General features: G+C 60.5%; 54 protein-coding genes, 1 tRNA gene and 1 pseudogene (2 of these 56 only partly in view). 7 read left to right on the top strand and 49 right to left on the bottom strand.

Annotated features, from left to right (window positions below; genetic code table 11):
* The 23 genes and pseudogenes from TMS3_RS11535 to TMS3_RS11430 form a co-directional block, all read right to left on the bottom strand.
* Positions 1-471 carry the 5' portion of a sulfotransferase family protein gene (locus TMS3_RS11535; RefSeq protein ID WP_025165434.1) on the bottom strand. 399 nt of this gene lie to the left of the window's left edge, so only the first 471 of its 870 coding nucleotides appear in the window; it begins with the start codon at positions 469-471; its stop codon lies beyond the left edge, outside the window.
* A gap of 2 nt (positions 472-473) precedes the next feature.
* A complete protein-coding gene (cysC, locus tag TMS3_RS25965; protein WP_407691615.1) occupies positions 474-1073 on the bottom strand; it encodes an adenylyl-sulfate kinase in 600 nt (199 codons plus the stop codon).
* A 156-nt stretch (positions 1074-1229) separates the two neighbouring features.
* Positions 1230-2237, bottom strand: a pseudogene (locus TMS3_RS25960) (NAD-dependent epimerase/dehydratase family protein); the annotation flags it as partial.
* Complete coding sequence (locus TMS3_RS11525; RefSeq protein WP_025165432.1) at positions 2224-3156, bottom strand: class I SAM-dependent methyltransferase; 933 nt, start codon at positions 3154-3156, stop codon at positions 2224-2226. The pseudogene TMS3_RS25960 and the gene TMS3_RS11525, both read right to left, overlap by 14 nt.
* A gap of 236 nt (positions 3157-3392) precedes the next feature.
* Positions 3393-4049 (bottom strand): HAD family hydrolase, encoded by a 657-nt coding sequence (locus TMS3_RS11520; RefSeq protein ID WP_029866298.1) that lies wholly within the window; start codon positions 4047-4049, stop codon positions 3393-3395.
* Between the two features lie 220 nt (positions 4050-4269).
* Positions 4270-6096 carry a thiamine pyrophosphate-binding protein gene (locus TMS3_RS11515; RefSeq protein ID WP_025165430.1) on the bottom strand — a complete coding sequence of 609 codons (1827 nt, stop codon included), beginning with the start codon at positions 6094-6096 and terminating at the stop codon, positions 4270-4272.
* Between the two features lies 1 nt (position 6097).
* On the bottom strand, positions 6098-7621 hold the full coding sequence (locus tag TMS3_RS11510; RefSeq protein WP_025165429.1) for an N-acetylneuraminate synthase family protein: 1524 nt from the start codon (positions 7619-7621) through the stop codon (positions 6098-6100).
* A complete protein-coding gene (rfbH, locus tag TMS3_RS11505; RefSeq protein WP_025165428.1) occupies positions 7621-8946 on the bottom strand; it encodes a lipopolysaccharide biosynthesis protein RfbH in 1326 nt (441 codons plus the stop codon). The genes TMS3_RS11510 and rfbH overlap by 1 nt, the downstream gene beginning before the upstream one ends.
* Positions 8943-10007 carry a CDP-glucose 4,6-dehydratase gene (gene rfbG / locus TMS3_RS11500; RefSeq protein ID WP_025165427.1) on the bottom strand — a complete coding sequence of 355 codons (1065 nt, stop codon included), beginning with the start codon at positions 10005-10007 and terminating at the stop codon, positions 8943-8945. The genes rfbH and rfbG overlap by 4 nt, the downstream gene beginning before the upstream one ends.
* Positions 9998-10768: a glucose-1-phosphate cytidylyltransferase gene (gene rfbF / locus TMS3_RS11495; protein WP_025165426.1), complete on the bottom strand. Its 771-nt coding sequence runs from the start codon at positions 10766-10768 to the stop codon at positions 9998-10000. Before rfbF ends, rfbG begins: the two co-directional genes overlap by 10 nt.
* 619 nt (positions 10769-11387) lie before the next feature.
* On the bottom strand, positions 11388-12626 hold the full coding sequence (gene flgL, locus TMS3_RS11490) for a flagellar hook-associated protein FlgL (protein WP_025165425.1): 1239 nt from the start codon (positions 12624-12626) through the stop codon (positions 11388-11390).
* 106 nt (positions 12627-12732) lie between these two features.
* Positions 12733-14739 carry a flagellar hook-associated protein FlgK gene (gene flgK / locus TMS3_RS11485; RefSeq protein ID WP_025165424.1) on the bottom strand — a complete coding sequence of 669 codons (2007 nt, stop codon included), beginning with the start codon at positions 14737-14739 and terminating at the stop codon, positions 12733-12735.
* 9 nt (positions 14740-14748) lie between these two features.
* Positions 14749-15924 carry a flagellar assembly peptidoglycan hydrolase FlgJ gene (flgJ, locus tag TMS3_RS11480; RefSeq protein WP_025165423.1) on the bottom strand — a complete coding sequence of 392 codons (1176 nt, stop codon included), beginning with the start codon at positions 15922-15924 and terminating at the stop codon, positions 14749-14751.
* A gap of 15 nt (positions 15925-15939) precedes the next feature.
* Positions 15940-17043, bottom strand: a complete 1104-nt coding sequence (locus tag TMS3_RS11475) for a flagellar basal body P-ring protein FlgI (RefSeq protein ID WP_200929635.1) — start codon at positions 17041-17043, stop codon at positions 15940-15942.
* Between the two features lie 11 nt (positions 17044-17054).
* On the bottom strand, positions 17055-17774 hold the full coding sequence (gene flgH / locus TMS3_RS11470) for a flagellar basal body L-ring protein FlgH (RefSeq protein ID WP_025165421.1): 720 nt from the start codon (positions 17772-17774) through the stop codon (positions 17055-17057).
* Positions 17775-17831: 57 nt separating this feature from the next.
* A complete protein-coding gene (gene flgG, locus TMS3_RS11465; protein ID WP_025165420.1) occupies positions 17832-18617 on the bottom strand; it encodes a flagellar basal-body rod protein FlgG in 786 nt (261 codons plus the stop codon).
* A gap of 46 nt (positions 18618-18663) precedes the next feature.
* Complete coding sequence (locus TMS3_RS11460; RefSeq protein ID WP_025165419.1) at positions 18664-19404, bottom strand: flagellar basal body rod protein FlgF; 741 nt, start codon at positions 19402-19404, stop codon at positions 18664-18666.
* A gap of 290 nt (positions 19405-19694) precedes the next feature.
* Positions 19695-21002, bottom strand: coding sequence for a flagellar hook protein FlgE (gene flgE, locus TMS3_RS11455; RefSeq protein WP_025165418.1), 1308 nt, complete (start codon positions 21000-21002; stop codon positions 19695-19697).
* Between the two features lie 44 nt (positions 21003-21046).
* Positions 21047-21721, bottom strand: coding sequence for a flagellar hook assembly protein FlgD (gene flgD / locus TMS3_RS11450; RefSeq protein ID WP_025165417.1), 675 nt, complete (start codon positions 21719-21721; stop codon positions 21047-21049).
* Between the two features lie 20 nt (positions 21722-21741).
* Positions 21742-22185, bottom strand: coding sequence for a flagellar basal body rod protein FlgC (gene flgC, locus TMS3_RS11445; RefSeq protein ID WP_025165416.1), 444 nt, complete (start codon positions 22183-22185; stop codon positions 21742-21744).
* A gap of 13 nt (positions 22186-22198) precedes the next feature.
* Positions 22199-22606 carry a flagellar basal body rod protein FlgB gene (gene flgB, locus TMS3_RS11440; protein ID WP_025165415.1) on the bottom strand — a complete coding sequence of 136 codons (408 nt, stop codon included), beginning with the start codon at positions 22604-22606 and terminating at the stop codon, positions 22199-22201.
* 257 nt (positions 22607-22863) lie between these two features.
* Positions 22864-23691 (bottom strand): protein-glutamate O-methyltransferase CheR, encoded by an 828-nt coding sequence (gene cheR, locus TMS3_RS11435; protein ID WP_025165414.1) that lies wholly within the window; start codon positions 23689-23691, stop codon positions 22864-22866.
* Between the two features lie 218 nt (positions 23692-23909).
* Complete coding sequence (locus TMS3_RS11430; protein WP_025165413.1) at positions 23910-24845, bottom strand: chemotaxis protein CheV; 936 nt, start codon at positions 24843-24845, stop codon at positions 23910-23912.
* Positions 24846-24921: 76 nt separating this feature from the next.
* On the opposite strand from TMS3_RS11430, the gene flgA reads away from it, so the two are divergent.
* The 4 genes from flgA (at position 24922) to TMS3_RS11410 (ending at position 27521) form a co-directional block, all read left to right on the top strand.
* On the top strand, positions 24922-25680 hold the full coding sequence (flgA, locus tag TMS3_RS11425) for a flagellar basal body P-ring formation chaperone FlgA (protein WP_025165412.1): 759 nt from the start codon (positions 24922-24924) through the stop codon (positions 25678-25680).
* Between the two features lie 154 nt (positions 25681-25834).
* Entirely contained in the window at positions 25835-26170 is a 336-nt protein-coding gene (gene flgM, locus TMS3_RS11420) for a flagellar biosynthesis anti-sigma factor FlgM (RefSeq protein ID WP_025165411.1), read from the top strand.
* A gap of 50 nt (positions 26171-26220) precedes the next feature.
* Positions 26221-26688, top strand: coding sequence for a flagella synthesis protein FlgN (locus tag TMS3_RS11415; protein WP_025165410.1), 468 nt, complete (start codon positions 26221-26223; stop codon positions 26686-26688).
* 80 nt (positions 26689-26768) lie between these two features.
* Entirely contained in the window at positions 26769-27521 is a 753-nt protein-coding gene (locus TMS3_RS11410) for a flagellar brake protein (protein ID WP_025165409.1), read from the top strand.
* Position 27522: 1 nt separating this feature from the next.
* Here TMS3_RS11410 and TMS3_RS11405 read toward each other — a convergent pair whose 3' ends face one another.
* The 5 genes from TMS3_RS11405 to TMS3_RS11380 form a co-directional block, all read right to left on the bottom strand.
* Positions 27523-28140, bottom strand: a complete 618-nt coding sequence (locus TMS3_RS11405; RefSeq protein WP_025165408.1) for a TIGR04282 family arsenosugar biosynthesis glycosyltransferase — start codon at positions 28138-28140, stop codon at positions 27523-27525.
* Positions 28137-28829 carry a TIGR04283 family arsenosugar biosynthesis glycosyltransferase gene (locus TMS3_RS11400; RefSeq protein WP_025165407.1) on the bottom strand — a complete coding sequence of 231 codons (693 nt, stop codon included), beginning with the start codon at positions 28827-28829 and terminating at the stop codon, positions 28137-28139. Before TMS3_RS11400 ends, TMS3_RS11405 begins: the two co-directional genes overlap by 4 nt.
* Positions 28826-30148 carry an MFS transporter gene (locus TMS3_RS11395; protein WP_025165406.1) on the bottom strand — a complete coding sequence of 441 codons (1323 nt, stop codon included), beginning with the start codon at positions 30146-30148 and terminating at the stop codon, positions 28826-28828. The genes TMS3_RS11400 and TMS3_RS11395 overlap by 4 nt, the downstream gene beginning before the upstream one ends.
* Positions 30149-30208: 60 nt before the next feature.
* Positions 30209-31450, bottom strand: coding sequence for a glutamine synthetase family protein (locus TMS3_RS11390; protein ID WP_200929650.1), 1242 nt, complete (start codon positions 31448-31450; stop codon positions 30209-30211).
* Between the two features lie 892 nt (positions 31451-32342).
* Positions 32343-32993 (bottom strand): YceH family protein, encoded by a 651-nt coding sequence (locus tag TMS3_RS11380; RefSeq protein WP_025165403.1) that lies wholly within the window; start codon positions 32991-32993, stop codon positions 32343-32345.
* A gap of 321 nt (positions 32994-33314) precedes the next feature.
* On the opposite strand from TMS3_RS11380, the gene sstT reads away from it, so the two are divergent.
* The gene (gene sstT / locus TMS3_RS11375; RefSeq protein ID WP_025165402.1) at positions 33315-34565 is read left to right on the top strand and encodes a serine/threonine transporter SstT; all 1251 of its coding nucleotides are present in this window, start codon (positions 33315-33317) and stop codon (positions 34563-34565) included.
* Between the two features lie 60 nt (positions 34566-34625).
* Here the strand turns inward: sstT and TMS3_RS11370 are convergent.
* From TMS3_RS11370 to TMS3_RS11355, 4 genes are all read right to left on the bottom strand, one after another.
* Positions 34626-34700, bottom strand: a tRNA-Arg gene (locus tag TMS3_RS11370).
* A 303-nt stretch (positions 34701-35003) separates the two neighbouring features.
* Positions 35004-36404, bottom strand: coding sequence for a sodium-dependent transporter (locus TMS3_RS11365; RefSeq protein ID WP_025165401.1), 1401 nt, complete (start codon positions 36402-36404; stop codon positions 35004-35006).
* 178 nt (positions 36405-36582) lie between these two features.
* Entirely contained in the window at positions 36583-37641 is a 1059-nt protein-coding gene (locus TMS3_RS11360; RefSeq protein ID WP_025165400.1) for a Glu/Leu/Phe/Val dehydrogenase dimerization domain-containing protein, read from the bottom strand.
* Between the two features lie 119 nt (positions 37642-37760).
* Positions 37761-41228 (bottom strand): indolepyruvate ferredoxin oxidoreductase family protein, encoded by a 3468-nt coding sequence (locus TMS3_RS11355; RefSeq protein ID WP_025165399.1) that lies wholly within the window; start codon positions 41226-41228, stop codon positions 37761-37763.
* 199 nt (positions 41229-41427) lie between these two features.
* Between TMS3_RS11355 and TMS3_RS11350 the strand changes: the two genes are divergently transcribed.
* Positions 41428-41895, top strand: coding sequence for an Lrp/AsnC family transcriptional regulator (locus TMS3_RS11350; RefSeq protein WP_025165398.1), 468 nt, complete (start codon positions 41428-41430; stop codon positions 41893-41895).
* 76 nt (positions 41896-41971) lie between these two features.
* Here the strand turns inward: TMS3_RS11350 and phnP are convergent, their stop codons facing one another.
* From phnP to phnC, 13 genes are all read right to left on the bottom strand, one after another.
* Complete coding sequence (gene phnP / locus TMS3_RS11345) at positions 41972-42724, bottom strand: phosphonate metabolism protein PhnP (RefSeq protein WP_025165397.1); 753 nt, start codon at positions 42722-42724, stop codon at positions 41972-41974.
* Positions 42715-43281, bottom strand: coding sequence for a phosphonate metabolism protein/1,5-bisphosphokinase (PRPP-forming) PhnN (gene phnN, locus TMS3_RS11340; protein ID WP_025165396.1), 567 nt, complete (start codon positions 43279-43281; stop codon positions 42715-42717). Before phnN ends, phnP begins: the two co-directional genes overlap by 10 nt.
* Positions 43281-44426 (bottom strand): alpha-D-ribose 1-methylphosphonate 5-triphosphate diphosphatase, encoded by a 1146-nt coding sequence (locus TMS3_RS11335; protein WP_025165395.1) that lies wholly within the window; start codon positions 44424-44426, stop codon positions 43281-43283. The genes phnN and TMS3_RS11335 overlap by 1 nt, the downstream gene beginning before the upstream one ends.
* Positions 44416-45135 carry a phosphonate C-P lyase system protein PhnL gene (gene phnL / locus TMS3_RS11330; RefSeq protein WP_025165394.1) on the bottom strand — a complete coding sequence of 240 codons (720 nt, stop codon included), beginning with the start codon at positions 45133-45135 and terminating at the stop codon, positions 44416-44418. The genes TMS3_RS11335 and phnL overlap by 11 nt, the downstream gene beginning before the upstream one ends.
* Positions 45136-45223: 88 nt before the next feature.
* A complete protein-coding gene (gene phnK / locus TMS3_RS11325; RefSeq protein WP_025165393.1) occupies positions 45224-46036 on the bottom strand; it encodes a phosphonate C-P lyase system protein PhnK in 813 nt (270 codons plus the stop codon).
* Positions 46033-46935, bottom strand: coding sequence for an alpha-D-ribose 1-methylphosphonate 5-phosphate C-P-lyase PhnJ (locus TMS3_RS11320; RefSeq protein ID WP_025165392.1), 903 nt, complete (start codon positions 46933-46935; stop codon positions 46033-46035). The genes phnK and TMS3_RS11320 overlap by 4 nt, the downstream gene beginning before the upstream one ends.
* A complete protein-coding gene (locus TMS3_RS11315) occupies positions 46932-48029 on the bottom strand; it encodes a carbon-phosphorus lyase complex subunit PhnI (RefSeq protein WP_025165391.1) in 1098 nt (365 codons plus the stop codon). Before TMS3_RS11315 ends, TMS3_RS11320 begins: the two co-directional genes overlap by 4 nt.
* Positions 48029-48640 (bottom strand): phosphonate C-P lyase system protein PhnH, encoded by a 612-nt coding sequence (gene phnH / locus TMS3_RS11310; protein WP_025165390.1) that lies wholly within the window; start codon positions 48638-48640, stop codon positions 48029-48031. Before phnH ends, TMS3_RS11315 begins: the two co-directional genes overlap by 1 nt.
* A complete protein-coding gene (phnG, locus tag TMS3_RS11305; protein ID WP_025165389.1) occupies positions 48640-49086 on the bottom strand; it encodes a phosphonate C-P lyase system protein PhnG in 447 nt (148 codons plus the stop codon). The genes phnH and phnG overlap by 1 nt, the downstream gene beginning before the upstream one ends.
* A gap of 28 nt (positions 49087-49114) precedes the next feature.
* The gene (gene phnF / locus TMS3_RS11300; RefSeq protein WP_025165388.1) at positions 49115-49867 is read right to left on the bottom strand and encodes a phosphonate metabolism transcriptional regulator PhnF; all 753 of its coding nucleotides are present in this window, start codon (positions 49865-49867) and stop codon (positions 49115-49117) included.
* 16 nt (positions 49868-49883) lie between these two features.
* A complete protein-coding gene (gene phnE / locus TMS3_RS11295; protein WP_025165387.1) occupies positions 49884-50678 on the bottom strand; it encodes a phosphonate ABC transporter, permease protein PhnE in 795 nt (264 codons plus the stop codon).
* Positions 50679-50744: 66 nt separating this feature from the next.
* The gene (gene phnD, locus TMS3_RS11290; RefSeq protein WP_025165386.1) at positions 50745-51749 is read right to left on the bottom strand and encodes a phosphonate ABC transporter substrate-binding protein; all 1005 of its coding nucleotides are present in this window, start codon (positions 51747-51749) and stop codon (positions 50745-50747) included.
* Positions 51750-51808: 59 nt separating this feature from the next.
* Positions 51809-52645, bottom strand: a complete 837-nt coding sequence (phnC, locus tag TMS3_RS11285; protein ID WP_025165385.1) for a phosphonate ABC transporter ATP-binding protein — start codon at positions 52643-52645, stop codon at positions 51809-51811.
* Between the two features lie 379 nt (positions 52646-53024).
* On the opposite strand from phnC, the gene TMS3_RS11280 reads away from it, so the two are divergent.
* On the top strand, positions 53025-53357 hold the full coding sequence (locus TMS3_RS11280) for an Arc family DNA-binding protein (protein WP_025165384.1): 333 nt from the start codon (positions 53025-53027) through the stop codon (positions 53355-53357).
* 85 nt (positions 53358-53442) lie between these two features.
* On the opposite strand, the gene TMS3_RS11275 is transcribed toward TMS3_RS11280, so the two are convergent.
* The 4 genes from TMS3_RS11275 to mgtE all read right to left on the bottom strand — a co-directional run.
* The gene (locus TMS3_RS11275) at positions 53443-54579 is read right to left on the bottom strand and encodes a sodium ion-translocating decarboxylase subunit beta (protein ID WP_025165383.1); all 1137 of its coding nucleotides are present in this window, start codon (positions 54577-54579) and stop codon (positions 53443-53445) included.
* Between the two features lie 11 nt (positions 54580-54590).
* Entirely contained in the window at positions 54591-56372 is a 1782-nt protein-coding gene (gene oadA / locus TMS3_RS11270) for a sodium-extruding oxaloacetate decarboxylase subunit alpha (protein ID WP_025165382.1), read from the bottom strand.
* Positions 56373-56397: 25 nt separating this feature from the next.
* Complete coding sequence (locus tag TMS3_RS11265) at positions 56398-56652, bottom strand: OadG family protein (protein ID WP_025165381.1); 255 nt, start codon at positions 56650-56652, stop codon at positions 56398-56400.
* 210 nt (positions 56653-56862) lie between these two features.
* Positions 56863-57067, bottom strand: partial view of a magnesium transporter gene (mgtE, locus tag TMS3_RS11260; RefSeq protein WP_025165380.1) — the final stretch only. Its footprint extends 1238 nt past the window's final position; only the last 205 of its 1443 coding nucleotides appear in the window; the start codon falls outside the window, past its right edge; it ends in the stop codon at positions 56863-56865.

Raw genomic sequence — 57067 nt, 5'->3', positions numbered from 1 at the left:
AGCCCACAGGTTATCGATGGCGACTCCAAGCTGCGTCATGGAGATCGTCTCGGTGCTAAAAGCACCACTCACGAAGTGGGTCATGGTGTTGCGAAAATAGGGGATGTCCAACGCCTTGCTGATGCGCTCGCTGTCAGTGAGCCCCGGTGCGGCGAGCACCTGATGAAACGAATGATGGCCATGGCGCACGGCATATGCAATTTCAGAGAGAAACCGGGCGATGGGCTCCCGAAGAAAGGTGAAGTAACGAGGATTGCGAATACCCAGAAACCTATGGGTTCCATAGGGGGTATGACCCTGAACGAGCCGCATTCCCTGCATCCGGCCAATATGCGAAGCCGCAGTCGTCAGAATCTCCTTGGGATCGCCATACAGACTGAGTACCTCACCTGGCTGGTAGTTTTCCGTGATAAGGGTACGGATCGTGCTGCCTGCAGTTTTTGGAATATGTACAAAAATCGGGGTCGACACGCTCAACCTCCTGGTCCGAATTGAGTTTGCCTGTGCAGGTTTGCCATCAAGAGAATCTGCTGCGCTACTTCAAAAGGCGACAGCTGCACAGTGTTGACACAGATATCCGCAAAAGGCGGGGCCTCATAGGGAGCGTTAATTCCAGTAAAATTCGTGATCAATCCTTGCCGGGCCTTGCGATACAGGCTTTTGGGGTCACGCGCCTCGCAGACTTCGAGTGGGGTATTCAGGTAAACCTCAATGAAGCTGTCCGCACCGATGATGTCTTTTGCCATGACGCGATCAGCAATTAGGGGTGAAATCAAAGATACGATAACGATCAAACCTGCATCGTTCATCAGACCCGCGATTTCTGCAGTTCGGCGGATATTTTCCCTACGATCCTCGTGGGAAAAACCCAAATTGCGATTGACGCCATGGCGCAAATTGTCGCCATCAAGAACATAACAAAGTCGCTGTGCCAGGATCAGTTGCTGCTCCAGCGAATAAGCCGTGGTGGTTTTACCCGACGCGCTCAAACCCGTGAGCCATAGTGTCATCCCCTTTTGCCGAATCAGTTGCTCCCGAATGCTTCGGTCTATGACTCCCTGCTGCCAGAACACCGAAGCATCGGGGCAGACGGCTGACTGGCAGACTTCATTAGCACCCTGAGGGCGTGAGGTGTTCATCGCGCACTCAGGTATGGTTGGTGCGCACAGAGTGATAGTTGGCATGTGCTCATGCTTGCTATAGCGCCCGAGCGTTCGGTACAGCCCAGCCTGCAGATTGATAGTCGTACTCCAACCCAACCGCTTTATCTTGTCGATATTGAAGTGTCCCGAACTGCGTGCAGCTGGAGCTAAGGGACTACGGGCCTTTGCGGTGACATGCAGACGATCGGTCTTGCCCGCGGCCGCAATCATCATGTGAGCCAGCTCCAGGATGGTGGTTTCGTGGGTTTCCCCGACGTTGTAAGCCTCCCCGGCCTCACCCTTGAGCAGAACATGGAAAAGCCCCCGTACCGTGTCTGAGACGTAGCAAAACGGGCGAGAGGCGCTGCCGTCCGAATCGAGGTGGATATCCCGATCGCTCAGCACGTCGGCAAGCAGGTCAGCGATGGCTCGGCCATCGTCCAGGCGAATTCCCGGACCATAGCAGTGGGAAACGCGGGCAATCCTGGCGTCTACGCCGTACTGGACGTGGTAGGCCCGACACAGGGTTTCCGCCAGCCGCTTGCTCTCGCTGTAGCAGGCCCGCGGTGACAGAGGATCTTCACTACCGAAGTCGGTTTCCCCGATAGCCTCAATCTGTAGGACGTTGTCCCCGTAAACAGCTCCGCTGCTGAGAAACAGTAAACGGGCCTGCTTGTCCCGGGCCAGCTCGAGCAGTTGCCGAGTACCGTCGGTATTGGCGCGGATGGTGTCCACCGGCCGTTCCAGGTAGTGCCTGGGGCTGGCCGGGCTGGCCGCATGGATGATGAAATCCAGCGGCGTTGCGAGGCTACAGGGCTGGGTGACATCCTGAATCAAAAGGTTCAGCTCACTTGAGATATCCAGCCAGGGCAGACGCTGGCGCAGTTTTTCCACATCACGGGCCAGGACATGGATGCGCAGGCCGACTTGAGGATGACAGCGATTGAGCCAGGCCAAGGCCTCGACGATGTGTCCGCCGATGAAGCCCGAGGCCCCAGTGACCAGGATGTGACGACCGTACAGTTCCTCCCAAGGCAGGTCCGCCGCGAGAATGCCAGACAGATCTTCTCCGAGGAAAGAGTCAGGGGCCTTCATAGATAGTCTCTAGATTAGTGATGCGCTCCGGGGCAATCCCCAGGGAAAGCAGGTGTTGCCGGATTCCGGCCGAAAACTTTATCGAGCAAATGAGGATGGGTAACTCCCCATGGAGTTCCGGGGTGTAAGCGGTGACGACGTGCCGGCCGAGCTGCTGTCCCCATTTGGCCGGGGACGAATCCAACAGGGCCTGAATATCCAGCGCCTCGGCCAGGGGCTCCACGTAATTCAGGAAATCACCGCCTATGCCATAGGCGATGAACGGGCCTCCGAGCCGTTCGTGGAAACGCTGCAGTAGCTGGGTGCGCTGGTCGCTAGCCTGGGGCTGAGGTTGGGCGACGACCCGGATCGAGTCCGGGTAGACCGGAGATTCGTAATGTCCCAAGGACAATTGATGGCAGGTAAATCCCTGACCGGCGAGCAGAATCGTCAGGGAGGCTGGGGTGAACTGATGTAGATGCTCTGGGTTATGGTCATTGTCCAGCAAGGGATGACCTGCACGGTTGGGTACTTCGATCAGCAATTGTCCACCTGGGGCCAGCAGCCTGGACCAAGCCTGGAGTTCCTGCGCGGGATTGGCGATATGTTCCAGCACGTGGAAGGAAACGATCAGGTCATAGGGGGATGATTCCACCTGGTCAGCAGGGGTCGGGAAGACCTGGTCCAGCTTCGTCAGGGCCAGCTCTCTGTCTTGGGATAATTCCACGCCATCATAGACGACGGGAAAACGAAGCTTGGTTTCTCCGCCCAATACCCCTTCGGCGCAGCCGATCTCCAGAACACGCCGCGTCTGGGGTGTTAGCAGAGAAGACAGGGCTGCGACCCGGTCAGCAATTTTTCTCTTGAACCAGGGCGCATGGGGGTCGTTGCGCTCAGCCAGCGTCTCATAGTAACGACCGCTTACTGCTTCCTGAGGCATACGCCAGCGGTGCCCGCATCGCGAGCACCCAGTGTAGGCAGGGCTAGCCTGGGGCTTTTCGGCCGAGGTGGCGCAACATGGACATGTGATGGCTGCGGTCGGCATGGGATCAGCTCCGGACAGCCAGGAAAACATGGCGCGGCAAGGCCACGAATGACACCGGGTGAACCGAGGCGCATATTTTAGCCGCTGACCACAGGATCAATTCGACGGAATTCATCACTACCCTTGCCTTCTCATATCACAGCGGATGACTTGGTATCAGGCGCCAGGCGCGCCACCAACTGTCGCGGCGACACAAATGGCTGACAGCCACTCCCGAAACTTCCGTACCCCCAGGCCACCGGCCAAAAATCTACTGCATTGGCCGCAGCGGCACGGCCATCCTGTTCCGTGTCCCCGACGTAGATGGCCGCCTGCGGTGCAATCCTGAGTTTCTGCAGCAGCGCGGCAATCATTCCAGTCTTGTCGGCATAAAGCCCAGGGTGAGAATCACTCGCGAAAACCTCGGAAAAACGCTCGTCCCATCCCAATGCATTGATGATCTTTCGTGTCGGCAATAGGCGCTTATTGGTAGCAATTGCCAAGGTCAATCCCTGCGCGCACAGGCTGTCCAGCAACGTGTGCCAGCCGGCATAAGCAGGTGTCTCCAAGCAGGCTTTGGAGTCGTAGATATCCTTGAAACTGGCGCTTAGCGCATCAAGCAGTGCGGGATCGCTTTGGCCACTCAGGGACTCTAGAGTCTGACGTAGTGGTGGCCCGATCAGGCTGTCATCAACAGTACGGCAGGCTTGCAAACCATGAGCCTGCATCACCTGCTTAAAGCAACTGAGAATGGCCGGTGCCGAATCGACTAAGGTGCCGTCGAAATCAAAAAGGATGTGGGTTTTCATCGGCAATCCCTGACCAGCGCGCTGCAGTTGCCCCGAAAGTTAAGCCGATGAGCCAGGGCAAGCCCAACTGCCGTTCCAACACCGGTGATGGCTGCACTGCGACGATTAATGAATGGGTTAATGATCGAAACTGAAGCCACCGATACCTCTCCTGATGCACAACTTTGCAGTATGCATACTGCAAAGTTGTGCATCGGACTCAAGAGCGAGAAAGAAGGATTCAAAGCTGCTGCCGAACCTTGCGCGACACCTCAGTAAGGTTGCCGTCCATTTCCTTCTCCAGGACCTCCAGCGGCAGTAGCGGGCTCATGTCCTCCAGCGGCATCGAAGTCATCGAGCCATCCGGCTGAGGCACAGCGGCTACCTTGGGGCTAAGCGCTTCGTCGTTCATCAGCATGACCTCGATGATCAGTGGGCGCGGCTGAGCCATGGCTTCGACCAAGCCACTGGCCAGCTCCGATGCATCGCTGATCCGGCGGAACGGTAAGCGGTAGGTGCGCGCTACATCCTCCAGGTCCGGCATCCACAGGCCGGCCTCTGGCCCGGTGCCGACATAACGGCCTTCAAAGTAGTTGCGCTGGGTATTGCGGATTGAGGCATAGCCGCCATTGTTCAGCACCACCAGGCATATCGGCAGGTCGAAGGCTCGCATCGTCGCAAACTCCTGGATGTTCAGCTGCAAGCTGCCATCGCTCTCCACCGCCACCATCGGCTTGCGGCCGTTGGCGAAACAGGCACCGATCGCAGCGGGCAGGCCGTAGCCCATCGCACCCAGCCCGGAGGTCAGAAACACTCGCTGGCCGGGGCGGTTGCGGAACACGGTGTAGAACACCTCCACCGCCAGTCCGGAGCTGCCGGTACTGATCAGCGTATCCGGGGCGATGGCGTCGGACAGGCTGTCGGCGAGCTGAAAATGGCTGATCGGCCCAGTGGCCGGGAACGGCTTGCCATCGTTTACGCCATAGCGGCTCTTCCAGTCACGGCAGCGTTCCAACCACTGAGGCCGACGGAACTCGGCGCCGTCCAATTGCTGACTCAGCGCGGCGAGGAACGTTTTGGCATCGCTGGTCACGGTCAGATCCATCGCCATGTCCAGTTTCTCAATTTCATTGGCATCCACATCGACCACCACCTTGCGGGCAGCGCGAGCAAAATCGCGTGGATTGTAGGCCGTGATGATGTTGTCCAGCCGGCAGCCGATGGAGATCAGCAGGTCGGCGTTCTGGATTGCAAAGTTAGGCGCGCGCAGAGCAACAACCCCCGGCCGGCCCACATACAACGGATGCTCGTAAGGCAGTAGATCCATGGCATTCCACGTGGTCACCACCGGCACGCCCATGGCCTCGACGATGTTGCGAAACAGCTGCGCCGCGCCGCTCAGACGCACACCATGACCGGCTAGCAGCAGCGGTCGCTCGGCCCCCTCAAGTAGTTGATGAATCTGCTCCAGCACGCTGGTGTCGATTGCTATCGGTTGCTCTGGCGGAGCTTCCCAGCCTTGCAGCAGCGCCGGGTCGATAGGGGCACCCTGGACATCCAGCGGTACGTCTATCCACACCGGCCCGGCACGGCCGGCACGCGCAATACTCACTGCGCGCTCCAGCTCGCGACGAATGTCTTCTGGGCGCTCGATAGTCACTGCATATTTGGTGATGGGGGCGACTACGCTGACGATGTCCACTTCCTGCACACCCTTCTGCCGCAGCGGTGCGCCGCGCAACAGGTCGGCGCGCTTGACCTGGCCGGAAACGATCAGCAGCGGCACCGATTCGATCCAGGCTCCGGCCACTGCGGTCACGGCGTTTGTCGCGCCAGGACCGGTGGTGACCATTGCCACACCCATGTTCTCGTTGATCCGGCAGTAGGCCTCCGCGGCGATGGCTGCCGCCTGCTCATGCAGGCAGGCGACCACCTCCAGGCGCGGGTGCTTGCCCACCGCATCGTTGAGGTGCATGGCACCGCCACCGGGCAACAGGAAGACGTGCTCCACGCCCAGCCCTGCGATGAAGTCAGCAATGTAGTCAGCAACACGATAAGGGCTTGGCACGTCAGTCCATCCAATAGCTCAAGAGGGTTTTTCTATCTTGGTTGGCGTTGATCGCCGGGTCGGAATAGAAGGAGTCGTTGCTATAGTGGGTCGAAGACAGCTCCTCGATAATCGCTCCATCGTCGGAGCGAAAAGCATGCCGCACACCCGGCTCGACGGTTACTACATCACCGGGGCGGCAGATGCGTTCGACTCCATCAAGATGCAGGCGCAACTCGCCATGCAGCACATGGAAGGTTTCCTCCTTGTGCTCATGGAACTGCTCAGGGTGCTGTTGCCCGGGAAGCAGCATCAGCAGCTTCTTGCAATATCCTCGATTGACCACAGTAAGCATGGTCAGGCCGATCTCATCGAAGTGTTCAAGGCCATAGTGGTGGGAAATCTCGAGGTCTACACGACCGGGAACCACTACATGGCTGTCGCGCAATTGCGTACGCACGCGCTGGACGATTTCCCAGACCTTGTCACGCACGTCACGCCGCTGCGTATTTTCCGAACTCAGCGCAGCGTCGGTGGGGATATCCACCTGAGCAGTGAATGTGGCGTACTTCGACCAGTCGTTGGCGGTGAACTGCTCGTCCTGCGGCGGAAAGGCAAAATAGATGTCGTGCTCATGTACTACTTCCCCAGTCGCTATCGGTCGGCGCGCGAACACACCACGACGCAGCGAGCGCAGGCTGTCGCGCTCAGTCTGGTTGACCGGCAGGCGTTGCTCGCCCTCACCGCACAACAGTAAGGCGGTCTGCGCCGCCCGTAGCCAATTCTCGACCTGCTGCGGGCTGGCCGAGTAAGCGTTCAGTGGATACTGATCGGTCGGCAGACCGACGTGTTTCTCGAAAATGCGTGCGCCCTTGGCCAGGGCAATCTTAACGATATCGGTGTTGTCCGGATTTTCGTGGGTGGAGAAACCGACGCGCACACCTGGATAGCGTCGGCGCAGGTAATCCAGCTGAGACAGGTGCATGTGCGCATCTGGAGTCGGGTATTCGCCAACGCAATGCAGGATGGCAAATTTCTTTTCCCGATGTGTGAGAAAGCTCACCAGGCGATCCAGCTCTTCGGTAGTCGAGCCGGCAGTGGAGACAATCAACGGCTGCTGGCTGAGCACCACTCGCTCGAGCAGCGGCCAGTCGGACATTGAGCAGCTGGCAATCTTGATACAGTCCAGCGCCTGCTCTTCGATAACCTCCACCGAGGCTTCGTCGAACGGTGTAGACATGCACAGGAAACCGTTGGCACGCATTTCCGCCACCAGCGCATCGAACTGCTCGCGCTGCAGGCGCGTTTCGCTGAAACGTTTGATGTACTTCAGATCATCGCGCCCACGCATGGCTGGATGGATAAAGCTATCCAGATTGCGATACTGCAGCTTGAAGGCAAAGCGGAAGGGAAACTTACGACAGACCTCACCAAATGCGCGGATGAGTGCAATGCCATGTTCGACATCGCCCATATGATTGTTGGCCATTTCCAGGACAAACAGTGGCTTGCTGAAAAGCTCCAACGTAGGCAGGGCAGTACTCATCACTTGATTCCTCGGCCGAGCCAGGCCTCGATCCGACTGGCGGCATGTTCCAAATGGGCTTCAGAAAGCCCTGGCCACACGCCAATCCAGAAAGTGTCTTTCATTATTTTGTCAGTCACCGGAAGGTCCCCGGAAACCCTGAAGTTCTGGCCCTGCATATATGGTTGGCGGGTCAGGTTACCAGCGAACAGCAGACGCGTACCGACATTATGTTCATCCAAATAGCGCAGCAGATCGATCCGTTTGAAGCCGCAGCCATCACGCAAGGTCAGCGGGAAGCCGAACCAAGACGGAGCGCTGCCTGGGGTAGCATGGGGCAGGACTAAATGTTCGGCGCAGCCCGCAAAGCGCTTGCTGAGCCAGGCGAAGTTGCGTTTACGCGCGGCAATGAAGTCATCCAGACGATCCATCTGTGCCAGCGCGCAAGCGGCTTGCATGTCAGTGATCTTCAAGTTGTAGCCTAGGTGAGAGTAGGTGTACTTGTGGTCATAGCCCTCAGGCAGATCGCCAAGCTGCCAGTCAAAGCGCTTGCCGCAAGTATTGTCCTCACCCGGTGCACAGTAGCAATCGCGCCCCCAGTCCCGGAATGATTCCATGATGCGTTTGAGCTGCGGGGTGTTGGTGAACACAGCGCCGCCCTCCCCCATGGTGATGTGGTGCGCTGGATAAAAGCTCAGAGTACCGATATCACCAAAAGTACCCACCGCCTGTTCTTCGAATGTCGCACCCAACGCATCGCAACAGTCCTCAATCAACCACAGGTTGTAGCGGTCGCATAACTCGCGGATTACCCGGAGGTTGAACGGATTACCCAGGGTGTGGGCCAACATAATGGCCTTAGTGCGGGGGCCGATCGCCGCTTCTACTAGTTCGGGATTAACGTTGTAAGTGGCCAATTCGACATCGACGAACACCGGCACGGCACCAAACTGCAGAATAGGATTTACCGTGGTCGGGAAGCCCGCCGCCACGCCGATCACTTCGTCTCCCTTGCGAATCGCACGATCACCGAGACGAGGCGAAGTCAGTGCGGAAAAGGCCAGCAGATTCGCAGAGGAGCCCGAGTTGGTGGTCAAAACACTGCGCCGCCCAAGATAACGAGCTAGCCGTCTCTCGAAGGCTTCATTGAAGCGCCCGGTAGTAAGCCAACCGTCGAGCACCGCTTCGGTCATCGCTTGCAACTCCGGCGCTCCTATCACCTTGCCCGAAGGGGGCACCGCACTCAGACCAGGGACGTAGGGCGCAGGGGCCATATGTAGCTGTGCATAACGACCCACTAGGTCGGCAATCTGTTGGCGCAACTGCTGCGCCGTCTGCTCACTCATTGAATATCGCCTTGATACGCTACGATCTGCGCGCGGGTGAATGCCTGCATGTCTTGACCATCCTGCCAGGCCTGATGCCACACAAGAGTCTGCTCCAAGGTTTGCTGCAGTGACCAGCGCGGATTCCAGCCCAACAGCCGGCGTGCCTTGGATGAATCCAGCGCCAGCAGCCCGGCTTCATGGGGTTGTGGTTCTGCCCCCTGGACCCAGTCGGCACGACCCACCCACTGCCGGGCAAGATGCTCAACAACCTCAGCAACACTAGCGACGCCCTGCGCGTCCGGACCAAAGTTCCAGGCCGAGGCCGCAGCCTCACCCTGTTCTACCAGCGCCTGCGCCAGCAGCAGGTAGCCGTACAATGGCTCGAGCACGTGCTGCCAAGGCCGGGTTGCTTGCGGATAGCGCAGGGTCAGCGACTCGCCTTGTTGCCAAGCGCGCAGGATGTCAGGGATAAGTCGCTCCGGCGACCAGTCTCCACCACCCAGCACGTTGCCGGCACGGGCAGTGGCCAAGGCCACCCCGCGACTCTGCAGGAAGGAGGCGCGATAGGATGAACAGAGCAGTTCTATGCAGGCCTTACTATTGCTATACGGGTCGAGCCCACCAAGGGCGTCCTGTTCGCGGTAAGGCCAAACCCATTCGCGGTTGTCGTAGCACTTGTCGGTCGTCACCACTACTACGGCGCGCAGCGAGTCGCACTGGCGTGCTGCTTCGAGCAGGTTTACCGTACCCATAACGTTGACCGCATAAGTATCTGCCGGTGCGCGATAGGACTCACGCACCAGCGGTTGGGCCGCCAAGTGCAGGATGATCTCCGGACGAAAATCGACCACAGCCTGCATGAGTGCCTGCGCGTCGCGGATGTCGGCCAGCTGGCCCGGAATCACTTCCGCCAGTTGCGCCACCTGCCACAGAGACGGCGTGGCCACCGCCGGCAACGCATAGCCAAAAACCTCCGCACCTAGTTCGCGCAGCCACAGGGCCAGCCAGCCGCCCTTGAAACCGGTGTGCCCCGTGAGAAAGACCCTGCGTCCCGACCAGAATGCCGGACTCAGCGCCATAGTTGCCATTCCGCCTGGCCGTTCTTCCAGCGCTCCTCAAGCAACACACGGTCGCGCAAAGTATCCATCGCATGCCAAAAACCGCGGTGCAGGTGACTCATCAGTTCGCCTCTGTCCGCCAGCATACGCATCGGCTCATATTCCCACGTGGTGGAATCACCTTCGATGTAATCGAACACTCCGGGCTCAAGCACGAAGAAACCGCCGTTTATCCAGCCACCATCTCCCAGGGGCTTTTCCTGGAAACCCTTGACCTGTTGCCCACTCACAGCCAGAGCGCCGTAGCGACCGGGTGGCTGAACTGCGGTGACCGTTGCCAGTTTTCCGTGCTGGCGGTGGAAGTCAATGATTGCAGAGATATCTACATCGGCAACACCATCGCCATAGGTAAAACAGAAGGTTTCATTCCCCAAATATTCCCGCACTCGCCGCAGACGCCCACCTGTTCCGGTGTGCTCTCCCGTATCGACCAGCGTAACGCGCCACGGCTCAGCATGACGGCCATGGATATGCATCTGGTTTTCCGCCATATCGAAGGTGACATCCGACATGTGCAGGAAATAGTTGGCAAAATACTCCTTGATGACATAACCCTTGTAGCCGAGACAAATTACAAAGTCGTTGATGCCATAGTGCGAGTACATCTTCATGATGTGCCAAATGATTGGCTTACCGCCTATCTCGATCATTGGCTTAGGCCGGAGGTGGGATTCCTCACTGATTCGAGTGCCTAATCCACCGGCAAGTATGACTGCTTTCATTATTATGCTCATCCATCAACCCTATGCCGCAGCCTGCGCATAGACAATTTACTGACAGTATTTCGCGAGTTAACTCTTCGAGGCAAAATACATGCCTAAATAAAGCGCAATAAACCATGCCAAATGATGACTGATGGAAAGCGCAGATCATGGAGCATGCATTCGCCCTGCCTGGGGCAGCCTAGACAACGCTCAACTACGTTGCGCAGAACGCGCCTCTCTAGACACCGCGGCACTATACCCACCGACATGCAGAATAGGTTGAACACCGCGTTGAGCGGCAGCAAGGTGAGGGGTGGGCAGTTGGGACTGGTACATGATGCACAATGCCTAGGAGCACATATGGGCGAGCGGCACTTGTGCGGCCGTCGCACGGCCTTGCCAATACTGCGCTCACCAACATCGAGCTGGGTTGGCACATCACTGAAAATCCGCTTGCGCTTGACGATGCCTTCACTCACGGAGTCAGCATAAGTGCGGGTCAATGTTGTACAAAGCAATGCGTGAATGGATTGTTGTACGCCTTCGGCCCTGATATCCCCATGCAAACGCGCATAACTCGCGCACCTACCCAGGAATCGCAATACTGGGAGAGTACCCAACGGCCTCGCTCACGGCCTCAGCCCAGTTTATTGAATAGACTGAGCCCGGCGATCTTGATATAGCTCTGCTGCGACGCTTCCAGAACAATGGTCTGGAAGGACAACCGCGACAGGGCTTCGGCGTAGTCCAGTTCGCGCAAGTCGGCCTGCACGGACTTGTTGACCAGCGCGACGTCTTCGTTATCGGTCTGGGTCGAATCGATGATGTTCAGGCGCGCGCCGATTTCACCGCGCACACTGTCGACGGTGCTCATGCCGTGGTCGAGGTTGGTCAGGGCTACAGCCACCGCATCACGCACCTGCAAGCCAGTCGCCGGGTTTTCCAAGCTAGTGCGTAACTGAGAGATGGTATCGAGGATGCCCTGTTTTTGCCGTGAGGGATCAGCAGTGATCTGGATGCTTTCGCCGCCCACAGGCACACCGTCGAACTGCACGCTAACCCCACGAAACACAAGCTGGTCGCTAGTTACATCGTCAGCATCCATACGCCCGCTGGCGAGCACGGCTCCGGCAGGAATGTCGTAGATGTCGTAGCGTTTCGGATCTGTCGGATCGAAGCGGATTTCGATACCCGTACCGGGGAACGCCGGGTTGCCGGCAAAGACCACCTCATCTTGCACCAGCGGTGGCGACACGCTGAGGGTGGAACCGGGCGCCAGTGAGGCGTCGAGCGCCGCATCCAGGCGACCGGCATTGGTGACGTTCTGGAAGATTTTCTTGCCGCTGTCGCTGATCGCCAGATCCAACGAACTGGCCACCTGCAATTTGCGCTGCCCCTCATCACCCTGATAGCTGTAGCTGCCATCGCCCTGGCGCACGAAGGGCTGGGTCTTGCCCTGAAAACCGGCGAACAAATATTCGCCGCGGGCATTGCGGGTATTCATCAGGCCGAACAGCTCTTCCTCGCGCGCCCCCAGTTCCGCCGCGATAGACTGGCGATCCGACTGACTGAGCGCACCATTGCCGGCCTGTACGGCCAACTCGCGCACACGCTGGAGAATGGTGTTGACGGAGTTGAGGGTAACTTCCTCCTGGGTCAGGCTGTTGTTCGCAGCGGTGAGGTTGTCCTTGTGCTGGGCCAGCACGCTCTGCTGTTGTTCAAGTTGCAGCAGGCGCACCGAGGCCACCGGATCATCCGCCGGGGTGAGAATGCGGTTGCCGGTGCTGATCTGCTCCTGGGTGCGGGTGACATTGGCGTAGTTGCGCTGCAGGCCTTGCACGCCGTTATTGAACGCCTGGATGGTGGAGATGCGCATGCTGGAGCCTCTTGAAGCAATCTGGGGTTCGCCACTGCTACTGGAACATGTTCGCCAGCAAGCTGGCTCCTACAGGTCAGGGGTTCGGGCTACGCCCCCCTGAGGTTTAACGGAATGTATTGATAAGGGTATCGAACAAAGAACGGGCAACTTGAATCACCTGCGCCGAGGCATTGTAGTACTGCTCGAACTTGATCAGGTTGGCCGCTTCTTCATCCAGGTTCACACCCGACAATGCATCGCGGTTATCCGTCGCCTGCTTGAGGATGGCACCGGTCGCATCACTGTCCTGCCTGGCCTGCGCGGTCAGGGTGCCGACGCGCTCGACCAGTTCGCCATAGCCATCGGTGAAGCTCGATCCGGTGCCTATACCGGTCACATTGGGGTCGACGCCAACGGTCTGCTTGTTTTGCAGGTCAACCAACTTCAGCGCATTGCGGTTATCCGATACGCCATTGGTGTTGAAACCCAGGGTAAAGGTATCGCCATTTTCTGGACGACCACTAATAGTGAAACTCACCCGATTGCCGCTGCCGAGATCCAACTCGTAAGTGTTCGTCTGCCCAGGCACGAATGCACCAGCAGGCACCCGGGCCAAGCCGGCGACGGGCGTACCCGGCGGACTCTCAAAAGCGCCAGCACCGTTATACGTCAGGCCCTGTGGCAGAGCGGCAGCAATCGCCGCACTGCTGATCGGACTGGCCCCCGCAGCAATCAGGTCAGGCTGGGTGATCGAACCATTACCGCTATTCTGCAAGTTGGCTTCAGCCCTCACGGGCGCCGCAAAAGCCAGCTGATCAGGCTGATCCAGCTGCGCAGTTATGCTAGTTGCACCCCGACGCGTGGGCTGCAACAGAAAGCGATCCCCGGCATTCGCCCCGGCGCCGGGGGTTACAGTGAAGCCTTGGTCACGTCCAGCGCTATCAGCAAAGCTGAGCACACCAGCCGTGTTGGTTACGGCTATCGACTGGCCGTCACTCAATCTCCGGGCCGTATAGTTGGTGCCATCGAAATCGAGTTGATAGTCACTGATGGTCAGCACACTGCTGTCGCTGATGTTCAGCAGCGGTTGAGCACTGCCGGTATTGGTCGCGAATGCTTTGACTCGCAATGCCGCCGACGCAGCATCGTTGAAGTCGCCAAACAGTGCAGTACCTACCTGCCCCTTCAGATCCAGGCCCTGACCAAGTTGGCTATTGACCTGCTCGCTAACCGCCAGCGCCAGGCGGCCCAGCGAATTGAGGGTCGGGTCCAGCGACTCGGCGCGGTAGCGGATCAACCCGCCCAACTCGCCGCCGGTGAGCAAACTGGTGACGCCCTGACGTGAACCGCCGGTGACGAATTCCACCTCGAACCGAGTCGGATCAGCTTGCCCTGGTACCACTTCCAGGCGGCTGGCTGCGCTGCCTACCACCAACGGCTGACCGGAGCCGACGAACAGGTTCACCGAATTACCGTCCTGCGGTACCACCGTCACACCGACATAAGTCGAGAGCTGGCGGATCGCTTCTTCGCGAGCATCGAGTAGGTCGTTTGGTTGCTGGCCGTTGGAGGACGCCACCGCGATGGCGTCGTTGTAGCTGGCGATAGAGGTAGCCAGTCGGTTGATTTGATCGCCGACTGCGGCCATCTGCTTATTGATGAAGCTGTTCTGCTCGTTGATACGGTCGGACACCGTATTGAAACGCCGGGCCAGGCCCTCCGCCTCGGACAGCACCAGTTGCCGAGCCGGGATGTTGGACGGGTCTTCGGCTGCAGTTTGCAGCGAGGAGAAAAACTTCTGCAACGACGGCGTTATGCCGGTGGTGGAACCGGCCAGCAGCGAATCGAGCTGCTCGATTTGGCTCTTGTAGGCATTCACGTCGCTACTGAGCGCGGTGCTGCTGCGCAACTGAGTGCTCAAGAACTCGCTGTAACTGCGGCGAATATCCACCAACGTGGTACCCGAACCGATGTAGCCTGCGCCACTGAACTGTGGGTTGCGCGTCGCCTGAACCGCGTCCTGCCGGGAAAACCCGGGGGTGTTGACGTTGGTGATGTTATGGCCGGTGACGGCCAGCGAGGTCTTGTTCGCGGAGAGCCCAGACAGGCCAATATTAAGTAAGTCAGCCATAGCTCAGCCTCAGGTCCGGGTGGTCAAGCTGTCGGCTGCAGCCACGGCCTGATAGGTCTGCATCTGCCGTGCGATCTGCGCCACCTTGCGCGCATAATTCGGGTCGGTGGCGTAACCGGCCTGCTGCAACTCGCGGACGAACCGCTCTGGATTGGCGGTGGCGTTCAACGCACCCTGATAGCGGCCGTTGTTCTGCAGGAAGCTCACGTAGTCGTCGAAGCTTTGGGCATAGGAGTCGTAGGCACGGAACGAGGCGGCTTCTTTCACCGCCTTGCCCCCTTTGTACTCGGTGGTCTGCACCCGCGCCGACTCACCATCCCAGCTGTTGTGGGTCTTGATGCCGAACAGGTTGTGGCTGCTGGAGCCGTCCTGCTGGCGGATGATCGACTTGCCCCAGCCCGTCTCCAGCGCGGCCTGGGCCACCAGGTAGCGCGCCTCGACACCTATCTTCTCGGCGGCCTTTTCGGCCATGGGCAACAGTGCAGCGACGAACTCCTGCGGCGAGCTGAATACCGACTTACCCACTGCCGACGCCTGCTGGGCCAGGCGACGACCGCTGATGGCATCGCTGCCGTCGAGGCTCAGGGGCTTGTCGTTAGGCGCTGCAAACGCCTTGGCCGGAATCCAGTCGGCGTACGCCAGTGGCTGGGCCTCTGCGGCGGTGGCCGAAGGCGTGATGCCGGCCATCAGGCGGTCGCTGGGCTTACCTGGCAGCGCCAGGCGGCGCTGGTTGATCAAGGTCGAGTCGTCGCGACGGCTGTCGACCTTGGCCAGCGGCTTGCTCGGTGCATGCGGCAGCGGCTCGTCAACCTGGGCGAACGGATTCGGTCGCGCACTGGCATCCTTGAGCTGCGACATCTGTCGCACCAGCACATCGGCCAGGCCGATGCCATTCTGGTTGTTCGACAGCGTCACCGACAGCTGCTGGTCATGCATGTCCTGATAGGTCTTGCTCTCGTTGCTGTTCATGAAGTTGCCTTCGCCGAACACTTCGTTGGCCGAGCGCATGGTTTTGAGCATTTCATTGAGGAACAGCGATTCGAACTCCTTCGCCACCTTGCGGATGTTCTGCTCGTTATCGCCACCCACTTTGAGCTGGCTGAGGCGGTTCAGATCGGTAAAGGCGCCGCTGTCCAGCGGGCTTTTACCATTGCCGAGCAAACCGGCCGAGAGTTTAGTGTCCATCGTATGCGACCTCTTTTAGATCACGATCAGGTCGGCCTGCAGGGCGCCGGCTTGCTTGAGCGCCTCCAGGATGGCCATCAAGTCGGAAGGCGAGGCGCCGACCTGGTTCACCGCGCGGACGATTTCATCCAGGGTGGTACCGGGGCCGAACTTGAACATCGGCTTGGCCTCTTGATCGGCATTCACCCGCGAGCGCGGCACTACCGCAGTCTGGCCGCCAGACAGCGCTTCCGGCTGGCTGACGATCGGGTCTTCGGTGATGGTCACCGTCAGGCTGCCGTGGGTCACGGCTGCCGGCTGCACCCGCACGTTCTGGCCGATGACTATGGTGCCGGTGCGCGAGTTGATGATGACCTTGGCCACCGCCTGCCCTACTTCTACCTGGAGGTTTTCCAGGATCGACAGGTAATCCACCCGCTGATTCGGGTCGAGCGGCGCGCTGACGCGAATCGAGCCGCCGTCTAGCGCTTGCGCCACGCCCGGGCCGAGCAATTCGTTGATCTGGTCGACGATATTCTTCGCCGTGGTGAAATCAGGACGATTGAGGTTGAGGGTCAGCGTATTACCCTGATCGAACCCACTCGGCACCGGTCGCTCGACCGTGGCACCACCGGGTATGCGCCCGGCCGACGGCACGTTGACGGTAATCCGCGATCCATCGCTACCCTCGGCATCGAAGCCGCCGACCACCAGGCTGCCTTGGGCGATGGCGTAGACATTGCCGTCGATACCCTTCATTGGCGCCATCAGCAGGCTGCCACCACGCAGGCTCTTGGCATTACCAATGGAGGAAATGGTGATGTCGATGGTCTGACCCGGCTTGGCGAACGCCGGCAGATCGGCATGAATGGACACCGCGGCGACGTTCTTCAACTGCACGTTGCCGCCTTGCGGCACGCGGATGCCAAACTGCGCCATCATGTTGTTGAAGGTCTGCACAGTGAAGGGTGTCTGCGTGGTCTGGTCGCCGGTGCCATTGAGGCCGACGACCAGGCCGTAGCCGATCAGCTGGTTGCTGCGCACGCCCTGAATACTGGCCAGATCCTTGAGCCGCTCGGCCTGAGCAACGGATGCCAGCAGCAGCGCCGCGACGGTGATCACCCACTTCATCATGCTCATGCTCTCACGTCTCAAAACGGCCACAGCGGGCTAACAAAAAAGCGATCCAACCAGCCCGGCTGACTGGCATCGGCGAAGGCGCCGGTGCCCGAGTAGGTGATGCGCGCATCGGCAATTCGCGTCGAGGGCACGGTGTTGTCTGTGGCGATATCGTCGGCCCTGACCAGCCCGGCAATACGCACCAGCTCATTACCGGTGTTGAGGGTCATCCACTTCTCGCCACGCACGGAGAGAATGCCGTTGGGCAACACTTCCGCCACAGTGACGGTGATCGAGCCGGACAGACTGTTGCCTTGAGCTGCCTTGCTATCCCCGCTGGTATCCCGGGTGGCGCTGTAGCCGGTTTCCAGCCCGAGGTTGTCGCCGGTCAATGGATTGAGGATGTTGCCGGAGCCCGGATTGCGCAGCGACACGCCACCACCGAACAGCGAGGTCAGGCCTATCTTCGCGCTGCTGTCTTTCTTGATCTGCGAGCCGGCGTTCTTGCTGGCCTGGGTCCGCTCATTGAGGGTGATGGTGATGATGTCGCCGACACGATGAGCCTTGCGATCATCAAACAGGCTGTTCTCGAAGCCGGCCTGATAGATAGAACCGTTGTTCTGCGCGGCCGGCAACGGCGTACGCGGCAACACCGGCGCATAGTAGGGATCATCCGGCTTCGGCGGCGGCGACACACAGCCGCTCAGGGCCGCAAGCGCAAGCATCGAGAGCACAATAATAAGCCGGTTCATAACCACTACCTCACGGCGTTCATGTTCAAGCCAAGCAGGGCTACGCCCCGCCAGGCATTAAAGATTCTGTGACACGAAGGCCAACATCTGGTCGGCGGTGGAGATAACTTTCGAGTTCATCTCGTAGGCACGCTGGGTGGTGATCATGTTCACCAACTCCTCGACCACACTGACGTTGGAATTTTCCAGGGTGTTCTGCAGGGTGGTACCCAGCCCATTCAGGCCCGGCGTACCGACCTGTGGGGCGCCACTGGAGGCGGTTTCCATAAACAGGTTGCTGCCGATCGCTTCCAGGCCGCCCGGATTGATGAAATCGGCGGTCTGCAAGTTGCCGACGATCTGCGGCTGCGGGTTGCCAGTAGTCGTCACCGACACCGTTCCGTCTTCGCCGACGGTAAAGGTCTTGACCTCGTTGGGCAGGACGATGGCCGGCTCCAGGGCAAAGCCATTGGAGGTGACCACCTGACCGTCGGAGTTCAGATGGAAGCTACCGTCGCGGGTGTAGGACACCGTGCCGTCCGGCATCAGCACCTGAAAGAAGCCACGACCGTTGATCGCCATATCCATCGGTTGCTCGGTAGTCTGCAGGCTGCCAGCAGTGAAAATCTTCTGGGTGCCCACCACGCGCACCCCGGTGCCGAGTTGCAAGCCGGACGGCAGTTGACTGTCCTGGCTCGACTGACCACCCGGCTGACGGCGAATCTGGTAGAGCAAGTCTTCGAACTCGGCGCGATCACGCTTGAAGCCCGTGGTCGAGACGTTGGCCAGGTTGTTGGAAATGGTGGTCAGGTTCATGTCCTGGGCGGACAGACCGGTCTTGCTGACCCACAGTGCCGGAAGCATATCGATTCTCCTCGGGTGCCGTATTCATGGCGCCGCGTGTTGGTAATTAGCTAGATTGCAAAACGCGCGCCATCGCCGTGTCATTGTCTTCGGCGGTGCGCATCATCTTCACTTGCAGTTCGAACTGACGAGACAGGGAGAGGATCGCGGTCATCTCTTCCACCGCATTGACGTTGCTCGACTCGAGAAAACCGGAGGTCACCTGCACCGTGGCATCAGTCAGCAGCGGCTGCTGGCCGCTGTAGCGCATCAAGCCGTCAGTGCCCTTGTGCATTTGTTTGAGATCGGGGTTGACCAGCTTCAGTCGGTCGACTTCCGCGAGTACGTTCGGCGCCTCGCCGAGGGCGCGAATGCTGATGGTGCCGTCCTGACCAATCTCGATTTTCTGCTCCGGCGGCACGGCAATTGGCCCGGCATTGCCCATCACCGGCAAGCCGTTGCCGGCACGTAGCATGCCTAAGGCGTCGACATTCAGGCTGGCGGTACGCACATAGGCCTCACTGCCATCTGCCGCCTGCACGGCCAGCCAACCCTGGCCGCCAATCGCCACATCCAGATCGCGTCCCGTCTCTTGCAGAGCGCCGGGAGTGAAGTCGGTACCGGGGCGCTCGCTCATGGCGTAGACCCGCGCCGGATGACTGTCACCGAACACCGGCATCGAACGCGCCTGTTCGAAGTCGCGGCGAAAGCCACTGGTCGAGATATTCGCCAAGTTATTGGCATGTGCGCTCTGAGCCAGAGTGTTGTTGTGGGCTCCGCTCATGGCGACGTACAGCATCTTGTCCATGGTTACTCTCCGAGGTGGGCGTACCGCCCGCTGCTCTGCAAGGCTCTTTGCTATGAATATGAGCAAATACCGCGCCAGCCTCGGATAATATTTATCAAGTCTTTGAAATATATGAATTTATATAAAACAAAAGGCCCCATTGAGGGGCCTATAAACACGCCTTGCGGCGAAAGACTGCCGCCTGCGGCAAGCGAGTGACAAGGGAGCGAGACACACCACTGAGTCGAAACCCAGCCAGCCCTGCCTCGCCACCCTCACACCTGACCTAATAGACCAGGACTTAACACCTATCAGCGCAAGTTGATGATGGTCTGAGTCACCGCGTTTTCAGTCTCGATGGTCTTGGCGTTCGCCTGATAGTTACGCTGAGCAACGATCAGGTTGACCAACTGATCAGACAGTTCGACGTTGGAGTCTTCCAACGCCCCAGCCTGCAGAGAACCCAACGTGCCAGAGCGCGGCGTTCCCACTACCGGCTCGCCAGACTCGAACGACTGCACCCAGGCGGTCTTACCCACCGGTGTCAGCCCCTGGGTGTTAGCGAAGGTGGCCAACACCACCTGCCCCTGCACCCTGGATTGCCCATTAGTGTAGCGGGCAAAAATAACCCCGGTATCGTCGATCTCCAGACCCGACAACTGCCCCGTGGTGTAACCATCCTGACTGACGCTGTTGACCGCGAAAGCGCTAGCGAACTGAGTGGCCTTGCGCAGATCGATATTGATAGGCACAGCAGGGGTGTTGGTACCGTTGGCACTCCAGACCGGCGGTACCGAGCTGTCCGGAGCGGCCGGCACCCAGTTGGTCAGATCCAAGGTACCGTTGGCATTCACGGTCAGATCCGTGGATGTCAGACCTGCCAGATTCAACTGACCGGAAGCCGTGAAATTCAGAGCGGTGGAGAACGGCGTGGTCGAGGTCGGCACATTGGGGTTGCGACCATCGATCAACACATTCATCGTCCAGTCATTAGCGCCTGTCTTGACGAAATACTGCGTCAAGGAATGGGCATTGCCCTGACTGTCATAGATGTTGGTCGAAGTCGACGAGTTGTAAGTAGTGGGGTCATTCGGATTGAACGGCGTGTTGCTGGGCACCTCATTGGTCGAGTTCAGGTTGAACACCTGATCCAGGTCGGTCGTGGCGCGCGGCGCCTGACTCGACGTTTGAATCTGGATGTCACTGACAATGCCATTTTGCAGGTTACCGTTGCCATCAACCGCATAGCCCTGCAGCTTGTAACCGAAGTTATTCACCATAAAGCCATCGCGATCGGTGCCGAAATAGCCGGCACGAGTGTAGCTGACATCGCCGTTGTTACTGGTCTGGAAAAAACCATTGCCGTTGATCGCCAGATCCAGAGCGTTCTGTGTGTAATTGATGTTGCCCTGATTGAATAACTGCGAAACATTCGCCAACAACACGCCACTGCCCTGAGAGTTTTTGCCGCTGCCCACCACAGAGGAGGCATAAAGGTCGGCGAACTCGGCACGCGACTGCTTGAAGCCAGCCGTACCCGCGTTAGCGATGTTATTGCCGGTAACATTGAGATCGCTGGTTGCAGAGCGCAGACCACTAAGACCGATATTAAACGACATGGATGTCTCCTTTGCCGGTACCGCCGGCGATTAAAACCTGTGAGTTATTGACCGATCATCTGCACCTGCGAGAGTGGCACGCTGCCAAGCCCCGCCAGGTTGAGGGTCAGCTCGCTACCGCCCAAGGTCACACTGTCGACGTTGGCCGGCAGCAGGGTGTAAAGCCCCTTGGTTTCGCCTTCATAAGTCGCCTGCGCCTCGAACTTGTAAGTACCAGGCGGCAACAGATTGCCGCTGGCATCCTTACCGTCCCAAATGAAGCTGACATTACCTGCAGCCTGCTCGCCCAGATTGACCCGACTGACCGCCACGCCGGCCTGGTCATATACGTTGACGTAGACATTGCTGCTGGTGGTCGGCAACACCAGACTGGCCTTGAAGCTTTCACTTGTGTCCACCACCGCCTTGTCGGTCGGCACGATGACCTTACGCCCGACCAGGGAAGACGCCTGCAGTGCCTGAGAGGACTGATAACCCGAGACCAGCGATTCCATGCTGCCGTTGAGCTTCTCAATACCCTCGACCTGGCTGAACTGCGCCAATTGGGCGATAAACTCGCCATTACCCTGCGGCTCCAACGGGTTCTGGTTATTCAATTGAGCCACCAGCAAGTTGAGGAACTCGTTCTTGCCCAGTTCATCCTTGCCCGCCGATTCGCTCTGTATCTGGTATTGATCGAGTGCCGAACCAGTGACGCCGCCAGTGCTGGTAATACTCATGCGCTGCTCTCCTTGACGGCTTACTGACCCAGGGTCAGTACGCGCTGCAACATTTGTTTGGCGGTATTCATCATCTCAACGTTGGTCTGAAAGGACCGGCTGGCCGAGATCATGTCAGCCATCTCCTCGACCACATTGACGTTGGGGTAATACACGTAACCGTCGCCGTTTGCCGCCGGATGATTCGGCTCGTAGCGTGCCACCAACTCACTCTGATCCTCGACGATGCCGAGTACCTGCACACCACGCCCCGCTTGCTCCTGATCGGCAAACAGCGAGCCACTGCCACCTTCCTGCGCCTGCTGGAACATGGTGGCGAACACCGGGTGACGTGCGCGATAAGTCTGATCGATACTCGACGACACGGTTTCGGCATTGGCGATGTTGCTGGAAATGGTATTCAAACGAGTGCTCTGGGCACTCATGCCGGTTCCAGCAATATTGAAGACATTAGAGAGTGACATGGCTCAGGCTCCTTTAGTCGCCGCGCAGGGCGCTGACCAGCCCTTTGAACTTGCTATTGAGAAAGGTGAAGCTGGCTTGGAACTGCACGGCGTTTTCCGCATAGCTGGCCTGTTCGACCTGGAGATCGACAGTGTTCTGATCGAGCGACGGTTGAAACGGAGTGCGATAGGCCAAGTCGGCACCCCCCATAGCCAGCCCTTCTGCGGCAATATGCCGGCTGTTGGTTGTACTCAGCCCCGCCGGAACCCGCTGACTTTTCGCACTCTGCGCGGCCAGCACCGAGGCGAAATCCAGGTCGCGCGCCTTGTAGTTGGGGGTATCGGCGTTGGTCATGTTGTTGGCCAGCACTTCGGCACGCTGAGCGCGGAAGCCGAGAGCTTTTTCATGGATACCGAGTGCACTTTCGAAGCTGATGGTCATGATCAGGAACCTTTGCCGTTTGGCTTGCCTGTTTTCCGTGCAAGACATTAAGCAAGGTGCATGCCATTATATTTTTTACTTATTTTTCAATCACTTATAAAAAACAAGCGACCTATAGACTGCCTGAGCGGCAATAGCTTTCCGCCCACTGGCAAGCCAAGCGGCAATCCATTGCGCGCCTTGCCGCCCAGCGCCATAAAAAACGGGAGGCCACTGGCCTCCCGTTTTGATTGTACGAAATATGTATTGCCTGCAGCTCACTTCACCTTGTAGATGATCCCCGGACTGCACTGCACCATCTGATAGTGACTCGGCAGACCATTGAGCGCCTCCGATGCACCGAGGAACAGATAGCCGCCCGGCTTTAACATGGCATGGATGCGCGTGAGGATGTCTTTCTTCACCTCAGCGGAGAAGTAGATCAAGACGTTGCGGCAGAACACGATATCGAATTTGCCGAGACTGGCATAACTATCCAGCAGGTTCAGCGGACGAAACTCGACACGACTCTTGATCGCCGGCTTGACCACCCAACGCCCCGGCCCTTTAGGGTCAAAGTAGCGCTGCAGGCGTTCCGCAGATAGCCCACGCCCCATCGCCAGGCTGTCGTACTCGCCAGATTTACAGTTGGCCAGCATCGACGGCGAAAGGTCGGTGGCAACAATCTGCACCCCCGCCTTGAGCTGTCCGATATTGGTTTTTTCAAACTCATCGATGCTCATCGACAAGGAGTAAGGTTCCTGCCCGGAAGAGGAAGCCGCCGACCAGATGCGCAAGCGCTGACCCGGATTGGCCTTGATCAGCTCGGGCAGCACGCGATTCTTCAACACTTCGAAGGGATAGACATCGCGAAACCACAGGGTTTCGTTGGTAGTCATGGCATCCACGACCAGCTCACGCAAACCACCACGCGGCTGATTTTGCATGCGCTGAACCAACTCACCCAGGGTTTTGATGCCGTGCTGCTCCATCAACTTATTCAGTCGACTGGACACCAGGTACTGCTTATTGCTGCCCAGCAGAATGCCACAGGCTTTTTCCAGGAAGACCCGGAACTGTTCAAAATCCAAATTACCTGAAGACACTCACGAGGCCTCGCCAATCAAAGTGTTGTGCCGAGAGTCTGCCCCTCAACCCCATCTAGGGTTGCGCAAAAACCACTACGGCAATTATTCGGCATTAAAACAGATATCGCACACGCGAAGCGCTGAACACTTACCCTGCCACACTGAAGGGTCAGCCCTGGGTGATTCCCCGCATCGCGGTGCCACTGTTCCTTACCCAATCTTCGCTCGCGATGATCTCACGCAGTTTGATCTGCCGCGTTTATCCGCTCTACCACCCGTGACGCCAATTCATCTGGCCGGAACTTGGCGAGAAAATCATCGGCGCCGACTTTCTTCACCATAGCCTGATTGAACACCCCGGACAGAGAAGTATGCAGGAGAATGTGCAGCCCCTGCATGCGCGCATCACCGCGAATTTCCGTCGTCAGGGTATAACCGTCCATTTCTGGCATCTCAATGTCGGAAATCAGCATCAGTAGCTCTTGGTTAGGCGACCGACCCTCCTCCACCATCTTGCGCAAATAACCCAACGCCTCGCGACCATCATTCAGCGCAGTGACTTCAACACCGACAGTCTGCAGGCAGCGCATCACCTGCTTTCGCGCCACCGAAGAGTCATCGACAATCAACACATGTTTAGTGACCGCTTTGCTCTGGGTTTCAACATCGATAACCCCAGCTGAGATCGCCTCGGAAGTCGGTGCTACTTCGGCGAGAATTTTCTCCACGTCGATAATTTCCACCAACTCTTGATCCAGCCGCGTCACCGCCGTGAGGTAATGATCACGGCCAGCGCCCTTGGGTGGCGGATGGATCTCTTCCCAGTTCATATTGACGATGCGCTCCACCGAACGCACCAGAAAGCCCTGAACCTTGGTGTTGTATTCGGTGATGATCACGAAGCTGTTTTTCAAGTCGCTCAGCGGCGCCTTACCGGTTGCCATGGACAAGTCGAGAATGGGGATGGTGCCGCCGCGAATACTCGCCACGCCACGCACCACCGGGCTGGACTTTGGCATGATGGTGAGTTTGGGGCATTGCAGCACCTCCTTCACCTTGAACACATTGATTCCATACAACTGCTTGCCATCAAGGCGAAACAGCAGTAACTCCAAGCGATTTTGACCAACCAACTGAGTTCGCTGGTTAACCGAATCCATTACACCGGCCATGCCCAAACTCCTGTGTGTGAGTAGCGCACATTGCGCTTAGCCTAGCAGGCGGCACGGGCCTTGCTTTTGACTCAGCATGAACGCAGAAACGACAATTTATCGACACATCATGGCAAAAAGCCACCAGCTACTGGCGGTTTTACCGGCTTTACTTGCACTCGGCTATAGCTCCATCGCTGCCGCTTCAGCAACCTTGCCTGAACAGCTTATCGGCGTCACCCAGAGATTTCTTGAGGAGGCCGTTAGCGATTACTTGGAGCGCAGTAAAATCCAAGGGCGGCATGAGGTTGAGATTAATCGGCTCGACTCACGCCTGCGCTTGCCCTTGTGCGACAAAGACTTGGTGGCCAGCCTGGAAAGTCCGACCGAACCCATCGGCCGGGTTACTGTGCGCGTTCGTTGCGAAGGCAGCGCTGTCTGGACGGTATTTGTTCCCGGCCAGGTGCGCCTGTATCGCGAGGTGGTTACAGCCAGACGTCCACTCAAACGCAATAGCCTACTGACAGATGCAGATATAGCATTGGCGGAACGTGATACCGGCCTGCTCAACCAAGGCTATCTGTCCTCTTTAAAACAGGCGATTGGCAAGAAATTGACGCGCCCACTGCTGCCGGATCAAGTGCTGACACCGGCGTACGTCGAGCAAGCGGAGGTCATTTATAAAGGTGACCAGGTGGTGATCAGCGCACACAGTGGCACTATCAGCGTGAGAATGCCCGGCGAAGCCTTATCGGACGGGACGCTCGGAAAACAGATCAATGTACGCAATCAACGATCGCTGCGCGTGATCAAGGCGCGGGTAACCGGTCCAGGCCAAGTCGAAGTGGCAATGTAGGCATGATTCTTGTACTAGCATTTTCCTGACAATTTCTTACACTCGGCATAGAGTGTTACCTGGCGCACATTTTATTGCCTGATTGCCCTAAAGTTTCCCAAGACACCGCCGACAAGCTAGGCAAGCGCCCAAACACTGTTCGAGGTTTTGCATCATGGTCATCGACTTCAATCGGCTAAACAACGCCTCTTCGCCCGCTAGCTCAGGGCGTGTCGGCGGCACCCAGGCTGGTGGCGAAAAAGATGCCATCGGCACTAAACAGCCCGCACAGGCTCCGACCGAACAAGCAGCAGCCGGCAAAAGCGGCGAGTCCGTACAAATCAGCCGCGAAGCACAGCAACTGCAGAAAATCAGCGAAAAATTGAGCGAACAACCTATCGTTAACAAAGAGCGTGTCGCGCAGCTTAAACAAGCTATTGCCGATGGCAGCTACCAAGTCGACAGCCAACGGGTTGCCAGCAAATTGCTTGATTTCGAATCCCAGCGTTAGCCTCAGGATTGCGCTGGGAGCGATGGACGCCTACTCCCCAAGAGCCCGTGATGCACGATACTTCCCTGCTAGAGTTGTTCACCTCCGATATCGGCAGCGCCGAGCAACTGCTTGAACTAATCGATGCCGAATTCAAAGCTCTGAGCGAGCGCGATCTACCGCGCCTGCAAGGGATTCTGACAGACAAGCAACCCCTGCTTGCACTGCTCGATCAGCATGGCCAAGTACGCAGCCAATTTTTACTCGGCCTGCAGCTCAGCGCCGATCGCCTCGGCCTGGAGACCCTCGCCGCACGCTCCGCTCACGGGGCCGAATTGCTCGCCCGCAGCGATGCACTGAGCGCGTTACTTGAGCGCTGCCAGGCCGCGAATCTGCGCAATGGCCGCCTGATCCGCGCCAACCAGGCATCGACCCACAGCATGCTTGGCATACTCCGTGGCGCTGAAACGCCCAGTCTCTATGACAGTCACGGCGGTACCGCTAAAATCGGTCAACAGCGTCCGCTCAGTCGAGCCTGACACCTAACAAGGCACAAGGAGCACACGACCGTAGCGTCAGTATGCTAGTGTCGCCGCATTTGCTTGGAGAGTTCTGGACCGTGTCCAATCCCTTTCTCGAGGACGATGGCCCGCAACCACCCAAGGCGCTCAAAGCGCCGGTGGAAATCGCTGCCAACCTTCGCCAACTGCAACAAGATCACGATCCGCTGTTCATCACCTTCCATGAACGCAGTCAGCATTTTCAGAGCTACCTGATTGAGGTCGACCGCGAGAAAAACCGCCTGATCCTCGATGAGATGATTCCCAGCGATGGTGAGCGCTTCCTGCAGAATGGAGAGCCATTCCGTATCGAAGCCTTCCATGACGGCGTCCGCGTCGCCTGGGAGTGCCTGCAAACCGTAAAGATCACCGAACACCAGGGCTCACGCTGCTATTTCAGCCCGATGCCCAAGGAAGTGCATTATCACCAACGCCGCAATGCCTATAGAGCGCCGCTCAAGCAGTCAGAGCAGGTGCAGGTAGAGCTGGCTGGTAATAAGAAGTTACGCACGCCCATTAAAGGGCAACTGCTGGATATTTCCGCGACTGGGTGCAAGCTGCGCTTGCCCGGCGATGCCAGCCATAGCCTGCAAGCAGGTCAGGTCTACGAACGCTTTACTGCCCAACTGCCTTTTGGCCCGCTGACCCTGGCGGTGGAGTTGCGCCACGTGGGGTACGAAGAAAAACTCGATACGACTTTTGTCGGCGTGCGTTTCTACCGCATTGGCGGCCTGGAGCAGCGCCAGGTCGAGCGCTTTGTCTATCAACTACAGCGCGAAGCCCGGCGCTTCGACAGCGACGGCCTGCTGTAGCTCAGACCTCAACTCGGATACCTAACGCCGCCAAGCGCGGCAGATCCTCAGGGCGATCCACATCCCACAACACCGGCAACAGCTGATGACTCCACTCCAACTGTTGCAGGCGCTCTCGAGTCACCGCCAAGACTCGGTCCGAACCCCAGGGCATGGCGTTAAACAACGAAGGATGTACGCGGCGTAAACCGAGCAGGACATAACCGCCGTCCTCGGCCGGACCCAGCACTACCGGCTGCGTATGCAAAGCGGCACAGGCGCCACTCAGGTATTCGGCATCCAATGCAGGGCAATCGTTTCCGATCAATATCACCCCATCGCTTTCCGCCAACCCCAATACGGATATCCAGCGCATCCGCTCGCCCAGATCACCCACGGGCTGTTCAACCAGCGTCCAGCCCAGGTCGTCAGCCAGCCCCTGCAGACTCGCATCGGGCGTGTCATCCAGCCACAAAAAACGCTGACTGAACCCCTCAGCCGGCAACTGCAAGGTGCGCTCTAACAACAAGCGCTGCAAGTCGCACGCCCCTTCTGGCCCCAGCGCAGGGATCAACCGTGTCTTCACTCGCCCAGGCACCGGCGAGCGTGCTAGTAAGTGCAAAGAAATAGACAGACTCATAGCGGTGGCCCTCCGCGATACTGGCGCGCCAACCGAGCCGGACTGGCACCACAATAGTAAGCCAACCGTAAGCGCCACATCAGTAGCACAGTACGCCAAACACCGTGGCGTTCCCAGCGTCGACTCGAGGTCAATAACGCTGGACGCAAACACCGCGGGCGAGCCTTTTTTTTCAGCCGACGACTGAGCTCAATATCCTCCATCAGGGGAATATCGGCATAACCGCCCAACGCCTCGAACGACGCGCGGGCAACGAAAATGCCCTGATCTCCGCTAGCCACCCCCGTTAACCGCGAACGCAGGCTGATCATCATGCCGATCAAGCGCAAGCTCAGGCTGTGGCCTGACAAGCGCACATCGAAACGCCCCCATAGCGGACGCTCGGCCAGCACCTCAAGTAAGCACTGGATAGATTCGGCGCTGATTTGCGTATCAGCATGCACAAACCATAGATAGTCACCACGCGCGACTGCGGCCCCGGCATTCATTTGCCGCGCTCGACCCGGGCTGCTCTCGAGCACTTGATCGGCACAGGGCACAGCCAAGGCAGCGGTAGCGTCACGGCTGCCGCCATCCACCACGATCAGTTCCGCGCCACCAGCACGCAGCCCCGCCAGATTCGCCAGCAACAGCGGCAGGGCCTGGGCCTCATCGCGCGCAGGAATGATCACACTGAGCCGTGGGATCACGCGTGCGGAACCGGCTCATGCGGCTCTACGGGGATATCGCCTGCTACTTCGAATGCGTTGCCATCCTGCATCTGATCGTGCACCACCTGCTCGTCGACCCGAGGGTCAAGGGCGGCAACCAAGGGTGAGCTGGCGATACTGTCCGGCATAGGGATGTGATGCAGTGGCGCATCATCGACCTGGTACAAGTGGGTGACGTTATCCGGACGCACTCGCCAGACCAGAATCAACGCGCAACCGCAGGCAAAAGCATAGAGCATGTTTGCACCCCAAAAGCGCATCATCACACCTGCCAGCAGAGGTCCAATACTCGCGCCTACGCCGAAGGTGATCAGCAGCATCGCGGTCAACGAGACGCGTCGCTCACCCTCCACGTGATCGTTGGCCAAGGCTACCGCTAGGGGATACAAACTGAACTGCAGCATGCTCACGACAAAGCCGATGCCGATCAATAGCAGCAAAGAGACCTCAGGCATCATTGCCAACGGCAACGCCGCCAGCGTCAGCAACACCGCGCAGCCGCGGATCAAAACCACCCGATCGCAACGATCCGACAACCAACCGAGCGGCCATTGCACTACCAGGCCGGCGAGAATACAACTACCCATGAACAAACCAATTTGCTCGGTGGGCAACCCTACTCGCGTTGCATACAACGGCGCCAAACCATAGAACGAGCCGATCAGTAGTCCGGCTGTGCCGATGGTGGTCAACGACAACGGCACACGACTCAGGAAGAAACGCATCTCGAGCGGCGCAGGATGCATAGGCGCGGGGTGCAGCTTGTGGGTCAACGCCACCGGTACCAGGCACAAGGCGAAGCACAAGGCCACCAGCATCAGCAGCTCAGGACCGAGCGCAGGATGCACGACCAACACCAACTGGCCGAGCACCAACCCCAGGTAGGAGGCGCCCATGTAACCGGCGAACACTTTGCCTCGCTGACTGGTCTCCGCCTGTTCGTTAAGCCAGCTTTCGATCACCATGTATTGGCACATCATGGCCAAACCAACCAACATACGCAGCAATAGCCAGACGGGTAACCAGTCGGTCAGGCCATGCCCCAGCACCGCTGCCGTAACCACGCCGGCGCAGGCTACATAGGCACGGATGTGGCCGACCCGGGCGATCAGTCTATGTCCTACTTTCCCGCCCAACGCCAAGCCGAAATAGTTGGCCGCCATCAAGGCGCCAACCCACAGGCCATCCACCGTCTCTGCCAAACGCAAACCTAGATAGGTACTGAGCAAACCCGAGCCGAGCAGCATCAATGCAGTGGCGAAATACAATGAACGGTAGGACTTCCAGATTAGGCGCATCGGTCTTGTGCAGCTCCCTGAACGAGTATCGAACCGGGACACCGGGTCGACTATTAAGACTTAAGCCTGGGCCGCAAGCACACGCCGCTCCCAGGGGGTTATTTCATCGAAAAAGCTATTGAGCTCCATGGTCTTGGAAGCGATGTAGCCTTCGATGAATTCGCTGCCGAACAGTTCAACTGCGAGCGAACTCTGCTTCAGACGCTCCAAGGCAGCGTGCATGGTACAGGGTAGCGTTAATTCTTTTGCTACTTCGAACTCACCCTGAATCGGCGCACTCGGTTGCAAGCCATTCTCCAGACCATACAACCCTGCGGCCAGGCTCGCCGCCAAGGCCAGATAAGGGTTGGCATCGGCACCCGGCAACCGATTCTCCACCCGCCGCGCCACTGGCGAGCTGGCGGGAATGCGCAGGCCCGCGGCGCGATTGTCCTCCGACCAGCAGGCGTTGTTCGGCGAGGCGTAGGGATGACAGAGGCGCTGATAGGAGTTCACATGCGGCGCAAACAACAGGGTGAAATCCGCCAGAGCCGCCTGTTGGCCACCGATGAAATGGTAAAAAGCGGGCGTCGCCTGCCCGTCTACAGCGCTGAAAATATTGTTGCCTGTGCCCTGTTCGATCACGCTCTGATGGATATGCATGGAGCTGCCGGGAGTTTTCGCCAATGGCTTGGCCATGCACACCACACTCAACCCGTGCTTGAGTCCGACCTCCTTGAGCAGGTGCTTGAACAGGAAGGTCTGGTCGGCCAGCAGCACAGGGTCGCCATGCAGCAGATTGATCTCGAACTGACTGACGCCCATCTCATGCATAAAGGTATCGCGCGGCAAGCCCAGCGCCGCCATGCACTGATACACCTCGCTAAAGAACGGCCGCAGGCCGTTGTTCGAACTCACGCTGAACGCCGAGCCACCGTCCTCACGCCGGCCATCCAAGCCTACTGGTGCCTGGAACGACTGGTGTGGATCCGTGTTCGGGGCGAACACGAAAAACTCCAGCTCGGTCGCCACCACCGGCTGCCAGCCACGGGCGGCATAGCGAGCCACTACCTGCTTGAGCAGTCCACGTGTCGATAAACCGGAATGTCCACCCTCCAGTTCATCCGCATCACAGATTGCCAGGGCACGCGGACTGCTGCTCCAGGGTAAGCGATGGATCTGCGTCGGCTCGGCGCTCAAGGCCAGATCGCCATCGTCGCTGCCGTAAAAACGCGCCGGCGGATAACCGCCCATGATGCATTGCAGCAACACGCCACGGGCCAACTGCAATCGACGGCCCTCGAGAAACCCCTCAGCGGTCATCACTTTACCGCGTGGCACGCCGTTTAAATCCGGGGTCACGCACTCGACTTCATCTACCCCGCGCAATAGTTCGACCAACGCGGTGCGGCTAGCGGTACTCATCTGTTCTTATCCTTAGTAGGGCGCGAGAGCCATCGTATAACGGCCAAGACGTACAAAATACGCATCAGCCGTTCAGAATTTCAAGCAACCTCATCACTGCACTTAGACCTTCAAGAAACTGAACAGCAGATACATCTAATTACTTGATCATATAAATCAATTTAACTATCGCTTTTTCCTGCAATAGAATCCCCCTAGACATCCCTTACAACACACGCGTTAGAGCTGTTTAAAGCCACTATCGACAGCATCGATTACTACCATCAGGCTTCAGAACTTCTTCATCTAAAATTTGTGAGTAGCATTGGCTCCGTACTCACTTACCGCCCTCACGAGGAGCCTCAAGATGAAAAAGACAATTCTCGCCAGCCTAATCCTGGTTAGCCTGTCCGCCAATGCTTTCGCCCTTGCACAAAATGCAGCACCCGCCCCGCTCAATGACGGCAAGACCAACAGCGCCATTGCCGCAGACGGAGCAGACCGCACTGGAGCCAATCGTGTCGCCGAAGGTGGCTACGAACGTCTGCAGGAGCGTTTCCGCGTAGCCGAAGACGGTGCCGAAAGCACTGCTATCGAGGGCATCGTTGAAGGTGGCGCCGAGCGCCTGCAGGAGCGCTTCCGCGTGGCCGAAGACGGCGCCGAAAGCNNCGAAGACGGCGCCGAAAGCACCGCCATCAGCCGCATTAGCTGACCGTTTATGCCAGTCTTCAAACCATTAAAGGCGCTAATTCGGCGCCTTTAATCTGCCCGCTACAGGCAACGCTTCGCGAATCCGCGTCTCAATATCAGCCTATTCCAAGCGCGCCAGCCGCTCTTCCAGAGCCGCCACCCGCGCCTCCAGTGCCTCCAGGCGGCTTTCGTCATGCGGCACGGCGCTGGATACTCGTTCCCCAGACAGCGCACGCGCCTCCAGCAAGGCCTGAAGATCGGCCGGCTCCCCCAGCAAATGCATGTAACGGTCTTCACGTTGCCCCGCTTGACGCGGCAACAGGCAGACCAGTTCACGGCTAATCAGCCGCTCCAGGTTGTGCTGCAGCTGCTCGGCATCGTCGAAGTCGTGCATGCGATTGCTGCGTGTGAGCAATTCATTGACCGTCTGCGGGCCGCGCAACAGCAGCAGGCCGACTAACACGACCTGAGCCGCCACCAGCTCCAGCGTCTTGTCGGCACGGTGCTCCCAGCGGTCAGCCCGGCTGCCCATCACCAAGCGCGCCAGGCCTCGCCCCTCCAGACTGCGCAAGCCCTGGCCCACCTGGCCGGGATTGAGGTTCATCAGCGGCTCGCGACTGGTCTTCTGGTTACAGGCCAGCACCAGGGCATTCTGGGTCAGCGGATAGGCCTCTGGCGTGGTCGCCTGCTTTTCGATCAAACAGCCGAGAATGCGGGCTTCGACGGCAGTCAGCGGCGCCTCGCTGGGCGAGGTAACGGTCTCGTTGGACATGACAACTCTCTCGGGCTCGGACGTGTTGCTAGCCTAGCCTGCCTCGCAGCGGCTTGACATGCCTGTGCGTCAAACACTTGCTAAAACTCGCCATTTAGCGGCCGCCTCGGCCGGATCAGCTCGGCATGCCGCCCAGTATGCTAGAGTCCCGCGCTGTTTTTTCCTGACCGGGTAGATAACGCTCCGCCAAGGCCCGTACAACTCGCTAGACGCCGCCGTCCCTATGCGCATTCAGACCAGCCAGAGCAAGGCTCTTCAGGCTGAGCTCGTCGTTTGCAGCAGATACGGCTCGCCGCCCCCTTAGAATGTGAGACGCATGCTATGCCCGATGTTCAACACCCTCTTTTACACCTACTGAACCGCACCAGTCTGGTGGTGCAAATCATCATCGGCTTGCTTGCTGGCATTCTGCTGGCGCTGTTCTTCCCCCAAGCCGCCTTGAGCGTCAGTTTGCTCGGTACGGTATTCGTGTCCGCCCTGAAGGCCGTTGCACCGGTGCTGGTGTTCGTCCTGGTCGCCGCCTCGATTGCCAACCACCAGCGTGGCCAGCAAACCCATATCCGCCCGATCCTGCTGCTCTACCTGTTCGGCACCTTCAGCGCAGCTCTAATCGCGGTACTCGCCAGCTTCGCCTTCCCCTCGAGCCTAACCCTGGTGAGCAACGGCGCCGAACTGTCGCCCCCGGGCGGCATCGGCGAAGTACTCAAGACCCTGCTGCTCAACGTCGTCGACAACCCCGTCAACGCGCTGCTCAGGGGCAACTTCATCGGCATCCTGGCCTGGGCCATCGGTCTCGGCTTCGCCTTGCGCCATGCCAGCCCGAGCAGCAAGCAGCTACTCGGCGACCTGTCGCTGGGCGTGACTGCGATCGTCAAACTGGTGATCCGCCTGGCCCCTCTGGGGATTTTCGGCCTGGTTGCCGCGACCCTGGCCGAATCCGGCATGGGCGCCCTGCTCGACTACCTGCACCTGTTGCTGGTGCTGGTTGGCTGCATGCTGTTCGTCGCGCTGGTGGTCAACCCCGCCATCGTGTTCTGGAAGATTCGCCGCAACCCATATCCGCTAGTGTTCACTTGCCTGCGCGAGAGTGGCTTGACCGCGTTTTTCACCCGCAGTTCGGCCGCCAACATTCCGGTCAACCTGCAGCTCTGTCAACGTTTGGGCCTGCATGAGGAAACCTACTCGGTATCGATTCCACTGGGCGCGACCATCAACATGGCCGGGGCGGCGATTACCATCAGCGTACTGACCCTGGCTGCCGTGCATACCCTGGGCATTGCCATCGACCTGCCCACCGCCCTGCTGCTCAGCCTGCTGGCCTCGATCAGTGCCTGCGGCGCGTCCGGGGTCGCAGGCGGTTCGCTGCTGCTGATTCCGCTGGCCTGCAGCCTGTTCGGCATTCCCAACGAGATTGCCATGCAGGTGGTCGCCGTCGGTTTCATCATCGGCATCCTTCAGGACTCGGCGGAAACCGCGCTGAACTCCTCCACCGACGCGCTATTCACCGCAGCAGCCTGCCTGGCTGCAGAAGGCGCCAGCGCAACCGCACAGGCACAGACACAACCGCGCTGAAGCGACGGCGCAGGGCCTAGAAAGCAAAAAGGCTTACGCAGTGCGTAAGCCTTTTTTGTTTGGTGTCCCCTGCTGGAGTCGAACCAGCATCTAACCCTTAGGAGGGGCTTATTCTATCCATTGAACTAAGGGGACTGAGTAGCATTGCCTGATGTACTCGGCAGTCGGGCGGCATCTTAGCGGCCCTCTGCGGATTTGTCATGCGGCTGCCATCGCGAGCTAGCCATACTGCCAACAAGTCATCCTGGCGATCGCCATGAGCCAGCCGAACACTCAGCACCTGCCCGATACCCCCTTCGCCAGTTTCAGCATACGCACCGCCTGCATTGGCGATGCGCATGCCTTGGCGGGATTACCGCAGTAACTGGGCGCCGACGATCCGCGTGCCGGCCCCACACTGCTGGCCCTGGCCGGGTGCAGTCGCTTTGCAGCAACCAGCTAGCCGAACAACCCCAAGGTGTGCAAAAACACCACCAGAATGCCCAGCGGCGTCAGCCAACGCAGCACCAGCCACCACAGCTTGAATAGCTGCGGATGGTTAATGCCCAGCGCCTCCTGCACCGTCGTCCGACTCAATGCCCAGCCGGTGAACAGCACCGTCCCCAGGCCGCCGAGGGGCATCATCAGGTTGGTGGTCAGGTAGTCCAGGCTGTCGAAGAAGGTCTTGCCGAACAGGGTGAACTCCGACCAGAGGTTGAACGACAGCACAGTGCCCAGACTCAGCAGCCACAGGGTGATACCGCTTAGCAGTACGGCCTTAAGCCGGCCGATGGCGAACTTCTCGCTGAGCCAGGCGATAGTCGGCTCGCTCAGGGAAATCGCCGAGGTCAGGGCGGCGATGGCCAGCATGATGAAGAACAGCCCACCGACCAATTGGCCGAATGGCATCTGACCGAAGGCGATCGGCAGGGTGACGAAGATCAACCCCGGTCCCGCGCCCGGCTCCAGACCGTTGGCGAACACCAAAGGAAAAATCGCCAGGCCGGCCAGCAGAGCCACCCCGGTATCGGCCAGGGCTACCATCAGCGAAGTCCTGGCGATGGAGGTGCCCGCCGGCAGGTAGGAGCCGTAGACCATCATGGCACCACTGGCCAGGCTGAGGGTGAAGAAGGCATGCCCGAGGGCCACCAGCACACTCTGCGCGCTGAGCTTGCTGAAGTCGGCGGCGAACAGAAAGTGCACGGCCTCACCGAAGTGCCCAGTGGTGGTGGCGTAGCCGACCAGCACCAACAGCAGCACGAACAGCCCCGGCATCATGAAACGCAGCGAACGCTCCAGGCCCTCCCGTACGCCCAGACCGACGATGCCCAGAGTCAACAGCAGTACCAGGGTGCCGTAGCCGATCAGCTTCCAGGGATCGCCGAGCATGGCGCCGAACAGCGCGCCGCTGCTCTCGCCATCCAGCCCGGCAAAGCTGCCCATGGCGGCCGCTGGCGCGTAGGCCAGCGCCCAGCCGGCCACCACCGAATAGAAGCTGAGAATCAGAAAGCCGGTGAGCACTGCCATGGTACCCAGCTTGCGCCAGTGGCGACTGGCACCGGCCCGCTTGGCCAGGGTGGCGATAGCCCCTTCCGGGTTGGCCCGGCCGCGTCGACCGATCATTACCTCGGTCATCAGCAGCGGAATGCCAATCACCAGAATGCACGCCAGGTAGACCAGGACGAAGGCACCGCCGCCGTTCTCTCCGGTGATATAGGGGAATTTCCAGATATTGCCCAGGCCCACCGCCGAACCGGTGGCGGCGAGGAAGAACATCCAGCGCGAGGACCACAGGCCGCGACCGGTTGCACTGCTGGAGGCGCCGGCCACATTGGCGGCGGCGATGCTGTCTTGACTCATTGGGACTTGCCCTCTTGTTGTTGTAAAAAAGTCAGTCGGTAAATGGATGCAGCATTTTTGTAGGCTGGATTAGCCGCACAGCGGCGTAACCCAGCGCTCTGACGCAAGGCATTAGCATTGCTGGCCTAACGACCGGAGAGTGGGTTACACCTGCGGCTAACCCAACCTACACAGACTCTCAGCGTCCGGCTTGCAGGCGCTCGCGGGCCAGGCTGTCGGCCACCGCGCTGGTGGTCTGACCTTGCGCTTCGGCGCGCTCGAAGATCTGCTTGAGCGTGCCGCCGATACCCTCGACATGCGCCTTGAGCTGCGCGGCAGTGCCGCCGGTGCGCTCATAGCAGACGTCGATGATCCCACCGGCATTGATCGCATAGTCCGGTGCATACAGGCAGCCACGGCGCTTGAGCTCCTCGGCCAACTGCGCATCTGCCAGCTGGTTGTTCGCCGCGCCGGCGATCACCGGAGCCCGCAGGGCCTCGAGGGTGTGCGGGTTGATGATAGCGCCCATGGCGCAGGGGGCGAATACGTCCACATCCAGGCCATAGATATCGTGCTGACCCACCGCCTTGGCGCCCAGTTGCTCGACCGCGCGGCGCACATTGGTCTCCTGAATGTCGGTTACCCAGAGCTCGGCGCCCGCCTCTTTCAAGTGCCGAGCCAGGCTGAAACCGACCTGACCGACGCCCTGAATCGCCACCTTCAGGCCCTTGAGACCATCGCGCCCCAGGCGATGCTTGACCGCCGCCTGCAGGCCGATAAACACCCCATAGGCGGTGGATGGCGAGGGGTCGCCATTGCGCGTGCCACCGTCGAAGGCTTCGCGCTGGCCGGCGCCGGCGACATGGCGAGTGCGCTCGGCCATGATCTGCATCTCGGCCACGCCGGTGCCCGAGTCGGCGGCGGTGATGTAGCGCCCGCCCAGGCTGTCGACAAAGTCGCCCATGGCCTGGAACAGCGCCTCGCTCTTGCCGGTGTGCGGATTGCCGATGATCACCGCCTTGCCGCCGCCCAGGGGCAAGTTGGCCAGCGCCGACTTGTAGCTCATGCCCCGCGACAGGCGCAGCACATCACGCAGCGCTTCCTGATCGTCGGCGTAGGGCCACATGCGGCAACCGCCCAGCGCCGGCCCGAGTTGGCTGTTGTGGATGGCGATGATGGCTTTCAGGCCGCTGGCCTTGTCGTGGCCGTAGACGACCTGTTCGTGGTGATCGAAATCGACGTGGGAAAACACGGACATGGAGGTTCCTCGGGTGATTCTTATGGTGAATTGGGGGCGTGTGTAGGAGCCAGCTTGCTGGCGATCCCCAGCCACAGCCGATGATCGCCAGCAAGCTGGCTCCTACAGTGAAAAGAAACTCAGGCCGCGGGCTCGAACAGCTGCACGACCTGGATTTCCCGGGCCTGCATGCGCTCCTGCAACTGCTTGCGCTGGGCACGTACATTGAGCAGGGCCTGCTCCTTGACATGGCCGTAGCCGCGGACCTGCTCCGGCAGCTCGGCAATCGCCACGGCGGTGGCATAGTTGCCGGCGTTGAGTTGCTGCAGCAGCTCGCCAAGGTCGCGTTCATAGTCCGCGACCAGCTGCACTTCCAGCTTGCGCTCGGCGCTGTAGCCGAACAGGTCGAGCGGCGTACCGCGGAGGAACTTGAGTTTGGCCAGCAGGCCGAAGGCCTTGAACATCCAGGGGCCGAACTGGCGCTTGCGTGGCTCGCCGGTGAGCGGGTTGCGCTTGCTCAGCCAGGACGGCGCCAGGTGGAACTCCAGGCGGTAATCGCCCTGGAACTGCGCCTCGAGCTGCTCGATAAAGCGGCCGTCGCTGTACAGCCGCGCCACCTCGTACTCGTCCTTGTAGGCCAGCAGCTTGAAGTAGTAGCGTGCCACGGCCTTAGTCAGGGCCTGATCGCCCTGCTTGTCGGCCTGACGCACCCGCGCCACCAGTGCCCGATAACGCTCGGCGTATGCGGCGCTCTGATAGGCCGTGAGGGCCGCGACGCGGAACTCTACGATTTCCTCCAGGGTTTCACAGCGTGGCGCCTGCGGCATGGTTGGCTTGGCCAGTTTCTCTACCGCCGTCGCATCGTGGGCCGCACGACGGCCCCAGAGGAACGCCTGCTGATTGAGCTGCACCGCCACGCCATTCAGCGAGATCGCCTTGTCGATGGCCTCGGCGGACACCGGCACCAGGCCCTTCTGGTAGGCGTAACCGAGCATGAACAGGTTGGTGGCGATGCTGTCGCCGAGCAGGCGGGTGGCCAAACGCGTGGCATCGACGAAGTGGGTCTTGCTCGCGCCCACCGCCTCGATCAACGCCTCGCGCATGGCCGCGCCCGGCACCTGGGCATCCGGGTTGCGGGTGAACTCGGCGGTAGCGGCTTCATGGCTGTTGACCACCGCATGGGCAATGGTCTCATTGAGCTTGGCCAGGGCTTCCTCGCTGGCGGCCACCACCAGGTCGCAACCGAGCAGCAGGTCGGTTTCGCCGGCGGCGATACGCACCGCGAAGATGTCGTCCTGCTTGGCGGCGATGCGGATGTGGGTAATTACCGGGCCGAACTTCTGCGCCAGGCCGGCCTGATCGAGCACGCTGCAACCCTTGCCCTCGAGATGCGCGGCCATGCCCAGCAGGGCGCCAACGGTGGTCACACCGCTGCCGCCAACGCCGGGCAGGAGGATGTTCCAGGGACGTTCGAGCGACGGCTGACGCGGCTCCGGCAAGCTGATGAACAAGGCATTCAGGCCCACCGCCTCGGGCTGACGCAGACTGCCACCGTGCACGGTGACGAAGCTCGGGCAGAAGCCATCGACGCAGCTGAAGTCCTTGTTGCAACTGTTCTGGTCGATCTGCCGCTTGCGTCCCTCTTCGGTCTCCAGCGGCAACACCGACAGGCAGTTGGATTTGACGCTGCAATCGCCACAACCCTCGCACACCGCCGGGTTGATGAAGGCGCGCTTGGCCGGATCGACCAGCTTGCCGCGCTTGCGCCGACGGCGCTTCTCGGTGGCGCAGGTCTGGTCGTAGATCATCACCGAGACGCCCTTGAACTCACGCAGCTCACGCTGCACCGCGTCCAGATCGCTGCGGTGATGGAACGTGACGATGGACGCGAAGCCGTCGCGGCTCGGGTATTTCTCCGGCTCGTCACTGACCAGGGCGATGCGCTTGACGCCCTCGGCGAACACTTGCTGGCTGAGCTGATCGACACGCAGTTCGCCGTCGATCGGCTGGCCGCCGGTCATCGCCACCGCGTCGTTGTAGAGAATCTTGTAGGTGATATTGACCCCGGCGGCGACGGCCGCGCGCAGGGCCAGCTGACCGGAGTGGAAGTAGGTGCCGTCGCCGAGGTTCTGGAAGATGTGTGGGGTGTCGGTAAACGGCGCCTGGCCGATCCAGGTCGCGCCTTCGCCGCCCATCTGGGTGAAGGTGTCGGTGTTTCGATCCATCCACTGGGTCATGTAGTGGCAGCCGATGCCGCCCTGGGCGCGGCTGCCTTCCGGCAGTTTGGTCGAGGTGTTGTGCGGGCAACCGGAGCAGAAATGCGGGGTGCGCACGGTGCTGTGCTTGGGCGCGGCCAGGGAGGCTTCCTTGGCCGCGAGGAAGGCCAGACGCTCTTCGATGCTGGCACTGCTGTAGATCGGCGCCAGGCGCTTGGCGATGGCGCGGGCGATCATCGCCGGAGTCAGCTCGGACAGGTTCGGCAGCAAGGAGATACCGTCCTCGTCGAATTCACCGACCACTCGTGGGCGCTTGCCCACCGGCCAGTTGTACAGCTGACCGGTCAGCTGGTCCTCGATGATGCTGCGCTTCTCTTCTACCACCAGGATCTCGTCCAGGCCCTCGGCGAACTCGTGCACCGAGACCGGCTCAAGCGGCCAGCTCATGCCGACCTTGAGCACGCGCAGACCGACCTGGGCACAGAGTGCGTCGTCCAGACCGAGGTCCTCCAGGGCCTGGCGCACATCCAGATAGGACTTGCCGGTGGTGATGATGCCCAGGCGCGGGTTCGGCGAATCGAGCAACACCTGGTTGAGGTTGTTGGCGCGGGCGAAGGCACGGGCGGCGTAGATCTTGTAGGTGTTGAGGCGTTTTTCCTGGGCCAGGGGTGGGTCCGGCCAGCGGATGTACACACCGTCCTGCGGCAGTTCGAAGTCCTCGGGAATCTGCACCTGCATGCGCAGCGGATCGACTTCCACCACCGCCGAGGAGTCGACGTTCTCGGCGATGGTCTTCAGCGCCACCCAGCAACCGCTGTAGCGCGACAGTTCCCAGCCGAGAATGCCGTAGTCGAGGATTTCCTGGACGTTGGCCGGATTGAGCACCGGGATCGACGCGGCGATAAAGGCGTGCTCGCTCTGGTTGGCGATGCTCGAGGATTTGCAGCCATGGTCATCGCCGGCCAGCAGCAGCACGCCGCCATGCTCGGAGACCCCCGCCGAGTTGCCGTGCTTGAATACGTCGCCGCAACGGTCGACGCCCGGCCCCTTGCCGTACCACATGGCGAACACGCCGTCGTAGCGCGCGCCGGGGAACAGGTTGGTCTGCTGGCTGCCCCACACCGAGGTGGCCGCCAACTCTTCGTTGACCCCCGGCTGGAAGTGGATGGCGTTCTCCTGCAGGAAACCCTTGGCTTCCCACAGACTCTTGTCGAGGTTGCCCAGGGGCGAGCCGCGGTAGCCGGAAATAAAGCAGGCGGTGTTCAGGCCGTGGGCCGTGTCGCGCTGCTTCTGCAGCATTGGCAGGCGGGTCAGCGCCTGGGTGCCGGTGAGGTACAGGTGACCTGTGGCGAGGCGGTATTTATCATCCAGGCGGATCTCGGCCAGAGACATGCGGGCGCTCCTTATTGTTATGGCGACCTTGGATGGCAACGGTGAATGCCATCATTGTTCTGTTGCGCGCAGGATCACTGCACGAAACGACTGGCTAAGAATATGACTGAGCGGTACCGATTTTTTCTTTCTATTTTCGGGCCTGAACGCCAATATTGCGCATGAGCTTTCCAACAAAAACAACATATCGGAATAAATCATGCAGAACCCGCTGGGCCCTATCGATCGCAAGATTCTCCGCCTGCTGCAACACAACGGCGATCTCACGGCAGCAGAGGTCGCGGAAAAGGTCGAACTGTCACAATCACCCTGCTGGCGACGGATTCATCGCATGCAGGAAGACGGGCTGATCGAACGCAAAGTCGCCCTGCTCAACCCCAAGCTGCTCGGGCTGAGCATGACGGTCTTCGTCAATATCAAGCTCTCAGCCCACGGCCGCAGCAACCTGGAAGAATTCGAACAGGCCATAGTCGGCTACCCCGAGGTGCTGGAGTGCTACACCATGGCCGGCGGTTCGGACTACCTGCTCAAGGTGGTGGCCAAGGACATCGCCGGCTACGAGCGTTTCCTGCGTGATCAGTTGCTGCAACGCCCGCATGTGCAGGAGGCGCACTCGAACATCGCCATGAGCGAGGTCAAGCGCACCACCGAGTTGCCGCTGGACTGAGTACGCATCCAGGATGCCTGTCGGAGCGACCATGGCGGCGTAGGGTGGATGGGAACAGCGCCATCCACCCTAGGCGTTACAACACCCGCCCATCGAAGGCCAGGCTGACCCCTGCCGGTAGCGCCTCGGGATGCTCCAGCAACCAGGCGTCGAAACTGTGACCGATATGGGTCAACACCGCCTCGCGTGGCTGCAGCCGCTCGATCACCTGCAGCGCGCGGGTCAGGTCGTTGTGGTTGCGCGGCGCCTGCGCCTGCGGCGCGGTTGAGCAATCCAGCACCAGCACGTCCAGGCGTCCGGCCGCGAGCAAATGCGCTTCACTGTCGGCCGGCACGCCGACTGTGTCGGTGAGGTAGGCCAGCCGCCTGCCCTCGCCTTCGAACAGATAACCGAGAGTCGGCTTGGAATGGGTCAGTGGCAGTGCGCTGACCCGCACCCCGGCCAACTGGCGTTGCTCGAAGGCGACAAAGGGCTGGGAGAAGTCGAGAATCCCCGGATGCTTGTACAGATCGGCGAAGCCCTCGGGGTCGTCCGGGCCATGCACCGGAATCACCAGGCCCTGACCCCAGCGTAGCTGCAGCAAACCCTGGACGTGATCGGCGTGGTAATGGGTCTGCAGAATGCCGGAGAGGCTATGGGGTGGGAAACGCTCACAGAGGTCGGTCAAGCCGCTGTCGATCAACCAGCGCTCGCCGCCTGCCTCAAGCAGGGCGCAGCAGGGCCCACGCCGGCGCTGCGGGTAGACCCGCGCGCTGGCGCAGGCGGCGCAGCTGCAGTTATACACCGGCAGCTGACTCGCATCGCCGGAGCCGAGCAGGGTCAGACGCATGTGCGACTGGCACTAATCAGGCGCAGCAGGTTGTCCAGGGTCTGCGGCAACGGCCCGGAGTTATCCAGCAGGTGCAGCTGCGCCGCCTCGGCCGCAGCGCCCGCGAGAAACTGGCCATTGCGCGCCAGACGTGCCTCGATCTCCGCCGGCGTCTCGCGACCGCGGGCCAGCAGGCGCTGGCGCAACACCTCGCCATCGACTGTCAGCAGCACCCCGATCAAGTCCGGGTAACGCCGTCGCGCCTCGTCCAGATAGCCGCGCGAACCATTGACCAGCACATCCCGGCCAGCGGCCAACCAGTCGTCGATCTGCCTGGGAATGCCATAGGCCAGGCCATGGGCGCGCCAGCTCATGGCGAAGGCGCCCGCGCGCTCCTGCTCGGCGAAGGCTTCCGGCGACACGGCGACGGCATCCTCCCCCGTCGCCTCGGCGGAACGGGTAATCACCCGCCGGGCGATCTCGCAGCCGCGTTCGCCGAGGTGCTCGCGCGCGGCATGCAACAGGCTGTCCTTGCCCGACCCCGAGGGGCCTATCAGATAGATCAAGCTGCCGCGCATCAGAACACCCTCTTGGCTTGTCGCCAGACCTGTTGGATCACCGCCTGCCCCTCATGCCGCCGCGCCTGCACCAGGTCGGCGCGCAAGCCCACGCGGATCTCGCCTCGATCGCCGAGGCCAGCCGCCTGCGCGGGGATGCGGCTGACGGTGGCGATCGCCGCGGGCAGATCATACCCGTTGTCCTGCTCGGCGAGCAGCAGCGCCGCCTGCAACAGGCTGGCCGGGTAATAATCGCTGGAGAGAATGTCCAGCACACCTTCGCGGGCCAGTTCGGCCGCGGCGATATTGCCCGAGTGCGAGCCGCCACGGACGATATTCGGCGCGCCCATCAATACCTTCAGGCCCAGCGCATGGCTGCCCTTGGCCGCCTCCAGGGTGGTCGGGAACTCGGCGATGGACATGCCGAACCCCGCCGACTCTTGCACATGAGCCAGGGTGGCGTCGTCGTGGCTGGCCAGCGACAGGCCCCGGGCGTGGCAGTCGGCGGCGATGGCCTGCCGATGACGATCGCTGAACTCGCGGGAGTTGGCCATCTGCTCGAGGATAAAGGCATCCATCTCCGCCGTGCTGAGTTGGTACTTGCCCATGTAGTACTCACGGTATTTCTCTTCCTTGGCGAACTGGCGCTGGCCCGGCGAGTGGTCCATCAGCGAGACCAGTTGCACCAGTGGCTGCTCGACCAGGTCGCGATACAGCGTCAGGGTATCCGGATGGCACAACTCGCAGCGCAGGTGCAGGCGATGCTCGGCGCGCGTGTGGCCGGCGGCTTCGGCACGGGCGATGGCGTCGAGCATGGCCGGCAGTTGCAGCATGCGCTTGCCACGCGGATTGACGTCGCCGATCGACAGCGCGTCGAACACCGTGGTGATGCCGGCCGCGACGATTTGCGCGTCGTGGGTCAGCACCGCCGAAGCCGACGGCCAGTCGACCCCGGGACGCGGACTCATGTGCTTTTCCAGGTTGTCGGTGTGCAACTCGATCAGCCCCGGCAACAGGTAGTCACCACCCAGGTCCTGGGCCTGCGGCAGGCCGCTGCGGCCCTCCTCGACCGCCGCGATCAGGCCATCGCGCAACAGCACGCTGCCCATGAACTCGCGCTCGGCGGTGACCACCCGCGCATTGCTCAGTATCTGTTCAACCGGCATAGCAATACTCCTGGGGGGCTGGGGTTGCGGGTGTCATGTCCAGGTAGTGGTCGGCCACCGCCTCGCGGGCAGCGCGGTCGTGGAAGATGCCGATCAACGCGGCGCCGGCCGCCTTGGCCTCGCCGATCAGTTCCAGCACCACCTGGCGATTGGCCTCGTCCAGCGAAGCGGTGGGTTCGTCCAGCAGCATCAGCGGCCAGGTCACCATGAAGCCTCGGGCGATATTCACCCTCTGTTGCTCGCCGCCAGAGAAGGTGCCAGGCGCCAACTGCCATAAGGCTTCAGGAATGTTCAAGCGAGTCAGCAGCTGCTTGCCCCGCGCCTCGGCGTCGATCTTGCTCCAGCCGCGCGCCAAGGCCGGCTCCATCACCACATCGAGGGTGGACACCCGCGGAATCACCCGCAGAAACTGGCTGACGTAGCCCAGGCTTTGCCGCCGCACCTCAAGGATCTGCCGCGGCGTGGCGCCGACCAGCTCGAGCCAGGCATCGCGATGACGCAGGCGAATGCTGCCGCCGGCTGGCAGGTAGTTACCATACAGGGTGCGCAACAGGGTCGACTTGCCAGCCCCCGAATGGCCGTGCAGCACCAGGCACTCGCCCGCCGCCACGCTGAAACTGAGCTCACGCAACACATTGAGCACCACGCCGTGTTGCTGGTGCAGGGTGAAGGTCTTGCTGAGGCCTGCGACCTCGATCAACTTGCTCATATCAACCTCGAATTCATTCTGTAGGAGACGGCTTGCTGGCCATCAATCTGCTGATCGCCAGCAAGCTGGCTCCCACGAAAAGCAACGCTCAGGGCTGCAGCACCGAGGACACCAGCAGCTGCGAATAGGGATGCTGCGGGTCGTCGAGGATCTGATCGGTCAGCCCGGCCTCGACCACGTGGGAGCGACGCATGACCATCAGGCGGTCGGCCAGCAGGCGTGCCACCGCCAGATCGTGGGTGACTATCACCACCGCCAGATCCAGGTCGCGCACCAGGCCACGCAGCAAGTCGAGCAGCCGCGCCTGCACCGACACATCCAGGCCCCCGGTGGGCTCGTCCATGAACACCAGGCGCGGGCTGGAGACCAGATTGCGGGCGATCTGCAGGCGTTGCTGCATGCCGCCGGAGAAGGTGCGCGGCAGGTCATCGATGCGCATCGGGTCGATTTCCACCTGCTGCAGCCAGTCGATACCGGCGGCGCGCAACTGGCCGTAGTGGCGCACGCCTTGGGCCATCAGCCGCTCGCCGATATTGGCGCCGGCCGACACGCCCATGCGCAGGCCGTCGCGCGGGTTCTGCTCGACGAAGCCCCATTCGGTGCGCAACAGCGTGCGCCGCTGCGCCTCGCTGGCGGCGTACAGGTCGAGCATGGCGCCATCCTTGCCGCGGTAGCTGACCTGGCCGCGATCCGGCGCACAGCGCCCGGACAGCAGGCTGAGCAGGGTCGACTTGCCCGAACCGGACTCGCCGACTATGCCCAACACCTCACCGGGATAAAGGTCGAAGGACACCCCCTGGCAGCCCTTTTCCGGTCCGTACAGGCGGGTCAGGTCGTGCACGGAAAACAGCGGTTGGTCGAGCTCCACTGCAGCCCCGTGGATCAGTTCGGCGGCGCTCATTGCCCGACCTCCTGTTGTGGTTCAAATGGCTCACGGCGCTGCATGCAGTAGTCGGTGTCCGAGCAGACGAAGCGCTTGCTGCCGGCGTCGTCAACAATCAGCTCGTCGAGGTAGGAGTCGTGACTGCCGCAGAAGGCGCAGTTTTCCTCCCAGCGCTGGACTGCGAAGGGGTGATCGGCGAAATCCAGGCTGACCACCTCGGTGAAGGGCGGCACCGCGTACAGGCGTTTCTCGCGGCCGGCGCCGAACAGCATCAGCGCCGGGCTCATGTGCAGCTTGGGGTTGTCGAATTTAGGGATTGGCGAAGGGTCCATCACGTAGCGTTCATCCACAGTCACCGGGTAGGCGTAGCTGGTGGCGATATGGCCGAAGGTGGCGATGTCCTCGTACAGCTTGACGTGCATCACCCCGTAGTCGCCGAGGGCATGCATGGTCCGCGTCTCGGTTTCCGAGGGTTCGATAAAGCGCAGCGGCTCGGGGATCGGCACCTGAAACACCAGGATCTGCTCGCCGTGCAGCGGCGTTTCCGGAATGCGGTGACGGGTCTGGATCACCGTCGCTTCCGGGGTGCGGGTGGTGGTGGCGACCCCGGCGGTGCGGGCGAAGAAACGGCGGATCGACACCGCGTTGGTGGTGTCGTCGGCGCCCTGGTCGATCACCTTGAGCACGTCGTCGGCGCCCAGAATGGCGGCGCTCAGCTGCATGCCGCCGGTGCCCCAGCCATAGGGCAGCGGCATCTCGCGGCCACCGAAGGGCACCTGATAGCCGGGCACCGCCACGGCCTTGAGCAGGCCGCGGCGGATCATCCGTTTGGTCTGCTCATCCAGGTAGGCGAAGTTGTAGCCGCTTTCCAGGGCGCCGGCGGCTTGACTGGCGGCGTTCGGGTTCAAGCCGTTCATGCACGGTTCTCCTGTGCGGCGGCCTGCATCGGTGCCTCGGCCTGCTTGCGCAGTTTGCGGATCAGCTCCAGCTCCGACTGGAAGTCGACGTAATGCGGCAACTTCAGGTGCGAGACGAAACCGGCGGCCTCGACGTTGTCGCAGTGCATCAGCACGAACTCCTCCTGCTGCGCCGGCCCTTCGACCTCCTCGGCGTATTCGCCGGCGCGCAACGAGCGATCGACCAGGGCCATGCCCATGGCCTTGCGCTCGGCGTAGCCGAAGGCCAGGCCATAACCGCGGGTGAACTGCGGCTCGATACCCTTACCGCCGACAAACTGGTTGACCATCTCGCACTCGGTGATTTCGATATCGCCGAGCGGCACGGCGAAACCCAGTTCCTCCGGTTCGATCCACACCTCCACTTCGCCGATGCGAATCTCCCCGGCGAAAGGGTGATTGCGACCGTAGCCGCGCTGGGTGGAATAGCCCAACGCAAGGAGGAAACCCTCGTCGCCACGGGCCAGGGCCTGCAAGCGCTGCGCGCGGCTGGTCGGGAAATCCAGGGGTTCGCGGGTCATGTCCGGCACCTCGGCGGCGCTAGGCCGCTCGCGGGCCAGCAACCCCTCGGCGGCGAGCAGATCAAGCACCCGCGGGCAGCTTTCCAGCTGCGCCGTGGCATCGACCTGTGGCCCCGGATGCTCGCCCTCGGCCAACAGGGCGAAGTCCAGCAAACGATGGGTGTAGTCGAAGGTCGGGCCGAGCAGCTGGCCGCCAGGCAAGTCCTTGAAGGTCGCCGAGATGCGCCGCGACAGCAGCATCTGCGTGGTATCCAGCGGCAGACTGGAGCCAAAACGCGGCAGCGTGGTGCGGTAGGCGCGCAGCAGGAAAATCGCCTCCATCAGGTCGCCGGCCGCCTGCTTTATCGCCAGGGCGGCCAGCTCGCTGTCGTACAGTGAACCCTCACTCATCACCCTCGCCACCGCCAGGGGCATCTGTTGACGTACCTGTTCGACCGTCAGCTCGGGAATCGAGGTATCACCGCGGCGCATCTTGGCCAGCAGCAGGTGGGCATTGTCGATGGCACGTTCGCCACCTTTGACTGCGACGTACATCAGGCGGCCTCCTCTAGGTTGAACAGCACCCGGGTGCTGCGCGGCAGGCCGATGACCTGCTGGCCGGCGGCGAAGAAGGCGTCCAGTCCGCGGGGAAAGGCACTGCGCGCACTGCGCTGCTGCCAGAACGCGGCTGCCAGCGGCAGATTGACCGCGCGCACATCTCTGATCCCCGGCCCGCGCCAGCGCAGCAGGCTGCCACCGTCGAGGGCTTCTAGCTGGATCAACAGGGTGCAGGACTGATCCGGGTAACGCTCGCTGCCGTTGTCGAAGGCCGACAGATCGCTCAGCTCGGGCTCATCGAGCAGGGCGAACAACGCCATCTCGCGCTCGGCGACGATCGGACAGCCGCAGTGAAAGGCCAGGTTGGCGCGAATCGCCGCAGTGTCGAAGCGTGGCGCCAGCCACAGCGGGGTGTCGGCATCGAGGAAGGCCAGACACAGGGCGTAGGTCGCCGGCTGCAGGCCGTCCAAGGCCAACGCGCGATCCATGCCCTGGACCAGCCCAGGTTCGGCCAGCGCCTTGAGCGCCGCGCGAAAACTGACCTGCGCATCCAGCACCGGGTCATTGAAGGCCGGTTGCAGCCAGTGCGAAACATGCTCGACAGTCATCAATCTTCTCCTCTGACCAGGGTGAAAAACTCCACCTGGGTGGTTGCGGTTGCTGCGGCCGTGGCGGCGCGACGAGCGCGTTGGGCTGCAGCCAGGGGTTCTATCAGCGTGCCGAGCCAGTGCTGTTGCTGGGTGCCTTGCAGATGGGCATCGGCCAGGGCCGCCAGCTCGGCATGCGCCTTGTCGCGCCCGGCCACGTAGCTGTAACCGGTACGCCCGTCAGCCAGGCGCACCACGCAACGAGTCACGCTCATCTCGCCGAAGTTGAAGGCCTCGCCCGTGCCGCCCATGCGCCCACGCACCAGAGTCATGCCGATTTCCGGCGCACGGATCAGGCGGTACTCGGTGTCTTTCAAAGCGTCCTGAAAAGGTCTCAAGGCATGGCCAGCCCGGGCGAGCACGCCCATCCAGCGCTGGCGTGTTTGAGTTTGTGGTGCGTTATGCATATCACTGCTGTGCATGGGTGGATCTCCATCAGGTCGCGACATGGTACTGGAAGCGATCGGCACGACTGATCGACAACGACAGCTCGACCGGGCGACCGACCTTGTCACGGGAAAGGGTGAGTACGCTGAGCAGCGCTGCCTGCTGCGGCATCAATAGCCGGTTGGCCTCGTCGCGACTCGGCAAGCGCGCGCCGATCAGGCTGAAGCTGCGGCTCAACGGCAGCCCGCGCTCGGCCAGGTAGTGACGTAGCGAGCCGCCCAGATACTCCGCCAGGCGCGTTGCATGGGAAGCGCAGAAGCGATGGCGAATCAGGCTGAGCGGCTGGCCATCGAGCAGGCGCAGGGTGTACAGCTCGATCAGTTCGGCATCGTCCGGCAGTTGCAGATGCTGACTTTCTTCACGACTGGCTGCCCGGCGGCAGCGCTCGAGCAGCTGCGCCTCGACCCGATGACCGAGTGCCGACAGCGACTCGCTGTAAGCACTGCCGGCAAGCAGCGGATAGATCAAGGGCCCGGCCAACACTCGCGTGCCCTTACCCTGCTGGCGCAACAGACGTCCTTCGAGCACCAGCTCGTCCACCGCGCGGCGCAGGGTGTGGCGGTTGACCGCGAAGCGCGCGGCCAACTGCAGTTCACCTGGCAGGTAGTCGCCTGGAGCGAACTGCAGCAGTTCGCTGCGCAGCACCCCGGCCAACTCACGGTACAGCGGTTCCGGGCGCACGGCGTCGCGCCGCAGGACTCGATCTTGTCTAGACAACTGCATAGTTGAGCAAAGGCGCATCAGCGCGCCCTCCTAGTTAAATGAACTGTTTACGCAAACGCTGCGAGAGAACGTCGATCACCGTCACCACCAGAATGATCACAATCAGCAAGGCGCAGGTCTGGGCGAACTGGAAGCCGCGAATCGCCTCCCAGAGGATCACCCCGACACCGCCGGCGCCGACCATGCCGACCACCGTGGCCGAACGCACATTGGATTCGAAGCGGTACAACGAATAGGAGATCCACAGCGGCAGCACCTGCGGCACCACGCCGAAAATCACTTCCTGCAAAGCACTGGCGCCGGTGGCGCGCACCCCTTCGACGGGGCCTGGATCGATGGCCTCAACCGCCTCGGCGAACAGTTTGGCCAGCACTCCGGTGGTGCTGATAAACAGTGCCAGCACCCCGGCGAACGGACCAAGACCGACCGCCACCACGAACAGCATGGCGAAGACCATCTCGTTGATTGAACGGCAGGCATCCATCAACCGCCGTACCGGCTGATACACCCACCAGGGCACAATGTTCTCGGCACAGAGAATGCCCAGCGGAATGGCGCAGACAATCGCCAGTAGCGTGCTCCACAGGGCGATCTGCACGGTGACGATCATCTCCTTGAGGTACAGCTCCCAGTTGCTGAAGTCAGGGGGAAAGAAGTCTCCGGCGAAGGTCGCCATGTTGCCGGAGTCACGAATCAGCGCCAGCGGGTCCATCTCGGCGCCCCGCCAGGACCAGGCCAGCACAGCCAGAAGCAGCCCCCAGCCGAACAGTCGCGTCCAGGAACGCTTGCTGGCTTCATCCGCCAGCGGCGCGGTAGTCAAAGTGGTCATAACAGCATCTCGAAAGGATTAACCTGTGCAACCTGCCCGCCCTTGCCGGCGAGCAGGCTGATGCGCTTAACCGGCGCGGGCGGTTTTCTTCGGTTCAAGCTCGGCCATGCGCTTTTCCAACTTGGCGAGTTGCGCATCCAGCTTTTGCAACTTGGCGTGTTTATCGGCGTCGGACAGCTTGGCGTTGTTGGCCACCTCGGTGCGCTGCTTGAACAGCTCGAGCTGACGGATCGGCAGCAACTGGTCGTCGTCCGAGGCACGGAATTGATCCCATTGCAGGCCTTCGAGAGTCTTCTTCTCCTGCGTCTTGGCGCCGTAGCTCATGAAGAACGTGCGCAGCTTGTGCTTGCTGTCGTCGGCCAGATTCTTGCGCCAGACGATCGGGTCGGCCGGAATCAATGGCGAGGTCCAGATCACTTTCAGCTGCGCAGCCTTGTCTGGCGCGGTCACTTGCAAGCGCTGCATGCCCTCGCTGTTGAAGGTGCCGACGTCGACCTGCTTATTGGCCACCGACAGCGCGTTGACCTCATGGCTGCCGTTCACCGCACGCTTGAAGATGCGGTTGGCGTCGACATTGTTCTTGGCGAACACGTAGTAACCGGGCACCAGGTAGCCGGAGGTGGAGTTCGGATCACCGTTGGCGAAGGTCAGGTCCTTGGCGTTCGTCAGCATGTCGGCGATGGAGTCAATCGCGCTGTCCTGGTGCGCCACCATCAGGCTGTAATAACCCTGGGTACCGTCGGCTGCCACGGTCTGGGCGAAGATTTCACCACCAGCGCGATCCACCGCCTCCATCGCCGCCTTGTTGCCGTACCAGGCCACATCCACCTTGTCGAAGCGCATGCCCTGGATGATCCCGGCATAGTCGGGCGCGAAGAAGGCGTTGATCTTCAGGCCGGTCTGCTGGCTCATGTCGGCCAGAAAGGGATCCCACAGGGTCTTGAGGTTTTGCGACGACTCGGTGGAGATGATGCCGAAGTTGATTTCCTGCTCGGCGGCCTGGGCAGCGCCCAGAGCGGCGCCGGTAAGTAGTGCGGATGCGGCGAGAACACGGCTGATACGCTTGAACATGCGGAGCACTCCTGTTGCGGGTAGGTATTCGGGGATTGGCATAACCGCCAACGCAGACTTCAGGCCTTGGCCAGCGCCAGCGCTAACGCGGACGCACGCGGGCGGCGCGCTTTGTCGGCCAGCAGTAGGCTGGCATCCAAGTCGGCGCCGTACAGATCATTGAGAAAATGCGGATTAAGGCTGTCGGTCGCACCATCGAAATGGACACGTCCACCCTTGAGCGCCACGGCGCGCCGGCAGTAGCGCATGGCGTAATCGACTTGATGCAGGGTGACCACCACGGTCTTGCCGTCACGGCGGTTGATGTCGGCGAGAATCTCCATGACCTTGCGCGCCGACTCCGGGTCGAGGGAGGCAATCGGCTCATCGGCGAGAATCACTTCGGCGCGCTGACACAGAGCCCGGGCAATCGCCACACGCTGCTGCTGGCCACCGGACAGGGTCGAAGCACGCTGCAAAGCCAACTCGGCCAGACCAACCCTGTCCAGGGCCTGCATGGCGCGCTGCTTTTCTTCGCTGCTGAAGCGGCCCAAGGTGCCGCGCCAACGCGGCATCCGCCCCAGGCAGCCGAGCAGCACGTTGTGCAGCACGCTGAGGCGATCGACCAGATTGAACTGTTGAAAGATGTAACCGATGTCGGCGCGCAGGCGACGCACCTCGCCATTCAACCGCCCTTGCACTTGCACCTGGCGGCCGAGCACCTCAATGCTGCCTCCGTCCGAACGATCGCAGCAGGCGAGCCCCGCCAGGTGGCGCAGCAATGTCGACTTACCCGAGCCGGAGGCGCCGATCAGTGCGACCATCTCACCCGGCTGGACGGACAAGGCCAAGTCGTACAGCGCCTGCTTACGGCCGAACGTTTTGTTCAGCCCCTCCACCCGGATCACTGCGCTCATGGTTTGCCCTCTTGTTAACGGTACACAGCGACCTCAGGTCGCCTTCTGGTGTAGACCAAGGTAGGCAAATCCTGTGTCAGCCCCGTTAACGGACCATGACGCTTGAGTGACTATTGCTTTACGTTTTTATCGCAAACGCCACGAACACCGTCTTTCTGCTCAATACCGCTCATTCCTGACAATCGGTGCTGGCAGAAAGCCTGTATTTACATCAAAATACGACGTGTATTTGGCGCCAAAAATTTATCCATGTGACCGGCCGGTCATATATGAGCAAATGACGATTCTGGTTGAACGCCTAGTGCTAAAGGTGGTCAAACCGGTGACAATCTCGTAGCTGAATGCCAGCATCGTTTCCCTGAACTAACCGGTTTAATGTATGGGCCCCATGAAACAGGCTATCTATTCCAGCCGTACGGCTGACAAGTTCGTCGTTCGCCTGCCCGATGGCATGCGCGAGCGCATCGCCGACGTGGCACGTAACCATCATCGCAGCATGAACTCAGAAATTATCGCCCGCCTCGAGCAGAGCATGCTTCAGGAAGGCGCCCTGAGTGACGACCTTAACCTGCGCCTCGACAGCCCCGAACTGTCCTTGCATGAGCGCGAACTTCTGCAATGCTTCCGCCAACTCTCGCGTCGCCAACAGAACGCACTGGTGGCCTTGATTGCCCACGATGCCGAACAGGCCGCCGAAGCCGAGAAAGCTTAAACTTCAGCCATAAAAAAACCGGCTCAAGAGCCGGTTTTTTTATGGCTGAAGAAAGTCGCCAGTGGCGACTTTCCTGCTTGTGGCATCAGCCCACGAAGTTTAGCAACACCCCCGCCGCTACTGCCGAGCCGATCACCCCGGCCACGTTCGGCCCCATGGCATGCATCAACAGGAAGTTCTGCGGATTAGCCTCAAGACCAACCTTGTTCGACACCCGCGCGGCCATCGGCACCGCCGATACCCCTGCCGAACCAATCAGCGGGTTGATCTTGTTGTCGCTGAAGACATTCATCAGCTTGGCCATCAGCACACCCGCCGCAGTACCACCGCAGAAGGCCACCATGCCGAGCATCAGAATGCCCAGGGTTTTCAGCTGCAGGAAGGACTCTGCCGACAGCTTGGAACCCACGGTCAAGCCCAGTGCGATGGTGACGATGTTGATCAACGCATTGCGTGAGGTATCGGCCAGACGCTCGACCGCTCCGGCTTCGCGCAACAAGTTGCCAAAAGCGAACATGCCCACCAAGGGCGCCGCATCCGGCAACAGCATGCCGACCAACAGGCACAGCACCAGCGGAAACACGATCTTCTCGACCTGACTGACATGCCGCAGCTGCTGCATGACAATCGCGCGCTCTTCCTTGGTGGTCAGCGCCCGCATGATAGGCGGCTGAATCAGCGGTACCAGGGCCATGTAGGAATAAGCCGCCACCGCAATCGGACCAAGCAGATGCGGCGCCAGCTTGGCGGTAACGAAGATCGAGGTCGGGCCGTCGGCGCCACCGATAATCGCGATAGACGCGGCTTCGCGCAGAGTGAACTCCATACCCGGAATCCCCAGGGCGGCAATCGCCAGCGCACCGATCAGCGTGGCGAAAATCCCGAACTGTGCCGCAGCGCCGAGGAACAGGGTCTTCGGGTTAGCCAGCATCGGGCCGAAATCGGTCATGGCACCTACGCCCATGAAGATCAGCAGCGGGAACACACCAGTCGGCAAACCGACTTCGTAGAACAGGTGCAATACCCCGGCACCTTCTGCCATACCGGCCACCGGAATATTGGCCAGAACGCCACCAAAACCAATGGGGATCAGCAGCAACGGCTCGAAACCCTTCTTGATGGCCAGATAGATCAGACCGAGGCAGACCGCGATCATCAAAGCCTGCCCCGGCTCCAGGTGATACAAACCCGTGCTCTGCCAGAGTTTAAGGAGCTTTTCCATGCGAGGGCCCCTTAACCGATGGTCAGCAGGCTATCGCCCACCGCCACCGCATCGCCCACTTTGACGTTAACCGCACCCACGGTGCCGGCCTTGAACGCACGGATCTCGGTCTCCATCTTCATTGCCTCGAGGATGATCACCAACTGCCCTTCCTCGACTGCCGCACCCGGCTGCACCATGACTTTGAAGATATTGCCGGCCAAAGGCGCGCTCTGCGGCTCGCCACCACCGACTGGTGCGGCGGCTACACTCGGTGCCGCGCTTGCACCAGCGCCATCGACGGGCTTGATTCCACTGATATCGCCCCCCTCGTTGACCTGTACGACATAGGATTTACCGTTCACCGCGACCGTATAGGTTTCAGGCTGGCCCGCTGCACGCTCCGGCAGTTCATCGCCAGTTGGCGCAGGCTCGAAGGCCGCTGGATTGCCGCGATTCTCCAGGAACTTCAGGCCAATCTGCGGGAACAATGCATAGGTCAGAACATCATCGATCTCGTCCTTGGCCAGCGCGATGCCCTTCTCCTGGGCAAGCCCCTTGAGCTCGGCCGTCAGCTTGTCCATTTCCGCCGTGAGCAGATCGGCCGGACGGCAGGTGATGACCTCGGCTCCATCCAGTACCCGCGCCTGCAGCTCCTGATTGAACGGGGCCGGTGCAGCGCCATACTCGCCCTTGAGCACGCCGGCGGTTTCCTTGGTGATCGATTTGTAGCGTTCGCCCGTGAGGACGTTGATCACCGCTTGAGTGCCGACGATCTGCGAGGTCGGCGTGACCAGAGGAATAAAACCTAGGTCTTCACGTACCCGCGGGATTTCCGCCAGCACTTCATCGAACTTGTCGAGAGCGCCCTGCTCCTTCAACTGGCCTTCCATGTTAGTCAGCATGCCACCCGGCACCTGAGCCACCAGGATGCGCGAGTCGACGCCACGCAGGTTGCCTTCGAATTTGGCGTATTTCTTCCGCACCTCGCGGAAGTAGGCCGCGATCTCTTCGAGCAACTCCAGATCCAGACCGGTGTCGCGCTCGGAACCCTGGAAGATCGCCACTACCGATTCGGTCGGCGAATGACCATAGGTCATCGACAGCGAAGAAATCGCAGTGTCGACGTTATCGATACCGGCTTCGACCGCCTTGAGAATCGCCGCAGTCGACAGGCCGGCAGTCGCGTGGCACTGCATGTGAATCGGGATCGACAGGCTGGCCTTGAGGCGCGTCACCAACTCGAAGGCGGTGTACGGATTGAGGATGCCGGCCATGTCCTTGATCGCCACGGAGTCAGCGCCCATGTCCTCGATCTGCTTGGCCAGATCGATCCACATCTCCAGGGAGTGGACCGGACTGGTGGTGTAGGAGATAGTGCCCTGCGCGTGCTTACCCTGCTTCTTCACCGCTTTCAGCGCGGTATCCAGGTTGCGCGGATCGTTCATCGCGTCGAACACGCGGAACACGTCAACGCCGTTGACGGCCGCGCGCTCGACGAACTTCTCCACCACGTCATCGGCATAGTGCCGGTAGCCCAGCAGGTTCTGCCCGCGCAGGAGCATCTGCTGACGGGTATTGGGCATGGCTTTCTTCAGCTCGCGAATGCGCTCCCAAGGATCTTCACCAAGGTAACGAATGCACGCATCGAAAGTCGCGCCGCCCCAGGACTCAACCGACCAGAAACCGACCTGGTCGAGCTTGGGTGCGATCGGCAGCATGTCTTCCAGGCGCACACGGGTGGCCAGTATCGATTGGTGGGCATCGCGCAACACCACATCGGTGATACCGAGCGCTTTCTTAACAGCAGTCATACGGAAACTCCCTGGCAAACCTGGATCAACCGCGACGGGCGCGGTGTTGATGAATGGCGGACTGGATGGCGGCGAGGACGTCGGGCTCAGGCTCATGCCCGGCCACTTTGACCGGCAACGGCGCGACAGAGGCACGCACCGGCGCGGCGGGCGCGAAGCGCTCAATCAGTCGCGCCATCACACGAATCGCAAGAATCAGCAGAACCAGGAAAATAAATACTGAACCCATGCCGAACAGCATGAGCTCGACACCCTCGAGCAGGAGTTGACTGGGGGTCACGATGACTCCTTATTACCGCGGCACTGAAGCCGCATCTTCTTTTAGTTAGAGGAGGCGCCCGGGTCTGGCCCGGACAGGGCGGGCGAACCTTAGCTTGAAACAAGCGTTTGAAGCAAATAACTGACGATATTTTGCGACATTTTAAGATGAAAAGGCGCCACACCTCCAACCCCGATTGCACTGCAAGCCGTAGATTGCACGAGCCACTATCTAAAGCAGGAACACCGAGGCCATTCCCAGAAAGATGAAGAAGCCACCGCTGTCGGTCACGGCCGTGATCATCACACTGGCGCCCAGCGCCGGGTCACGCCCCATTCGCACCAGGGTCATCGGAATCAGTACACCCATCAAGGCCGCCAGCAGCAAGTTAAGCGTCATCGCCGCAATCATCACCACGCCCAGCGACCAGCTGTCA

Origin of the sequence: Pseudomonas taeanensis MS-3 (assembly GCF_000498575.2) — a bacterium.
GTDB classification, from domain to species: Bacteria; Pseudomonadota; Gammaproteobacteria; order Pseudomonadales; family Pseudomonadaceae; genus Aquipseudomonas; species Aquipseudomonas taeanensis.
Note: the sequence above shows the minus strand (reverse complement) of the source record. Positions and strands in the feature narration are given on the sequence as shown.

Excerpts from the sequence above, each read along its gene's own strand:
- TMS3_RS11395 (WP_025165406.1), bottom strand. The coding sequence starts at position 30,148 with ATGCGCCTAATCTGGAAGTCCTACCGTTCATTGTATTTCGCCACTGCA.
- flgL (WP_025165425.1), bottom strand. The coding sequence starts at position 12,626 with ATGCGCATCTCCACCATCCAGGCGTTCAATAACGGCGTGCAAGGCCTG.
- rfbH (WP_025165428.1), bottom strand. The coding sequence starts at position 8,946 with ATGAGTGAGCAGACGGCGCAGCAGTTGCGCCAACAGATTGCCGACCTA.
- phnF (WP_025165388.1), bottom strand. The coding sequence starts at position 49,867 with ATGCGCCTTTGCTCAACTATGCAGTTGTCTAGACAAGATCGAGTCCTG.
- TMS3_RS11475 (WP_200929635.1), bottom strand. The coding sequence starts at position 17,043 with ATGAGCATGATGAAGTGGGTGATCACCGTCGCGGCGCTGCTGCTGGCA.
- TMS3_RS11430 (WP_025165413.1), bottom strand. The coding sequence starts at position 24,845 with ATGGCCGGTGTAATGGATTCGGTTAACCAGCGAACTCAGTTGGTTGGT.
- TMS3_RS11280 (WP_025165384.1), top strand. The coding sequence starts at position 53,025 with ATGGGCCCCATGAAACAGGCTATCTATTCCAGCCGTACGGCTGACAAG.
- TMS3_RS11320 (WP_025165392.1), bottom strand. The coding sequence starts at position 46,935 with ATGAACGGCTTGAACCCGAACGCCGCCAGTCAAGCCGCCGGCGCCCTG.
- sstT (WP_025165402.1), top strand. The coding sequence starts at position 33,315 with ATGCCCGATGTTCAACACCCTCTTTTACACCTACTGAACCGCACCAGT.
- TMS3_RS11380 (WP_025165403.1), bottom strand. The coding sequence starts at position 32,993 with ATGTCCAACGAGACCGTTACCTCGCCCAGCGAGGCGCCGCTGACTGCC.
- phnC (WP_025165385.1), bottom strand. The coding sequence starts at position 52,645 with ATGAGCGCAGTGATCCGGGTGGAGGGGCTGAACAAAACGTTCGGCCGT.
- TMS3_RS11460 (WP_025165419.1), bottom strand. The coding sequence starts at position 19,404 with ATGGACAAGATGCTGTACGTCGCCATGAGCGGAGCCCACAACAACACT.
- TMS3_RS11355 (WP_025165399.1), bottom strand. The coding sequence starts at position 41,228 with ATGTCTCTGGCCGAGATCCGCCTGGATGATAAATACCGCCTCGCCACA.
- TMS3_RS11365 (WP_025165401.1), bottom strand. The coding sequence starts at position 36,404 with ATGAGTCAAGACAGCATCGCCGCCGCCAATGTGGCCGGCGCCTCCAGC.
- phnL (WP_025165394.1), bottom strand. The coding sequence starts at position 45,135 with ATGAGCAAGTTGATCGAGGTCGCAGGCCTCAGCAAGACCTTCACCCTG.
- flgA (WP_025165412.1), top strand. The coding sequence starts at position 24,922 with ATGAACGCAGAAACGACAATTTATCGACACATCATGGCAAAAAGCCAC.
- phnP (WP_025165397.1), bottom strand. The coding sequence starts at position 42,724 with ATGCGTCTGACCCTGCTCGGCTCCGGCGATGCGAGTCAGCTGCCGGTG.
- flgH (WP_025165421.1), bottom strand. The coding sequence starts at position 17,774 with ATGAACCGGCTTATTATTGTGCTCTCGATGCTTGCGCTTGCGGCCCTG.
- rfbF (WP_025165426.1), bottom strand. The coding sequence starts at position 10,768 with ATGAAAGCAGTCATACTTGCCGGTGGATTAGGCACTCGAATCAGTGAG.
- flgD (WP_025165417.1), bottom strand. The coding sequence starts at position 21,721 with ATGAGTATTACCAGCACTGGCGGCGTCACTGGTTCGGCACTCGATCAA.
- flgK (WP_025165424.1), bottom strand. The coding sequence starts at position 14,739 with ATGGCTGACTTACTTAATATTGGCCTGTCTGGGCTCTCCGCGAACAAG.
- TMS3_RS11350 (WP_025165398.1), top strand. The coding sequence starts at position 41,428 with ATGCAGAACCCGCTGGGCCCTATCGATCGCAAGATTCTCCGCCTGCTG.
- TMS3_RS11335 (WP_025165395.1), bottom strand. The coding sequence starts at position 44,426 with ATGCCGGTTGAACAGATACTGAGCAATGCGCGGGTGGTCACCGCCGAG.
- rfbG (WP_025165427.1), bottom strand. The coding sequence starts at position 10,007 with ATGGCGCTGAGTCCGGCATTCTGGTCGGGACGCAGGGTCTTTCTCACG.
- TMS3_RS11415 (WP_025165410.1), top strand. The coding sequence starts at position 26,221 with ATGCACGATACTTCCCTGCTAGAGTTGTTCACCTCCGATATCGGCAGC.
- phnE (WP_025165387.1), bottom strand. The coding sequence starts at position 50,678 with ATGACCACTTTGACTACCGCGCCGCTGGCGGATGAAGCCAGCAAGCGT.
- TMS3_RS11525 (WP_025165432.1), bottom strand. The coding sequence starts at position 3,156 with ATGCCTCAGGAAGCAGTAAGCGGTCGTTACTATGAGACGCTGGCTGAG.
- TMS3_RS11510 (WP_025165429.1), bottom strand. The coding sequence starts at position 7,621 with ATGAGTACTGCCCTGCCTACGTTGGAGCTTTTCAGCAAGCCACTGTTT.
- TMS3_RS11390 (WP_200929650.1), bottom strand. The coding sequence starts at position 31,450 with ATGACCGCTGAGGGGTTTCTCGAGGGCCGTCGATTGCAGTTGGCCCGT.
- flgB (WP_025165415.1), bottom strand. The coding sequence starts at position 22,606 with ATGACCATCAGCTTCGAAAGTGCACTCGGTATCCATGAAAAAGCTCTC.
- TMS3_RS11315 (WP_025165391.1), bottom strand. The coding sequence starts at position 48,029 with ATGTACGTCGCAGTCAAAGGTGGCGAACGTGCCATCGACAATGCCCAC.
- flgC (WP_025165416.1), bottom strand. The coding sequence starts at position 22,185 with ATGTCACTCTCTAATGTCTTCAATATTGCTGGAACCGGCATGAGTGCC.
- phnK (WP_025165393.1), bottom strand. The coding sequence starts at position 46,036 with ATGAGCGCCGCCGAACTGATCCACGGGGCTGCAGTGGAGCTCGACCAA.
- TMS3_RS11360 (WP_025165400.1), bottom strand. The coding sequence starts at position 37,641 with ATGTCCGTGTTTTCCCACGTCGATTTCGATCACCACGAACAGGTCGTC.
- phnH (WP_025165390.1), bottom strand. The coding sequence starts at position 48,640 with ATGACTGTCGAGCATGTTTCGCACTGGCTGCAACCGGCCTTCAATGAC.
- flgG (WP_025165420.1), bottom strand. The coding sequence starts at position 18,617 with ATGCTTCCGGCACTGTGGGTCAGCAAGACCGGTCTGTCCGCCCAGGAC.
- phnN (WP_025165396.1), bottom strand. The coding sequence starts at position 43,281 with ATGCGCGGCAGCTTGATCTATCTGATAGGCCCCTCGGGGTCGGGCAAG.
- flgM (WP_025165411.1), top strand. The coding sequence starts at position 25,835 with ATGGTCATCGACTTCAATCGGCTAAACAACGCCTCTTCGCCCGCTAGC.
- oadA (WP_025165382.1), bottom strand. The coding sequence starts at position 56,372 with ATGACTGCTGTTAAGAAAGCGCTCGGTATCACCGATGTGGTGTTGCGC.
- phnG (WP_025165389.1), bottom strand. The coding sequence starts at position 49,086 with ATGCATAACGCACCACAAACTCAAACACGCCAGCGCTGGATGGGCGTG.
- flgE (WP_025165418.1), bottom strand. The coding sequence starts at position 21,002 with ATGTCGTTTAATATCGGTCTTAGTGGTCTGCGCTCTGCAACCAGCGAT.
- TMS3_RS11520 (WP_029866298.1), bottom strand. The coding sequence starts at position 4,049 with ATGAAAACCCACATCCTTTTTGATTTCGACGGCACCTTAGTCGATTCG.
- phnD (WP_025165386.1), bottom strand. The coding sequence starts at position 51,749 with ATGTTCAAGCGTATCAGCCGTGTTCTCGCCGCATCCGCACTACTTACC.
- flgJ (WP_025165423.1), bottom strand. The coding sequence starts at position 15,924 with ATGGACACTAAACTCTCGGCCGGTTTGCTCGGCAATGGTAAAAGCCCG.
- TMS3_RS11405 (WP_025165408.1), bottom strand. The coding sequence starts at position 28,140 with ATGAGTCTGTCTATTTCTTTGCACTTACTAGCACGCTCGCCGGTGCCT.
- TMS3_RS11275 (WP_025165383.1), bottom strand. The coding sequence starts at position 54,579 with ATGGAAAAGCTCCTTAAACTCTGGCAGAGCACGGGTTTGTATCACCTG.